Source organism: Bacillus testis (assembly GCF_001243895.1).
Classification (GTDB): domain Bacteria; phylum Bacillota; class Bacilli; order Bacillales; family DSM-1321; genus Bacillus_AD; species Bacillus_AD testis.
This window is the reverse complement of the sequence record NZ_LN851186.1, coordinates 1,927,195-1,984,865: the sequence shown is the minus strand read 5'-3', so window position 1 is coordinate 1,984,865 and position 57,671 is coordinate 1,927,195. Positions and strand designations below refer to the sequence as shown.

Genomic DNA, 57,671 nt, shown 5'->3' with positions numbered 1-57,671 from the left:
TTCAAAAATATACGAACCAAAAAAGGGAAACTTTAATCTGTGGGGGGTTTATTCATCCCCCGGTTATTAGTTGAACCAATCGGATTCTTACAGGCGCTTGATCTCCCACTTAGACTATAATTATCTGGCTCCATTCCCAGTAATACAAACTTTTATAGTCCTTAGAAGAATGAATAAATCAAATAATAGACTTTTATTTTTCAAATAAAATAAATCTAATTTTAATTTATTCTCTACACTTATTTCGTATCCCCCATTAACCTGAGCCCAACCTGTGAGACCTGGTTTCACCTGTAACCTTTCACAAAACTGAGGATATTTTTTTGTGAACTCTACAATAAAATACAATCGTTCAGGTCTTGGTCCAACAAATGACATTTCTCCTTTTATAATATTTAGCAATTGAGGAAGTTCATCCCCTCTTATTTTCCTTAAAACTCTCCCTACTCTTGTTATACGTTCATCGTTTTTATTAGCCCATTGGGGTCCGTTCTTTTCTGCATTAGTAATCATAGTACGAAATTTTATTATATTGAACTCCTTTCCTCTATATCCTATTCTTTCTTGAAGATAAAATACTTTTCCAGGAGAATCTATTTTAATTAAAAGACTGATTGGTAATAACAAGGGAGAAAGAAAAACAATTAATATTGCAGAACAACATATATCAAATAACCTCTTTAAAAATAAAAAAAGCTTCTCATTGAAAGTCATTTTTGAAGAATTAGCAAAATAAATAACTGATGTTGTTATCGATTTAGAATAACCATTCTTCAACTTATCCATCTATGCATTCTCACTCCTCTTGATTTATAAATATTACAACTTAATTTGGCATTACACATAAGTATTCGAAATAAGATAATCTGAAAGAGAGATTATAATTAATACACTGTAACTGTAGCTTCTTTTAATGAAACGAAAAAATAACCTTGATGGCCGAGTGCTTCCAATGATAACGGAACAGGGATCATTTCCAATCATATCCAACCAAAGAATCTTGATAATTTTTTCTGTTGAATTTTTTGCGGCATTTCAATATAAAGGGATTGTCCGGCGACCAATTGCTCTGCATTATACATAAATAAGTCGAGCATTTTTTCACCGAACTCCTTTTGCACAAAGGATTGAGCATCAGACATATAAAACATTCTATTCTCAGTATTATGGGCGTCCGAAGCAATGAAATGGGTCAAATGGTGTTCAATGATTTGATAGGAAAATTTCTGTGCTTTCTTGCCGAACTTCCCTACAATACTTCCCGCTGTAATTTGCGTTAGATTTCCTTTTTCCACAAAGTTATACAGCTTATATGGATTATCGATCAATTCCTGGTTCCTTTCCGGATGGACAATGATCGGTATCAGCCCTTCACATTGTATGTCATAAAATAAGTGTTCAGCGTACTGGGGTATGTGATCAGCAGGAAATTCCACAAAGATATATTTTCCTTGATTATTCAGACTGACAATCTGATCATCAAAATAATCCTTTATTAACTCACCAAAAATCCGTACTTCCTGACCTGGAAGAACAGTTAGAGGTATTCCTTCTTTTTTTAAAGCTGTATTTAAATCCTCCACTTTCCTGAGAATCTTATCCTTCGGGTTTTCATAACGGCCATTTTTATGGTGTGGCGTTGCAATGATTGTATGGATTCCTTCATTAATGGCCATTTTCGCCAGTAAGATGCTTTCATCCATATGCCTTGCTCCGTCATCTATTCCTGATAAAATATGAGAATGTATATCAATCATTGCAAGCTCCCCCTTTCTTTAAACACCCTTCATTAGCTAAATCGCATTCTATTTGCTGTAATAATAGTAATCCTCGTCTGCCTTTGCCTTTTTCTTATTTAGAACAGCTCCAAGTAAATTAGATGAAGAACTTTCTAGCACTTCCTTTGCTTTGCTGGCATTCTTGTTCTCCGTATGTCCGCTTAAAATGACTAATATGGAGCCATCGCATCTATTCGCCAATATGTGGGCATCTGCTACAGCTAGGATTGGCGGAGTATCGAAAATAATGGTGTCAAACTCCACCTTCAAACATTCCAATAGCACTTTCATACTCTCGGAAGAGATTAATTCAGCTGGATTTGGCGGAATGGGGCCGCTCGACAAAACAAAAAGTGACTTCACTTCCGTCTCAGAAATCGCCTCAAACAATTCCTTTTTCTTTGTCAAAATACTTGTTAAACCGATTGCATTCTGAACGTTAAATGTATGATGAATAGTCGGCTTTCTCAAATCCGCATCGACGAGCAATACTTTATTCCCTTGCTGAGCAAAGACCACTGCTAGGTTGGCAGCAGTAGTCGATTTCCCTTCTCCTGCCGAAGAAGAGGTGACCAGCAGTGTTTTAATTTCGGCATCTACAGCTGAAAATTGAATATTGGTGCGGATTGTTCGGTATTGTTCAGAAATGGGCGATTTTGAATTCCATTTCGTCACCAAACTTCTTTTATTATTTAGCTGGCTTTTGTCTTTTTTCTTATACATCTTGAACTTCTCCTCTTACTCCGGCATTCTTCATTGCCTTTCTCCCTTTGGCTTCGTTCTTGCTGTCGATCACCTTAATGACTCCTAATACAGGAATTCCTAATTGCTGCTCAATATCCCGTTCTGTTTTGATTGAGTTATCAAAATACTCAATTATAATAGCCAAACCTACACCAGCCATCAATCCGATTACGAGTGCAATTGCCATGTTAAGCAACGGCTGTGGTTTTACCGGCGAAGGATACGAAGAAGATTCGGCTTTCGTTAAAATAGTAACATTATCCACGTTCATAATTTTTACGATTCCCTTCTGAAACACTTCAGCTGTTGTATTAGCAATATTCGTAGCGATTTTAGGGCTTTCGTCATTAACCGTTATATTTACAACTTGTGAATTATTCTCGTTAGTAACTGAAATCTTTTGTTCCAGTTCTTTTGAAGAAAGATTAAGGTTCAATCGGTCTCTAACTAAATCCAATATAGCCCGGCTCTTAATGATGACATTGTATGTATCAATCAATTGTAAATTCGTTTGTACTTCATTGTAGTTATACACTGATTCCTTGTTTTTACTTTGGTTTACTAATAGCTGTGTGGTTGACTGGTAAATTGGTGTCAGAAAAAAATAACTGATGATTCCACTTGCAAATACAGCAATAACTGCCAGTCCCCCAATTAGTTTTACTCTTTTACGAAAAATAATGAACAGGTCTTTTAAACTAATAGTCTCTTCCATTTCTCCTCCAAACCACCAATAGCATATAAAATGTTCTAACAAAATGTATTTTCCTATCAATATAGGTGTAAGATAACAATTTTAGTTTCGATTTTATATATAATATTCTTTAGCATGTCTAATTAGAATAATTTTCTAATAATAACTAAAAAAACAGGCCTTTATTCTTTTTATTTCCATTTTGTTCTCCTCTTCATTTGTTACATAAAAAAATAAGCCAATATCGGCTCATTTAAATAAGGTTTATAAAAACAAACTTCCCCCACCATTTGTATTCTTCACCTGCATTTTCCCAACCACCCTCCATACCGCTTCTGCCATAATATCAACCCCAGTTATAATCGCGTCTTCATTAAAGGACATATCAGGGTGATGCAGCCCAGGCTTCAGCCCGCAGCCTAATCCGAGCATGGTCGCTTTCATTTCCGGAAATGCCTTTGAATAGAAGTGAAAATCCTCCCCGCCAGGCGAAACGATTGGAGGGGAGGCATAATCCGCTCCCAAAACGGCAACGATTGCTTCTTTCATAATAGCGGCTGCTTCTTCATTATAGCTGGTCGCAGGAATGCAATGGCCTTCCGTCAGCTGGATAGTGGCGCCAAACGATTGGCCAACGGCTTTGCAAACAGCATGGATGTGTTTCCTTAGTTCATCCATGGTATCATTGGTTTGCGCTCGGACATCCAGGCTGAATACTGTTTTTGCCGGAATGATATTGGAACTTTCCCCTCCTGCTTGGATGCTGGTCATTTTAACAGAATAAGGGACCATCGGATCAAGGTGGATGAAGGCCAGCCTATTCACAAGGGCAGCGGCAACTTCTATGCTGTTGATGCCGAGATGCGGCCTTGCCGCATGGGCTTCTTCTCCGAGGATGGTTCCTTCAAAGGTCGTGCTCGCTCCGTTTAAAATAGCCGGAGCCGCCCTTCCGTCTGGCGTTTCGGAATCCGGCCGCAGATGGACGCCAAAGAGATAATCCACGCCATCCATGGCTCCTTTTTTGATCATTGCTAAGGCTCCGGCCCCTTTTTCTTCCGCCGGCTGAAAGATAAAGCGGATTGTTCCCTGGATTTTTGCTTGTTTCTGAAGTTTGATCATAGACCCAAGAACAATTGCCATATGGGCATCATGCCCGCAGGAGTGGTGCGCCTGATACTTGCCGTCCACTTCCTGCCAAAGTGCATCGATATCGGAACGCACGGCAACGACCGGTTTTCCTGTCCCTATTTCAGCGATCAGGCCTGTACAACCGTCGAATGTCCGAACACTGCACCCCAGGTTTGCCGCAATGCGATATAAATAGCGTGTTGTTTCAATTTCCTTCCAGCTGATTTCCGGATGAGTATGCAAATGCAAAAAGTGCTGCTTTATTTCCTTGATCTCCTGCTTGTTCAATGGAATCACAACAGTCTTCTCCTTTCACTTGGCTAGTATACATACATGGTTTTTCTTCCAACTATAGTGATCGAACTACCTTAAAGGCATCATGGAGGTCGATCTGAAGAAAGTCTTGACACCCAATAAAGGAAGCGATTTCATTCATCTGCACACAGCTTTTAATGATGATTGGGCCTTGAATGCCTATTTAGAACGTGACGTATATTCATATATATCGAATCTTTATGCTGTTATGACAAAAAATGGATTCAATTATCATTCTAAAAAAGATAGCCGATTCATTACGGAAGCGGCCAAAGAACAGTTTCGACTGAGCGAGCATGAAGTTCAATAGATCTACAACAAGTGGTTTCTTTTTTTGGAGCAGATTTAAAAGGAGGAACTACAAAACAAAAGACTGTCCTTTTGGAGGACAGTCTTTTGTTTATTTGGCATCCACTACAGGAAGCCAGCCTTTTCTTGATGTGATCGCATGCCACATGCCATCCGGAATGATCAATTCTTCCTGGCTGTCTAAAGGCAATTGGGTTCTGATTGTGTCTTCTTTCCCTTCTGCCACTTTTGCCAGCCAGTCAGGCTCCATCAATGCTTCCCTGCCCAATGCGAATAATGGGATGCCTTTCTCTAATACAGCCAACGCTTCATCCGGTGTATGGATGGATCCGAGGGCAATAAAGGAAGTTCGGTCTCCGATTACGTCTCTTAAGGCTTCCGCCCGGGTCACATTCATTCTGCTTCCGCTTCTTGGCTTTGATTCCACGTCCATTAATGAAGCATGGAGATAAGCTAACCCCTGATTGGCAAGTTTGTCGACGAATGTATACGTATCATCCATTCTGATGCCGGGCTCACTTGCTTCCTCCGGTGAAAAACGATAGCCGATGATAAAGGACTGGTCACTGTACAAGTCGCGTATCCGTTTGACTTCTTCAATGACGGCAAGCGGGAATGCCATTCGTTTTTCCAGCGAACCTCCCCATCGGTCATCGCGTCTATTGGAGTGCGGCGAGAAAAACTGATGGATCAAGTAACCGTTCGCTCCATGGATTTCAACGCCGTCAAATCCAGCTTCGATTGCTCTCCGGGTTGTTTGGCCAAAGTCGGCAATAATTTGTTCAATTTCATCATTGCTCAATTCCCGCGGCGTAACTCCTGTATTCGGCGAAGGTACAGCACTTGCGCTTACAGGCGTGCCGTCTTCCAACAAATCGGTCTGGCACTCCCTGCCGCCATGCTGGATCTGCAGGATGGCTTTGGCCCCTTGTTGTTTGATGGTCTGGGCGAGTTCCCGCAAACGTGGGATGATGTCATCGCGATACCCGATGAATTGGCCGGGGAAACATAGACCATTTTTCGAAACAGCAATGCAGGCTGTGATGAACATGCCTGGTTCAGCGGCCCTTCTATTATAGTAATCCATTTCCTGATCAGAGACGCTGCCATCCGGCGCCCCTGAATAAGTGGTCATCGGAGCAATCACATACCGATTTTTCAACTCGGCTCCGTTAGCTAATATGTATGGTTCAAATAAAAGTTTATATTGTTTTTTCATTAAATCTTCCTCCATCTTATGATACATCGTACTATTTTAAGTTCAATTACAACAAACAGTTTGCTTACGCCTGCTTTTCGTATGCTTTGCCTGATACGGTTTCTATACCCCTTTTAGAAATCAGGCATTCATGACAATAGTTGGATGATTTTTGGGGTAAAAAGTTTTCCAAATAAAATAAAATGTGTTAGGTTGATTTTTTATGCGAATAAGGTATAGTTGACCTAGCAATTAACAGTTTGTTAATTAATAGTTGGACATAGTATTATATAAGATAAGGATGCTAAAGCATTGCTTCTAATCAATAAGTTCCCTATCTAATTGCCCATAAGGATAAAACCCTGGACAGCCGAGGGCGAACTGAAAGAGGGAACCGGCGTTACACATGGATCTATGAATCATTTCAATATAATATGGCGATAAAAAATCTTACACTATCACGGCAAGGAAACTTTCTGCCTACAGCTTAATGGATTGCCGTTACCGATCATACGGAATTTTCTCGCGCGAAAATGAGATCATTTCCGGTCATTAAAGCTGAAAAAAAGCAAACAACAACCAGAAATTCCAAGAAGCCAACCCAATAAAACAAAAAAGCAATAGTGACGTCCTAAAACCGATCTATACTGCCAAGAATTTAAAACGACAATTGGACAATTGGCTGTCCGGGACCGGGCGCACCGCCCCATACATACAATTTGCTATATGCATAGTCTAGACTAACACTTGCTGGAGGAGCTAAAAATGAATACCCACTATAAAGACGACAGCTTTGCATTACACACCGATCTTTATCAAATCAATATGGCCGAAACATACTGGGAGGACGGCATTCATGAGAAACGTTCTATTTTCGAAGTGTATTTCCGCAGACTTCCATTCGATAACGGATATGCGATTTTTGCCGGCTTAGAAAAAATCATCTCCTATCTAAAAGATTTACGGTTTTCTGAATCGGATCTTGAGTATTTACGAAATCTTGGCTACCAAGATGATTTCTTGGCTTATCTGAAGGATTTCCGTTTTACAGGTACAGTCTTATCCATGAGGGAAGGCGAGCTCGCTTTCGGTAACGAGCCATTGATCCGTATTGACGCCCCGCTTATTCAGGCGCAGATCATCGAAACAGCCCTTTTGAACATTGTGAATTACCAAACATTGATTGCCACAAAAGCCTCACGGATCAAACATGTGGTCGGCGATGAAATCGCTATGGAATTCGGCACACGGCGGGCACAGGAATTCGATGCAGCGATCTGGGGCACACGCGCTGCCTATATCGGCGGTTTTGACGCTACTTCCAATGTACGGGCAGGTAAATTATTCGGCATCCCAGTTTCCGGAACCCATGCCCACGCGTTGGTGCAGGCATACAAGGATGAATACACCGCTTTCCATAAATATGCACGCCGCCACAAAGATTGCGTGTTCTTGGTCGATACGTATGATACATTGCGTTCAGGCGTACCGAACGCAATCAAAGTGGCCAAGGAACTCGGCGACCAAATTAATTTCGTGGGCATCCGTTTGGACAGCGGCGACCTGGCCTATTTGTCTAAACAAGCCAGAAAGATGCTGGACGATGCCGGTTTTAAAGATGCCAAAATCATTGCCTCCAATGACTTAGATGAAAATACGATTTTGAACTTAAAAAATCAAGGAGCCAAAATTGATTCATGGGGCGTCGGCACTAAGCTGATCACTGCTTTTGACCAGCCGGCACTCGGAGCGGTCTATAAAATGGTGGCTATCGAGGATGAAAACGGCGAGCTGGTGGATACCATCAAGATAAGCGCTAATCCCGAAAAAGTCACTACACCTGGTTTGAAGAAAGTATACCGGATCATCAATAAGTACAACCATAAATCCGAGGGCGATTATATTACCATGGAAGACGAAAACCCTCAGGAAGAAGATCATTTGAATATGTTCCACCCGGTCCATACACATATCTCAAAATTTGTAACCAATTTTGAGGCTGTTGACCTGCATCATCTAATCTTTGATAAAGGCGAATTGAAATACGAAACACCATCGCTTCAAAGCATCCAGAATTTCGCTAAAGAAAATCTTTCATTGCTTTGGGATGAGTATTTGCGCATTTCGAGGCCGCAAGAATACCCAGTCGATCTAAGCAGAAAATGCTGGGAAAACAAAATGCTCAATATTGAAGAAGTCCAGAATGCGGTTAAGCAAATGGTACTGCAAACAAAACACAATTTTACTGAATAAGCTGATACTGGGACTGCTTTGGCAGTCCCTTTCCTTTGGCTTTGCCGGACTTTTTGCTACCATATACGTAAAAGGGGTGAAATGATATGGTTTTTGCGTCAATCGATCCGAATAATCTTGAATACTTGCGTTCTTCGTTTGAATCTTTTTTGTCAGAGCACAATCTTTATTTCCAATATGTATCCATGCATGAAGAAGAAGGCATCCTCTCTTTTACTTTCTGTAATGACCCTGAAAAAGCGCGTTCCGTTGAATTCGAGGGAAAGCATCTTATAGGATTGGACATGGATTATATCGCAGCAGAAATTTTGTTGCCCATCCTGCCCCGATTAAAAGCCTATGCGCGTTAAAAAGTCAAAGTGAATGGTGTTGATCTTCACGTTGATTTTTCATTCATCCCATTCTAACTGGCGCTAAGGCCCCCACTTCAACATGGTAGTAAAAATACAAACGTGCAATTGGGAGATCCAGCGCCAGTAAGAATTCGATAAACTTTCACTTTATTAGTTGACCGTTTTGTTACAACTTGCTAAAATTTCGTTATAAGTCTGTTATACAATTCCAAAATGTATACGCTTACATACATCTCAGTACCGTTTATACCTTCATCTATCACTTCTACTGCAACGCTTTACTCAAGTGATTCAACACTCCCTGCATTCGATCTACACTCTATAAACATTTTTACACTACCCGTTTTATTTCCGTTATAAAGGAGGCGTTATATGAAACAAGGCTTACGCATCGGCCACTCGGAAACCATCGAAACCGTTGTTACACCAGAGATGTTCGCCCGCTTCGGCGGTGAAATCATTCATCCGGCCTATTCGACCGTATCCATGGTGTACCACATGGAATGGGCATCACGGAAAATCATTCTCCCTTATCTAGAACCCCATGAAGAAGGATTGGGCGCCTCTGTCCAAATCAAGCATATGGGCATGTCGCCTGTGGATTCGCATATCACCATCAAAGCCACCGTATCACAAATCCGCAAAAACATAGTTGTTACCGATTTGGAAGTGCGCAACGAGAAAGAAATGATCGGCGTAGGCACGGTCACACAAATCATCTTGGATAAAAAAGAAATTAAAGCAAAGCTTGCCCAAACGAAAGGAACAGTAATGGATTAAATGACAGCAATTGTACGATTCGCATTGTGGTAACCAACTCAATCGTTTACAAAAACATGAGACCTGAGGTGAAATCCTATGTTAGCCGAATTTCCTTTGCAACAAATAATCGATGAAGAAGGCAACATTGTAAACCATTCTTATAAAGAACAAATCACAAAAGAATTGGCCCTCTCCCTATACAGAAATATGAAGCGGATCCGCATGTTCGACCGCAAAGCCATTTCCTTGCAGCGTCAAGGAAGGCTGGGGACATACCCGCCTTTTGAAGGGCAGGAAGCCGCACAGGTCGGAAGCGCTCTGGCACTGAAAGACCATGATTGGCTCTTCCCCACTTACCGCGACCACGGAGCCACCCTTACGTTCGGAATTGATATGCATCGTCTGTTCTTATACTGGCAAGGTAGGCTCGAAGGACTGGTGCCCCCGGACAATAAGCGCATTTTCCCGCCGGCCGTGCCAATTGCCACTCAAATCCCCCACGCTGCAGGGGCTGCCTGGGCTGAAAAAAAGAAAAACAGTTCAGCCGCAGCTATTGTCTATTTCGGAGATGGCGCCACATCGGAAGGAGATTTTCATGAAGGATTGAATTTTGCGAGTGTTTTCCAAGTGCCTCTAGTCCTTTTCAACCAAAATAACCAAATTGCGATATCTGTGCCGATTGAAAAACAAATGAACAGCAAAACAATCGCCCAAAAAGGCATCGCCTATGAGATTCCGAGCGTCCGCATCGACGGCAATGATGCTTTCTGTGTTTATTTCGAAACGAAAAAAGCGCTGACAGCAGCCAGACAGGGAAATGGTCCGACACTGATCGAAGCTGTCACGTGGAGATATGGTGCGCATACGACAGCCGACGACCCTTCACGTTACCGCGACCAAGATAAATCCCGGGAAAAGCCGGATCCGATCGAACGTGTAGAAAAATGCATGAAGCATGCTGGCTATTGGGATGAACACGCTATTACCCTAATGAATAAAGAAATCGAAACTGAAATTGAAACAGCCGTGATGAAAATGGAAAAGGCTGCTCCGCCTTCTGTGGATGATCTTTTTGACTATACCTACCACCATTTGCCTGATTCCCTTTCCCGCCAAAAACAGCAATTCAAAGACTTTTTGAGAGGTGTTAACTATGAACATCACTGAAAAGAAAACCCATTCGCTTACGTTGGTGCAAGCGGTCAAAGATGCCCTGCACACGATTCTGTCCGATGATCCTTCGGCATTGATCATGGGTGAGGATGTTGGAAAAAACGGCGGCGTTTTCCGGGCTACTGACGGCCTTCAAGCAGCATTTGGCGAGGATCGGGTCATCGATACGCCCCTCAGCGAATCCGGCATAGTCGGCACCGCATTCGGCTTGGCAGTGGCCGGCCTCAAGCCAATCGTAGAAATCCAGTTCCTTGGCTTCATCTATCCGGCCTATGAACAAATCATGACACATGTCTCGCGGATCCGTTCAAAATCAATGGGCCATTATACGGCTCCAATGGTCATAAGGGCTCCTTACGGGGCAGGCGTCCGCGCGCCGGAAATCCATTCCGACAGCACAGAAGCCTTGTTTACCCATATGCCTGGCATCAAGGTAGTCTGTCCTTCCACACCATATGACGCCAAAGGGCTGCTGATTGCTGCCGCCGAAGACCCGGACCCTGTCCTCTTCCTTGAGCCAATGCGCACTTATCGCTCTTCCCGCATGGATGTGCCAGTCGAAAAATACACACTGCAAATCGGTAAAGGGCGCATCCGGAAAGAAGGCAGCGACGTAACGCTCATCGCCTGGGGAGCCATGCTTCCAATCGTCACAACAGCTGCTTCCATGGCAGAGAAAATCGGAATTTCCTGCGAAATCGTCGACCTGCTCACCTTGTCGCCGATTGATTCCGATTTGATTGCACAATCGATCCAAAAGACAGGGCGAGGTGTCATTGTCCATGAAGCCCAAGCGAACGGAGGACTCGGCAATGACCTTATAGGCATCATCAACGATACCTCTTTCTTATATTTGAAGGCCCCTATCGCGCGGGTGACCGGATTTGATGTGCCTGTTCCTTTTTTCTCACTTGAAGATTACTTTCTTCCAACACCCGAACGTATTTTGCATGCGATTACTGACGTTATGTCTTTCTAAGGAGGTCTCTATGATTGAATTGAAATTGCACGATATCGGCGAAGGTATGACAGAAGGCGAAATCACTTCCTACTTCATCAAAGAAGGAGACAGCGTTAAAGCGGATGAACCATTGGTGGAAGTGCAGACGGATAAAATGGTGGCTGAACTGCCCTCCCCTATTACCGGGTTTGTCAAGCAGATCCTGTACCCGGTCGGGAGCACGATTCCGGTCGGAACCACACTTCTATACCTCGATACGGAAGCGCCCGTTCCGAATAAAGAAATATCTTCAGGCGAGGAAAAAAGGCAAACGGCGACAGCCATACTGCCGCGCCGCATACTCGCTACCCCTTATACACGAAAAATCGCCAGAGAAAATGGCATCAACCTGGAGGAACTTACACCTACTGACCCCTCCGGCAGAATCACCGAAGAAGAAGTGTATGCGGCCATCAAGAGTAAACAAGAAAACGGACAACAGCCAAAACAACCTGCTAAAAATGTTACACCAAACTTCACCTCACCTCAGCATGCTGATTTTGTGCCTTTTACAGGCGTACGGAAGCAAACGGCGAATAAAATGACAGAATCGATGTTTACGATCCCCCATGTCACCCATTTTGAAGAAATAAATATGACCAGATTGAAAGCCTTTAAAGAAAATCTGAAAGCAGACGGCTTATCCATCTCCATCACCGCATTCTTCCTGAAAGCGCTGGTCATTTGCCTGAAGGAATTTCCGATATTCAATAGTTCGTTAGATGTCGAAAATGAAAAAATAATCCTTCATCCCGACCATCATATCGGCTTGGCGGCCAATACCGACAAAGGCCTTTTTGTGCCGGTCATCAAGGATGCCGGCCATAAATCACTGCGGGCATTGTCGGCTGAGGCGGCCGGATGGAACCAAAAAGCGAAAGACGGCCAAATTACAGCTAAGGATTGCCAAAAAGGAACCTTTACTGTCAGTAACGTCGGCCCTCTTGGCAGTATAGCTGCAACACCGATCATCCATTTCCCGCAGACGGCCATTATCGCTTTCCACAAAACGAGAAAAATGCCGATCGTCACAGAACAGGATGAAATCGCCATCGGTTATATGATGAATCTATCGATGTCATTTGACCATCGGATTGCCGACGGCGCAACGGCCATCGCGTTTACCAATCTGTTCAAAGAATTGATAGAAAAACCTAATAGATTGATGATGGAGTTGATTTAGATGGTTGTAGGAGAATTGGTCCAGGAAAAAGAGGTCATCATCATCGGAGGCGGACCCGGCGGCTATAACGCTGCCATCCGCGCCGCCCAGCTTGGCTTATCCGTCACTCTGATTGAAAAAGACCGTATGGGCGGAACTTGCCTGAACAATGGGTGCATACCATCCAAAATCGTCACACATGCCGCCAAATCCATAAGCGGGTTACAGCACTTAATAAACATCGGGCTGGAAATACCCCAGCATTCTTTCAACCTTTCCACCTTGCGCAACTATCAGGAAAAAGTGACCGCTCAATTAAGAGCAGGAGTCGAGAAGCTTTGCAAAGCGAATAAAATCGAAGTAATCGCCGGTGAAGCTAGTTTTTTGTCGGATGACCGGATTGGCGTCGAAAAAGGCCATGCCTTCGAGGTATTCCGTTTCCAGAAAGCCATTATCGCAACGGGCAGCCACTCAGCTCCTTCCTATCCTGAACAGCAAAACGTCTGGAACTCACAGGATGTATTCCAGCCCGATACAATTCCTGAACATTTACTCATATTCGGGCATGGCTATTTAGCAATCGAAGCAGCCATGAGCTATTCCACCTTTGGCTCCAAAATCTCGTTAGTATTGGATGCCCCTTTCCAGCTGGATGCTGAAGTAGGCAACGAATTGACACGATTACTGAAAAAAAGCAAAATCAAATTATACTCCCCTTCGCAGCTAGAAGATATTTCAAGCGGCGAAAACAGCGTCACTGCCGCCTTTTCAACCTATGGCGGCGAGCCTTTTACATTGAAAGGGTCCCATTTGTATCTAGAAGAAAAACGAGTCCCTGCGATTGAGGCACTCGGCATAGACAGATTGGGAATCGCATTAAGCACCGACGGATTCATCTCGACGAACCACTGCATGCAGACATCGATTCCAACCATTTTTGCTATTGGAGATGTAACTGGCGGCCCTATGCTCGCCAGCAAAGCGTTGAAACAAGGAAAAGCAGTAGCTGAGTATTTGGCGGGGCAGCCAGTAGAGATTAATACCGCCTGTATGCCCCAAGTAGTCCACAGCATTCCGCCCATTGCTTATGCCGGGTTGAGTGAACAGGAAGCCAAAGAAAGCGGCTGTCAAATCAAAACATCAACATTTCCGTTGGCTGCAAATGGAATGTCAGCCATTATGGGCCAATCTTCAGGCCTGGTGAAAATCATAGCTGATGAGCAAACAGACATCATACTCGGCTTGCATATGGTCGGGAACGGTGCTGTTGAATTATCCTCCACATTTGCCCAAACCCTGGAAATGGCCGCAAAAACAACCGATCTCCAGGATCTATTTTATGCGCATCCAAGCATAGGGGAAAGCCTGCTGGAATCCGTTGAAGGGCTCATAGGCCAAGCCATCCATATCCCTCCACAGAAACAAACATATGCGTATAAATAAGAGTTTGATCGTGGAGATTTTCAGGACCATCTGTACAATAAACCTTGAAATCTTAAATAATATTAAAAAGGATAGAAAAGCAAGATCAGTTTTGCTCTTTCTATCCTTTTTTGTACGGTTGATGATTCTATTTACAAACAATTACAAATTTTAATGTTGTACAAAAGCCATTTATTTTAACATTAAGCAGTATCTAAAAAAGATAGGACTCTACATCTAACCCAACCTATTTCATCTTCAACTTGATATTGTCTGATTTCCATCCACATAGCTCCTTGTATTCAATGTTATTTGTACGATAAATACATTTTATGGTCTTATTGATAAATTAAGGCTGTTTTCGTAAGGATTATTGTTTTTGATTATTATGTTTTCTTTGCTAATTTAGAAACTACAAGAAGCAATTACTCGTCTAATAAGAATAATAGTAATAAGTATTAGGAGGTAACAGATTTGAAAAAAATCACATTTGTAGCTTTATCTTTAGCTTTTATGTTTTTGTTTCTTTTTGGTTGTCAATCGAAAGAGAACATTTCTACCGCAACAAATGTAAATTCGCCATCTTTATCAGAAAACAATAACCAACTTTCAATAGACAATCATTTTACAAGCGTAAGCATTTCAAAACCAAAAGGATTCAATAAAATTACTTTTGATGATAAAGAATCACTTAAAGCCTTTCAGGACATCTTCTCAAGTGCAGTAAAAGAGGATGGCATAGTTGATATAGCTGCTCCTGAATTCTATATGGATATTGTTTACGATAAAGCCAGTCAACAAAGTTTATTCTTATGGCTAGGCGAAAAGGGGCAAAGAAGCACATTTATGAAAACAGAAGATACAAATACCATCTATACTGTTTCAAGTGATATGACAGATAAATTGATTGAATTAGTTGAATCTCGTTTTAATTAAGACTTTGAGTGAAGTTTTTTTATGCACTTCTTAGCATTTCAACGGTAGTGTTATTGGATTTTTGACAAGCTTAAATAAGCATTAGCTTCACTTGGTTTTCAAATGTTACGTTTTTTCCAATGTCAAGCCATCTTATGTCAATACCTAATAATTTGATAAACGATTTAATTCCTCACACGCTAAAAAAAGCAGAAAGCTTTACAAAAAAACGAGTATAAAACCATTACAGTTTCACACTCGTTTTCTTTTTTCTCCTTGGTAAAACACACAGCAAAAGCAAGAAACAAAACAGAACCGCCTACCAAGCAATACGCCGATTGGACCCTCTATATAAATTCCGCAAATTCCATCCTCCTGAATAGTTCATTTTAAGCTTTTATAGCAATTGTTGCACCATCCTTTTTCCTTGTTTGTTGCTGCCCCAATCACATCTATTCAGAGACCATTTCCTCCCACTCGCAGGAAACCGTTTTGATTTGCTTTTCAGCTTCCTCCATCATGCTTCCAAACAGTTCTTTTACCGAAGGCACAGTTGAAATCAGCCCACTGACCTGGCCTCCATTGATGAATCCTTTATCCATTTCTCCTTGGATGGCGCCGAGGATATGTTGGCTTTCGGTTGTCATCAGGTTGAAATCAGGGAGCGAAATGCCATTCTTTTCAGCCAGCATCAATTCCTCTGCGTATGGATTGCGCAGAATTCTTCTTATCCTGCCAACCGATCGGCCGACAATAATGGCTTCTTCCCCTTGTGCCCGTATTAACGCTTGCTTATATGTATCATGAAAAGGTGCTTCTTTCGTGGCGATCAACCTGGTTCCCAATTGAACCCCTTCAGCTCCAAGCATGAGGGCAGCTGCCAACCCTCTTCCATCGCCTATTCCGCCGGCTGCTACTACCGGAAGATCGACGTGGTCGACGATTTGCGGAATCAGTGTGAAGGTTGTTAATTCCAAATTGGAATTAATGCCGGCAGCTTCATAGCCTTCAGCCACCAAAATGTCGACTCCAGCCTGCTCCGCTTTTTTGGCATGTTTGACAGAGGCTACGACTGCCATGACGGTAATGCCCTGCTCCTGCAGGAACGGAACAAACGGCCCGGGATTGCCGGCTGATAGTGTTACAACCGGCACCTCGTGCTTGATAGCAAGCCTTGCCAATTCCTTGCTGTAATCGGTTACGCCAATAGCAATATTTATTGCAAAGGGCTTTTCAGTCAAATTCTTCGTTTCAAGGATGATCTGTTCCACAACGTCGGGATGCAAAGTACCGCAACCGATTGTACCAAGCCCTCCTGCATTGGATACAGCAGCGGCGAGAGCAGCATTGCTGATATTGCCCATGCCTCCCTGGATGATCGGGCGGCTGATCTTCAATAGCTCTATTATTCTTTTCATCTCTTTTTTGCTCCTTTAAATAATCCTCATAGAACAGGCTTTATGTCTATTACTCAACGATCAGAGGATGCTCGGCCGCATTGTAAGAATCTTCTTTCTGGCCGAGATCGTTTCCTTCTCTGAAGATTTGTTCGAAAAAGCGATTTGCCGGCCCTGCAAGTATTTTATAATATTCGCTGAACAATAGAGCAGCATGGTTACCGCTCCATCTGGAACGAAGCAATTCTTTCGGCAGGCCGGGATCGATAAACAGAAATTTGCGGTATTCATGCACAAGATTTGTCAGTTCCACAAAGCATTCGCCATCGGACATTTCCCCGCGCTGGATGGAGCTTTGGTGAATGATATACTGTGGACTGTATGTTGCAATGAAAGCTTCATATTTTTCTTCAATTTCATCAAGGGGCCAGCTTTTTTCCACCAATTCCAACGGATTTCTTGGACCCATATAGTCAGAGATAAAAAAATCGGTATATTCTTCAATATGATATTTCTGGATTAATAGCCGCACTTCTTTTTCCAGATGGTTGGGCGAAATCCAACATGCATTCGAAAAGCTGCCAAAGCCGCTCCACAATAATTCTTTTCTTAGTTCGTCGCGGATTTGGCGTTTCTCTTCAGGAATGGTATACATCAAAATGCGCCACTTGCCATCCCACTTTTGGGGAGCCAGTTTATAAATCCTCTTAGCCGCCTCTTCCATTCTCCCTATTCCTTGTTCGGTCAAAAAGTAATTGCTTTTATTCCCTTGCTTTTCCGATTGCAGCCATCCCTGTTTCACCATCCGTGATATAGCGACTCTGACGCCTTGTTCATTATGCCCGAATTCCTTCAGTAAGGAAATTAAGCTTCCGATCCAAATTTTATTGCCATAATGACGGACATACTCTCCATATATAGTAAAAATCATTGATTGCGTATTGGCGCCCATCCTTTTCACTCTTTCCGGTACGAATAACCTATATTTTCCTGATATAACGGAAGTTACCTTTCATTATATCGATTCCCGAGGTGCAAATAAACCTATTTTTCCTCGTCTTTTATGGTTGCTGCAGCAATACTGAAACACCTTGGCCGACGCCGACACACATGGTGGCAAGGCCATACTTGATGCTGCCCGCATGCATTTGATGGACGAGAGTGGTGAGAAGCCTTGCGCCGCTTGCTCCCAATGGATGGCCAAGAGCGATGCTGCCTCCATTCACGTTCACCTTTTCAGGATCCAATTCCAGCTGCTTCATGCAGGCAATCGTCTGGGAAGCAAACGCTTCGTTCAATTCAATCAAGCCGATTTCCGGTATGCTTATTCCTGTGCGTGCCAATAATTTACGGGTTGAATAAACAGGGCCGATTCCCATTATGGCAGGTTCAACACCTGAGACTGCCCCTCCTGCATAGCGCGCCAATGGCTTTAAGCCCAATTCAATTGCTTTCTCCCTGCTCATAAGAAGTAGCACGGATGCGCCGTCATTGATTCCTGAAGAATTGCCGGCTGTCACAGTGCCTCCTTCCATCAACGGTTTTAGCTGCGCGAGTTTTTCCAGATTTGTTTCCGGGCGTGGGTGTTCATCTTGATCCACGATCATTTGGTTGCCTTTCCGGTCTGTATATTCCACAGGAACGATTTCTGGATGGAAGCTATTTTTTCTCAAGGCAGCTTGAACTCTTTGCTGGCTAAGGAAGGCATACTCATCCTGTTCTTCTCTGCTGATGCCGTAACGGTCGGCGACCTTTTGCGCTGTACTGGCCATTGAATCAGTGCCGTATTGTCTATCCAATTGGGGATTGATGAATCTCCAGCCTAATGTGGTATCGATCAGTTCCATATTGCCCCTTGGAAAAGCTTGATGAGGTTTGCTTGTTACTAAAGGGGCGCGCGTCATGCTTTCAGTGCCGCCCGCTATAAAGATATCCCCTTCCCCCATCGCAATGGCCCGGGCACAGTACATGACGGCATCCATTCCGGAGCCGCAGAGGCGATTAATGGTCGTTCCGGCAACGGAAACAGGAAGCCCTGCCAATAAAGAAGTCATTCTGGCAACATTGCGGTTATCTTCACCGGCTTGGTTGGCATTGCCCAGCACCACTTCCTCGATTTGATCCAGCGGTACAGACGTATTTCTGTTCAAAAGAGCTTTAATAGCTCCTGCCGCCAAATCATCGGGGCGGACATTTTTCAAGGCGCCGTTATAGCGGCCGATCGGTGTCCGGACAGCATCCACGATCACAACTTCCTTCATAGGTGGACGCCTCTTTCATTCTCCTGCGAATAGTCATATACGCCTTTTCCCGTTTTCCTGCCGAGCCGGCCTGCTTTTACATATTGCTCCAGCAGCGGGGCTGGACGGTATTTTTCGCCTAGTTTTTCATACAAATAGAGTAAATTGTTAAGCCTGGCATCCAAACCGACGAGGTCCACCAATTCAAAGGGACCCATCGGGTATTTCAGGCCCAATTTGATCGCTTTGTCGATTTCTTGAGGCGTTCCCAGGCCTTCCTGTAACATATAAAATGCTTCATTGCCGACAAGTGCAGATATCCGGCTAGTGATAAAACCGGGAAATTCATTGACCACGGCTGTTTCTTTTCCCATTCTCTTCGCTACCCCAATCACTTCTTCGACTGTTGCATCGTCGGTTTCCAATCCTTTAATGATTTCTATAAAATTTATTTTGTGGACGGGATTAAAGAAATGCATCGCAATTGTCTTATGCGGCCTTTTGCCATATGAGCCGATCTCTGTCGGGCTCATCGTACTCGTATTGGTTGCGAACAGGCAATGGCCAGGGGCATATCGTTCCATTTCCTGAAACACTCTTTGTTTGATATTCTTCTTTTCCGGGACTGCTTCGATCACCAAATCTGCAGTGGCAAGGCACTGCCGGAGGTCCATGCTGTAAACTAGCTTTTGTTCGATTTCCTTGCCTTGTGAAGGAGTAATCTTTATCCGTTCGACCGATTGCTCAATGATGCTATCAATCTCCTGCCTCGCTTTGTCCAACGACTTCCTATCCACGTCGGTCAAGAAGACCTCATATCCGCCTAAAGCAGATGCATAAGCAATCCCCCTGCCCATAACGCCGGCTCCGATGACTACGATGGTTTTAACCATATACCCAATTCCTTCCCTAAATAAATTCTCCCTAATTGATTGGTGGAGTTCATCCTCCACCAATCAATCGTTGAACCAACCTCATTAAAAATACGGACAGCGAGCGTCATCATGTCCGTATTTTTTGGCTTATGACGGCCCTCGCCCCTTTATTTTCCGATCCACACTGCTTTTCTTTTTGCCATGAAAGCAGCCACCCCTTCTTGATGGTCGACCGTTTTCCCGGCGATTCTTTGCGCTTCCGCTTCCATTGACAGATAATCCTCCAATCCAAGAGAATCGGCCATCTTCAGTGACCTTTTTATTAGTCCAATGGCTTTCGTCGGGAGGAAAGCCATTCTGTCACAAAACGCTTTCGTTTCCTCCTGCCACGCCTCCTCGGCGATCACCTTGGTGGCCAATCCCAGCCTTAAAGCCTCTTCAGCATAGATTTTTTCTCCCAATACGGACATTTCCAATGCTTTTGCAGGGCCTACTAATTTATTTAAATAGTACAAGTTGCCCGAGTCCGGAATAAGGCCCACATTAATAAACGCATTCAGAAACGAACCTCTCTCTGACAGCAGCCGAAAATCACAGGCAAGTGCCAGGCTGAAACCCGCTCCCGCCGCCACCCCGTTTACTGCCGCCACAATCGGCTTTTGGCAATTCATTAATTCTTTGACCATCGGTCCATAATGATCCCTCAGCACCTGTCCGTGATCCATCGTTTCATCCACTTGGGAAAGATCCTGGCCTGAAGAAAAAGCGCGCCCCGCGCCAGTGATCATCAAACAGCGTACTTGTTCATCGCGCGAAGCCAGCCTGACTGCTTCTGCAATTTCCCTATTCATATCCGCTGTAAAAGCATTCAATGCTTGGGGCCTGTTCAACACGATTCGAGCCGTATGGCAATCCAGTTCATATTGGATCGTTTCGAACATTAAAGTCACCTCTATTTCCCTTTAAAATGAGCTTTTCTTTTTTCCAGGAATGCGTTCATCCCTTCTTTTTGGTCTTCCGAAGAAAACAGCAAATAAAAATTCTTGCGCTCATGCTGCATGCCTTCCATCAGCGGGGCATCCGCCCCCTTTTGAACAGCATCCTTAATGAACCTTAGAGAAAGAGGCGGCTTTTCCGTCAATGCCGTTAACCAGCGCAGTGATTCTTCTTCCAGCAATTCAGGCGAAATGATTCGATTGACGATTCCATATCGATGAGCAGTTTCCACACTGATTCTTTCTCCCGTCCATAACCATTCCAATGCTTTGTTTTTACCGACCAATTTTGTGAGCCGCTGGGTGCCGCCCGCCCCTGGCATGACCCCAAGATTCACTTCCGGAAAAGCAAACTCGGTTCCCGAAGCGGCCATTAAGATATCGCAGCAGAGAGCAAGTTCAAAACCGCCGCCGAAGACGAACCCTTTTACGGCGCCAATCATCGGTTTCTTTACAGCTTCCAAGCGGTCCCACTGTGCAAATTGGTTCCTAAGTTCCAAATCAATCGGATTGTCATGGAGCATTTCCGCAATATCGGCCCCAGCTGAAAAAGACCTTCCATTGGCTGACAGAAAAATGCATCGAACACCGCTATCCCTGTCAAATGCTTCTGCACAGTGGACAATCTCGTCCACCATCGCCCGGTTCAATGCATTATGTTTTTCCGGCCGGTTCAGTGTAAGAAACCCGATGGATTGTTCGACTTTATGCTCGATATATTGGTAGTCCATTACACATCTTCACCGATCATAAGGGTGACCAGATCTCCTGCAAATCCCATCAGGTCTTTCCCGGAAGCTTTTCCTTCCACCGACCGTATGCCCTCTTTCAATGCTTCATGGCTGTCATACATCATTTCGCACATTAAATAATACTTCCCTTCGCCGCCCATTGGAGAACCGACGATTTTTGTGACTTTCATTTCTTTCAATCCAGGAATCTTCGAAGTAATCGGTCCATGTACGTTAAAATAATGCTCGTCAAAAGCCTCTTTGTTTTCGGGATGTTTATATAAAGCAATCAGTTTTACCATATTGGTTATCTCCTCTACATTAAATTTGATATAGGCTTCATTACTTCAAATGGATTTTTGCAATTCTTGCAGTACAGGATGCTTCGGCATGCCGTCGGACCGAACAAATTGTCCACCGTGACATACATGGAGCTGCAGTAAGGGCATTCCGCTTCCCATGAACCGTCCTCTTCATTGATGGACGGCGGAGCAGAAATGCCGAATGCTTTCAATCCCTGCAAGCCCTGAGGCGTGATCCGGTCCGAAGTCCAAGGAGGATGATAGGCATATTGTACGGTTGCCGAAGCAATCTCCGGCAGCGCGAACAATGATTTGATGATGTTGCCCTTTATAATCCCTAATGCCGGACAGCCAAGAAACGTTGGCAGCAAAATGACGTTTACAGTGTAACCGTCCTCGCGCTGTCCGATTTCAATCTTCTCGACCATGCCAAGGTCAACAATCGAAACTGTGTTGATTTCGGGGTCCATTATCTGTTGCAATCCTTCCGCTACCTGATTCTGCAACTTTGTGAAGGACATGTCTTGATTCGCCTCCTTACCAGATGGCTTGCTGGTCTGCCAGATATACTTCGCTTAAAATAGCCAATGCTATATTCAAATCAGCAGAATGTTCACCCAATCTTCCATTTAACGGATGAGGATTGGCTGATGCGGGCAGATGGAGGCGGCACTTGCTAAAGAGAGGCAGCACGATTGCTTCCCAATTCGCTTGCAATTCTTTCTCGGAAACAAGAAACCCGCAGGAAACAATCTTTTCGCTGTGGGCACCTAAAGAGAATACATCGTGCCAATCATCCATGACACGCTGCAGCGCCTTTTTCATCCGCTCGGCCGCTTCTTGGTTCGAACAGGCCAATTGAGTGAACCAAGTCCGCCAGTGGGCCTCGTGGTAATACAATTCCATTTCCACTTTAGCTGCAATATGCGCTAAAGGCTGATAAGCGCTTTTTTTCAAGGCGGCCACTTTCACTTTCTTGGCAACCGTATAGAGATAATTGCGGCAGACAGCATATGCCCAGTCGTAATGGGGTTCTTCCATATAATGGCCGCTCCCGTTCGCTTTTTCAACCAGTACGCAGTTCTTCCGTTCTTCTGCTTTGCGGGCATGCGATAACACATCGACCGGGCCAAGACCAAGCTCTTCAAGCAAGGAGTAGTACATGGACGAGTGGCCCATGCTATCCTGGGTGATGGATGCCGAAGCCACGTCTTCTTCGATATGCGGCACCAACCCTAACCATTCAGACCCTCTGAACGCATACAAAAAATCATCATCGGCCAATTGGAACAAGAGATCTATTAGTGCATTCTTACACGCTTCATTCATTGAGTTTTGTCTTCCCCCCATGACATGATTTCTTTTTCGTCCAATTGCTTCTGCTCATACTGCCGCCACTTAACCCGCAGATGGCCGTAGCCCTTTGTTGTCCTATACGACTTGTTATCGAGGCGCTTCAGCATTCTTTTTTCTTCCGGCTCCAATCCCTTGATGGCCGACCGCTCCACAATCCAAATATCCGCCACCGCTTCACGCCGCATGAAATTTTCCTGGGCCATGATTAAAGCCATGTCCTGATTGGGCGCCAAAAGGCTGAATTGATGCTGAAACGGTCCATCCATTGTTTTTTTGCTGAATACTTCATATTCCCGATAGAATGTATCAACTTTTCCCATAACATCCGATCCTTCCTTAAGAAGATGGCGTAAACGATTCTTGCAAGGCTTTCCGGACCCAGGCATTTTCACTGTATGAAATTTTTCTGAGACGGAGGCGCTCTTGGGAACGCGGCCCTTTGTTCGAAATAATTTCTTTGAACTTCTTCCAATCAGGCTGGGTATATTCCCATATGCCCTCCGCTTCATTGAATGCCAGAGCAGGATCTGGGATGATCAGGCCTAAAGCTTGGATTCTGGGGATATACTTGGTCAGGAATTTCTGCCGGAGCTCTTCATTGGTCTTGCTGCGAATCTTGTATTTAATGGTGATATCCTGCTTCGATGTTCCGGTAGTCTCCTTGGTTGCCGGCCCAAAAAACATCAGCAAAGATTCCCACCAACGATTTAAGGAATCCTGCAGCATTTCCTTCTGGGCGACAGTTCCCTCCGCCATCGCCATAACAATGGACTCGCCGTGCTGGGCGTGGAAAACTTCTTCCGCACAGATGCGGTGAAGCGCTCGGGCATAAGGACCGTATGAGGCATTTAACATATTCGTTTGCGTCATGATGGCAGCGCCATCCACCAGCCAGGCAATCATGCCGGCATCGGCCCACGTTTTTGTCGGCATGTGGAAAACATTATGAAACTTAAGCCTGCCGGAGAATAGGTCTTCCATAATATCCTGGCGGTCTTTTCCATAGGGTTTCAGCAAATCTTCCGTTACGCGCAGCAATAATTGGCCATGGCCCATCTCATCTTGGACTTTTGCCATGATGCTCAGCTTCCTTTGCAGCGAAGGAGCTCTCGGCACCCATTCTTTTTCGGGCAAAGCGCCCATTATTTCAGAAATACCGTGCATGGAAATCAATTTGATCAACGTATCGCGATACTCAGTGGGCATCCAATCGTCGGCTTCGATTTTCTCATTATTAATGATTCGCTCCATAAAAACATGCTGTTTCTCTTCTTCGCTCAATGCATGCATGTCCATGCACATCCCTCCTTGGTTATAACAGTAGCCACCCGGATGAACAAAAAAGTGTTATACAAATATAGGAATAATAGATTTGATGTCATTGTATATTTATAGGATTATGGTGTATGAAAAGGAAGTGAGGATTTGAATTGTAATAAGTTAACTGAAAAGATTACTTTGCTGTTTTTTCCAGTCTATGACTCTGATGGCCTTTCCTTCTGATCTGGCAATCTCCTTTGGCCGGCAGATCGTGATCTCCGTGTTGACCAAGCAATTCGCTTTAATGGTATGTTTGATATCTGATTTTAATCGGGACAGGTTTTCATGTGCGAGGTTTTGGCCGAGATGGTTATACAAGTCATCTTGTAATTCAATATGCAAGTTGATTTCATCCATTGAGCCTTTTGTCTTCAGGTGGATTTGATAATGTGGCACCAGTTCTTTATATTGCAACAATAGCCGTTCTATTTCGGAAGGGAAAACATTGACTCCGCGGATAATCATCATATCGTCGGTACGGCCTTTGATTCGGGACATTTTTATACTGGTTCTGCCGCATGAACAGGGGACGCTTGATAGGCTGGCGATATCGCCCGTCCTGTAACGGATGATTGGAAGCGCTTCCTTCGTAAGGCTTGTAAAGACAAGCTCTCCTTCTTTTCCTTCCTCTACTGGCAATAGGGTTGAAGGATCAATGATTTCCGCAATAAAATGGTCTTCTGCGATATGCAAGCCGTTTTGTTCCTCTTGGCATTCGACTGCCACCCCAGGGCCCATCACTTCGCTCAATCCGTAAATATCGACAGCTGTAATTCCCCATTTATCCTCGAGGATCGCCCGCATTTCTTCAGACCAAGGTTCTGCGCCAAAAATGCCGTATGCCAGATTCGATTGGCGTGGATTGAAGCCTTTTTCCTCCATTCTTTCTGCTAAATTGAGCATATAGGAAGGGGTTCCACAAATTCCTTGCGGCTGCAAATCATTAATCACAGTGATTTGCCGGTCTGTATTCCCGGCAGACATGGGAATCGCAGTCATTCCCAGCTGTTCTGCACCGTAATGAAGACCGAGGCCTCCTGTGAATAATCCATAACCATAGGCAATGTGGAAGAGATCGCCTTTCTTGCCTCCAGCTGCGGCAATCGATCTGGCGACGATTTCCGACCAACATCCGATATCCTTTTCCGTATAGCCAACTATTGTCGGCTTGCCGCTTGTTCCGGAAGAACCGTGGATCCGGATCACTTCATGTTGAGGTACAGCAAACATTCCAAACGGATACGTATCCCGCAAATCGTCTTTCGTGGTGAACGGAAGCTTGGAAATGTCATCGAGCGATTGGATGTCCTCAATGCCGACATCCGCTTGCACCATCTTCAGCCGGTAATGCCCAACAGAGCCGATCACCCTTCGCAATGTGTTCATTAGCCTCCGATATTGCAGCTTTTTCAGGGCGCCTCGTTCCATCGTCTCCATATCGAGATTATAGATCAATCAACCAACCTCCCCTGCAATCATAATTACACTTTAAGAACGAAGACTTATTTTTATGTTATATGTTTAGGTTAGTATCCAGACATATATTTGTCAAATATAAATTTCAAAAAATTGACAATAAAAAAACACTTAATCCTTTCAAATAGATTAAGTGCTGCTCAAGATTAAGTGCCCCGTTATTTAAATAGGTCCAAGTCATTCGGCTGCTGTAATTCCAGCTTTTTAAGTTCCAATTTCAATTTTTCCGTTTCAGCGATAAAGTTTTCCTGTTTTAATTTTTCAAGTTCTATTTGATCTTTAATATGTTCATTTTTTAACTTTGATTGCTTCTCAAAATGGCTGGAAATAACGGCGATAATGGGTACGGAAAAGATCATCACAACCGTTATTATTCCTATAGTCATTGTCTCAGCCTCCTTCCTTACTGTACATCCCCGTAGGGCGAATCTGCTTTTTCGGCAAAACACTGCACGATTCTTCCTTTGTCCGTCAAAACCACTCCGTTCAATTGCCCTCCATACACGGAACCTCCATCTATACCGATATAAGACCCGTTTTCACTTATCCAAACATCATTGCTCTCACTTCTATGGATAATCCTGGTAGGTGTATGGCCGAAGACGATGATTTTACCGGTTTTATTTTCATGAAGCCACCCTTCCCTGATCCAAACCATTTGATAGGGATCCGTTTCCCGCCAATCTGCCAACGTATGGTCGATACCGGCGTGTATGAACAGAAGATCACCGAACTCATAATAAGCTTTCAGCTGATCAAAGTAGGACTGAAAGCCATGCAATGCCGCTTTCATTTGTTCTGCTATTTCAGGAAAACACATTTCCGATAAATCTGCCTGCTCCGTGAATTGTTTGATGGTCAAATCGCCACCATTGCGGAAGTAGTGCAGTCCAGTGGTCTCTGTGGGGTTGTCCAAAAATGTAAGTAACATATCCTCATGGTTTCCTCTTAAAACGACCACCTTGTTTTCGTATTTATGCTGAAGCTCAATGATTTTACTGATCACTTTCGGCGAGTCCTTGCCGCGGTCGATGCAATCGCCTAAAATCACCAACGGCATAGCTGGATCCCAATTCCTCAGCAAATGTTGAAACGCTGTATATTGGCCGTGGATATCGCTGACGGCGAAAATGCTATTATCCATTATGAACCTCCTGTTTCCTTCAATTCAGCAAACATCATGTTCATTGACTGCCCAAAGAGATGAAGAAAAAAATCCTGTCCGGCACTCTGGCAGGTAGATAAAGTGGAGCTTCGATCGGTAGGTGATTTCCTTCATTCCCTTTCATCTTTTTAGAGGAATCACCCTTATTTCTTACTGTTGCTTGTTCTTCAACTTAAAATATCATATGTACGCAAATGGATTATGGCAAAAGTTTTTTTGTGGATTGGTCTAATTCTAAACGTCATTTTTCCGTTTCCAAGATGAAATTTTCGTTGCGCAGTTTTTCTAGTTCCACTTGATCCCGAATCATATCTCGTTTCATTTCCTGTGTTTTCTGAAGGTGGCTGGTAACGATTCTAATTAAAGGCACAGAGAAAATCAAAACACATACTATTACACCTTCCATCTATGTTCCTCCTAAGAAATCTATTCTTCTTAAATTCATCGCAACTAGGTTTATTTCCTAATTATACTTCATTTTTCCATTATTTACTAATTGGTTTTATTAATTAATTCAGCAGTATAAATTTCTGTTGATAATTTGGAACATAATTTGTTAAGAACAATTGAAGGTTAATTATATGTATTGCCTCCTTCTCCTTGATTAAATTCAGGCTGCCTATCAATCTTCTAGTCTATCCACTTCATTTCTGCCATTTTAACAAATAAAAACAGAACAACGTAAAAAGAAACATTGTTCTGTTTTTATATAGGATTTCCCTAAATATTCGGATTAACTATTTGGCATATACCGCAATCTGCTTTTGCCAATTACGTTCCCGGTCTGTTCTGTTGAGGGCACGACTGCTCTGCTCATGGATGCTGGAAAATCCGATGGCAGCAAGATTACAGATTCCATTTTTCTATAGAACCCTCTTAAAAAGATAATGGCTGTTAATTGGCTTCCTTGCCTGCTTTTACCCATTGCGCTACTGTAGCGGTACGTTTTGCTTGGAATTTCACTGCTTCTTCCACATCTTCATTCATTTCACCCGGCTTAGGAACTGTTACACTTGTGCCATAGGGATTGCCGCCGGCAGCATATGATGAAGGATCCGCATAACCAGGGGCTACTACGATTGCTCCCCAATGGTGCATGGTCGTATATAAGGAAAGGATGGTCTGTTCCTGGCCGCCATGCGCATTTTGGGCCGATGACATAGCGCTTACCACTTTGTTCACTGTTTTTCCTTGCGCCCATAGACCGCCGGCTGTATCAATGAACTGTTTTACTTGGCCCGGTACATTGCCGAAACGAGTCGGAATGCTGAAGATATAGGCATCAGCCCATTCGAGGTCTGAAAGTGTAACTTCCGGTACATCTTTGGTCGCTTCCACATGTGCGCGCCAAGCCGGATTGCTATCAATGGCGGAGTCCGGGGCCGATTCAGGAATTTTCACTAATTTAACCTCAGCTCCTGTTTCTTTTGCTGCTTCAGCCGCCCAAACGGCCATTTTATGATTCGTACCTGTTGAACTATAATAGATGACTGCAACTTTTGTATTCGTCATTTATCTTCTCTCCTTCTCACTATATTAGTCTATATATCGATCGGCCATGCCCTCATCTATGTGACAGTAATCAGACAATCGACCTTTACTTGTGCACTCTATTTTTCGTTTCCCTCTTTTCTTTCCGTAAAACCTGTTCCTTTCAAAAGGAAAAGATTACATATAAAAAAGGGATACAGAGGAGCTAAGCCCTGTCTGTATCCCTTGTTGTGGTTTACATAATACTTCTGCCAAAAAACCTTCTTTGGGCGGCTGCAGGTATGAACCTGCCGGCAAATTCGGCCGCTCCTTGGCCAATAATGACGCCATCCTCCTGCTCAATCCCTAAAGATTGGATAATTCCAATCCCCGGACCGCTTGCACCGATCGGTTTATAGTGTTTAAATGATTCGCGGACAAATTCCTGCGCTTTCCCGACAAAATAAGGGCATTGCCCTTCCCCGCCAATCACATACAACGAGTCATACAATACGGGGGCGCCTGTGATAAATGAATCATCCACGTCCAATTCCATCCCGTTATTGCCAGTTATGCGCCCGAGTTGTTTTGATAGAATGACAGGCTGAAGGCCGTATTTCTTGAAGTAGGCTAGAACGGCCCCCAGCATCTGCCCATCAAATCCTTCTGCTACGATCACGCCAACTCTTAACGTGTACGGTAAAAAGACGGTATTAGCCTGGCTCAACGCCGGGGAGGATTTGCTTACTTCGATCTGTTTGCACTCACACGGTACCTCGACGCCGATATTCCGCGCTACACTTTCCGCGAGAGAAGTGGATATGCGGGCAATCATATCGACTACCTGTTCCCTGACCGAAAGACTTTTCACTTTGCCCAGCTCAAAACTAAAGGCTTCTGTGATATGCATTTTTTCGATATCACTCATGCTGTTCCAGAATAAGCGTGCTTGTGAAAAATGGTCGCTGAATAGCTCCCCGGTTTCTCTTGTTTTCGTTCCTCCCAATTGTTCAGGGTACGACACGAATCCGCCGTCCTCGCCGCTAACTGTGACCGGCGTATTATTCGCCAAGGAATTATTATGGTAAGCTACCTGTCCCAAGTCGATGGATATCCGTGCCGCCCCGTCTCTCTGGTTGTTGTGGAAAGGGCATAAAGGCCGGTTAATAGGCAGTTCCTTATAATTGGTGCCTACTCTATACAACTGCGTATCCGTGTAAGAAAACAAACGTCCCTGCAAGAGCGGGTCGGACGTGAAATCAATGCCGGGAACAATATTGCCGGGATGCAGGGCCACTTGCTCGGTTTCGGCAAACACATTATCAACATTGCGGTTTAATGTCATTTTACCGATAATTGTGACCGGCACATCCTCTTCCGGCCATAATTTAGTGGAATCGAGGATATCGAAACCAAACATCATTTCATCTTCTTCAGGAATCATCTGGACGCCCAATTCAAATTCGGCATAATTCCCCATTTCAATATTGCTCCATAAGTCACGCCGGTGAAAATCAGGGTCATAACCGCCTATTTGCTGCGCTTCTTTAAAAAGGAGCGAGTGGACGCCGAGTACAGGCTTCCAGTGGAACTTAACGAACCGGGATACCCCCGCCTCATTAACCATCCTGAATGTATGTACTCCGAAACCTTCCATCATGCGAAAGCTTCTTGGCACTGTCCTGTCTGACATCAGCCACATCATCATAGCGGCAGATTCTTGATTATTGGCGATAAAATCCCAAAACGTATCATGCGCGGACTGTCCTTGCGGTATTTCATTATGTGGTTCCGGCTTTAATGCATGTATCAAATCTGGAAACTTTATGCTATCCTGAATAAAAAAAATAGGGATATTATTGCCCACCAGATCGAATACGCCTTCATCGGTATAAAATTTAACCGCGAAGCCGCGGACATCCCGATTGGTCTCATACGCTCCTTTTGAACCGGAAACTTCGGAAAAACGGACGAAAACCGGGGTCTTTACAGACGGATCCTGTAAAAAAGAAGCTTTTGTCCATTCTTTCATGCACTGATATACCTGAAAATCGCCGTGTACGCCATATCCCCTTGCATGTACAACCCTTTCCGGAATCCGCTCTCTATCAAAATGCGCCAATTTTTCACGGAAATGAAAATCCTCAAACAAAGTTGGACCTCGTTTGCCTGCTTTTAATGTATTTTCGTCATCGTTGACCTTTACGCCCTGGTTAGTGGTCATTACCTTTCCCTGCGATTGCTTACGGAAAGCTTCAAGCTGCTCGCTTTTCCGATTGGCTTTCGTGCCTCTGTCTTTATCCATATTCGGCTGCCTCCCAGAAAGAGTTTTTGAAGGAACTTGCATTCTAGAAAAGTGTATTCCCGGAGGCGCTATATATTCATGCAATGAGTGCGAAATCTTAGAGAGTATGGCGCCTATCAACGAAGCGATGCCCGCCCTTTAGATTAACTTGACAACTGGTGCTGGATCCTCCAGCCAAGCCAGGCAAGGAAGGCGACAACGGACAAGATGATGCCGATTTCCCAATAGTTTACCGACATGGCAGTCAAACTTGCCCCTATATAAGACAGGATTAAAAACAACCCAAAAATCCCGAGGGCCGAAGCAAAGGCGAACTTGCCGAAAGGAATCCGATTGATTCCGGCAAGCATAGCGACAATCGAATTGATAATAATGGGGATCAAACAACATAAAGCGATTAATCCGACTCCCCTTTTCTCCATCCAGCCGGCGTATGTTTTGATTTTCTCTTTTTGCTTGAGCTTTGTAAAAAAGGAAAAATGCCCAAAATAATAGAAAATCGCATAAAGCGCCCAATTTCCAGCTAACGAACCGATATAGGAAAGGAGCAATCCTTCCGTAAAGCCATAGGCAGCCGCGTTCAAAATAACCAGTCCGCAAATAGGGATCAAAGGAAAAAAAGCTTCCATAAACAAAAGGGCGCTGATTTTCACCAGTCCAAGCCCTTTATAGGAAACTAAAACGGAGTCTATATTTTCCGTTAAGGCATGTAAAGTAAGCTGTCCGATCATCGTATTCACCTCTATTGCCCCAGTTCTTCCAACTAACAAGAATTCGATTTCAGAAATACGGTGCCCTTCGTTTTAGATACATAGTGCTATGCATTATTTTTAACCTTTTTTTCATTTTTATTCCATTCCGATTAACGTTAAGAATCCCGTTTCCATTGATAGGCAAAACGGCGGAGGAGTAAGAGAAAGTGAGAATCCGATTGGTTCAACTACTGATCATGGGACTTGCACCGATCAAAATTTCCATTTATGTATATAACCTTTAGATCATCTTGCCCTAAAGTGAATACGTTATTTGTTTGCTGTAGCGGACCGGACTATTGACTTTCTGTATAATCATAGGGAGTTTGTTTTTATGAAGGAAAACGCTTGGAACTGTTATCCGGACAATTCATTAGGGTGGGGAAAGTTTACTGGGGATTGATCGCTGTTCATCCGTATGTATGATATAATCTTTACTTTTCAAAAAATCAGGCGGGCCTGCCCATCATATACTTGCACAGGCCCGCTTTTTTCTTGTGGCGGCACATGCCTATCAGGAGTCCATATACTTAATGCGAGTTCCGTTCCCCCTGCATTTGGTCTAACTCCTTCATAAACCTAGCGATTATCGAACGATTTCCAGCCTCATTTTGATTCATTTTTTCCAGCAGCAAATAAGCAGATTGGTAATCCTCTTCCGTAAAGACGGAACCTGCCCGTTTTTTCAAAAAGCCTGCCAGCTCAGAAATATAAGCAATATTCGGCTTGTACTCGCTTTTCTCTTCTGCATGGTGCACATCGTAGTTGTTCTCTTTCATCGTTTGCTACCTGCTTTCTCCTTTTTTTAAGTGACGCTTTGTACGTATATCTTCTGTTTATCCAAAATACGTGCAACAAAACATCTGTTGCTGTTTTATTGCCTATTGGAAAGCACACTTTTATAGATACGCTAGTTCAAATGATTCGAAAGTGGAAATCTCCTCTTCCGGCACTATAAGCGTCTCATTGGTTTCCAGAATGATTTCATACCGTCTTTCGGAGATGCCGCTTTCTGATTCATCTCCAGCCAATGGCCGGAGGATTTCGAATGCTTTCCCATTATGCTGTGCCAATTCAGGATCCGTTGTCTGAAAAATTTCCGCAAATCCAATCCGTCTCGGCTTCATTTGATAATCGACCGGAGTCAATGCTTCTTCAAGTTCCAATGTATTGATAAAGGACATAGCCTTGCAAACCCCTTCTATCGGATTCCCTTCCTTCATATTCATCACAACCGCATCCATGATCATTTCCAAAGCCTTTTTCAGCAACACATCAGGGGTGGATACACGCAAAAAAGTTAAGTGCGATGTATGTTTAATCTCTTCAAACTTCCCTGAGCCTTCATCGTATGTAAGCACAAAGAACCGCAATAATCGACAATCGAGTATATTGGATGGATTATATTCTCCATAGTAGCCTTCGTTAAGGTGTTTAAAGGACACTTGCAGATTTCCTCTTGTTAATGTCATTGATTGATATTTTTCCATAAGTACACTTCCTTACCTGATTACTGGATTGTGAACCATTTTTGAACGAGGCCTTTTTAATCAAAGTACCATCTATATGTATTCTCTTATACTACTATATCGCTTGTTATATATGATGCTATAATATAGATATTACAGAATAACGGAGGATTTTCCAATGGGTTCTACCAGAAGAGACTGGTATTATGATCGCCTCAGCAATCAATATAAAAATGAAAATGGAAATGTATACGTCATTTTACATTCAATGGTGTCCGGCTGGAAGGCACAGCTCTATCTGAAAGGTAACATTTCAATGGTTGAATGCCAAGTGTTAACCGCCGATGCCAGCCCGGCCGGCAAAGAAAAATTAATGACCATTGCGGAAGTGTGGCTGAAACGATACGGGTACAACACCGAGGCGATTCCATTTGATTTGTACAGCTATGAAAATGAACACGGGGTATGGGCACATATGGAAGAGAGGAAATATTGGGTGTAAATTGCCTTTGGAGTTATGATTAATGCTAAGATAGCAAATGACTTGGAATTCGGTCCATTTCCTCAAAGCCTTGGCAGAAAGCCTCCGAATAGCCGGAGTGCTTTTTTATATACAGAAATATCAATAACCAAAAAATCTGCATACTACCCTAACATACTAGTTACATACGAAAATCAAACAAGGACTGAGAATTGGGCCTTGTTTGATCGATTTCGCAATATTAAAATTACTAGTTTGTTCTTAATCATCAGTAATAAGAATGGATTTTGGGGTAAATAAATAATATCTCCATCATTTAAAAAGGCGGTGGAATATGAAACCACAAGATCTAGACAAACGATATGAACAAGAATTGATTGATGAAATGTTTTTGGAACGTGAACAATATGACGGCTGGCCGGCCAGCAAAAAAGACTCTAAAGCCAAACAAGCATTCAAAGAGAAAAAAGAAAAATTCCGTAAACGAATGAAGGAAAAGCACAGCCCTAAAATTCCGTAAATACCTGCTTCCCCTGTCCTCTATAGAGCACAATAAAAGATATGGCCAAACAAGCGGCCATATCTTCAACTTTAAACCATTTCACTTAGCGGAGCGTGTTCTTCAGCCAATCCCTGCTTGCTGTACTCCATGATCATCCCATTTTTGTATGTGAACCTATGTTCATATATCCCCGTTTCCTGTAAAGCACAGCCTAAATAATAGGGGATATTGGAAACGACCCCTTTATTTTCTTTGTCCAATATCCAGTCGAGCTCCTTCCAGGACAATATACCTTCCCTCGTCTGAACAGCAACGTCTTCGGCAACAGGATGATCCAAGCAGCAGACGAACATATACATGCCTGATTCTCCACGTTCGCTTCGCCAAATGACCTTTCCTCTGTATTCCACATTGTCGAGATCTAATCCGGTTTCTTCAAGGATTTCACGTTTTATGCTATCTTCGATTGATTCACCGGCTTCGATTTTGCCGCCTACGCCGTTCCATAGCCCCATATTAGGAGCTTTATTGCGGTTTAACAGCAAAATCTTTGAGCCGCTTTGTATAAAGCAAATGGTATAAGGTAGCATTGTTTTACTCCTTTTATCAAAAAATCTTTTCGCTTGATCTTCAGTCACACCCTGCATATTAAGGCAAAACTCTATAGATCATTTCCTCTGCTTCCAGCATATTTTTAGCTCTCCATTTTGCTTTTATATGTTGGTTATATGGTTGGTCCATCAGAATGACAGGCAATCCAAGTGCCGTAAACATGTCATGGGTAGCTGGTTTGTCATCAACCAGGATGTCCCCGCGTACATAGTATTTTTGGCTGCCGAAGAACACATTTTCCTGCGGGATCATTGGAAAATGCTCGAGCAGCCAAGCCCGCTTATCGTCTGCTGGATTGGCCACAAAATCCGGGTTTGCTTTAAATTCGCAATGGGCATGCCCTCTTGGCGCATCCGAAACAATCAATATATTATATTGGCGTTCAACAAGACGCCGGACTACTTCCTGAGAATACGGCGTCGGCTGCAAATAACGGAACATTCCTGGTTCCCTTAGCAATTCATATACTTTCTTTCCACACTCCGGCTTCACGATTAATGAGGTGTCCCATTCAGTCATATGCTGAGTGGTCAATTGATCTTCGTACCTCTCATTATATATATCGATCCAGGCAGCCCCCAACTGCGCCAGTACGTCATCCATATCAAGCATGATGGTCGCCCTGAAATTCTTGCCGGTTACTTTACTGACCTTATGTATAAACTTCTGATTTGTCATGGTGTTTCTCCTTTAAAGCATTCATGATCTATTTACCTCAATTATAGTAGATAATAGAATTTCCTGCTAACAAATGGGAAAAATATTTTTATTTACAATTTTTAGGATGATCTGTATTATTTAATTGAACAGTGGTCAATTAAACAAAGGAGTGGTTTCCATCTCAGCAAGAAAAGTAGTTGAAAAAGAATTAACACGCCAAAGAATAGTAGATGCAGCAAGGGAACTTTTTGTTCGGAACGGCTATGAACAACTATCAATTCGGCAAATTGCCAATCTATTAGGTTATAGCCATGGAGCCATTTACTATCATTTTCGCAACAAAAGCGAATTGCTGCATGAGGTAATGAAACATGATTTCGCTTCCTTAGAAAAAAAGATCAATGAAGTCGCGGAAACTCCCTTTCCATCTCCTCAGGAACAAGCACAAGCATTATGCCTATCTTTTATCCAATTTGCTTTTAACAACAAAACCCGTTATCTCATGATGTTTCAGACAAAATGGAAGGATGATCCCAGTATAGCAGGCATCTCCAATAACTGTTATGCCTTGTTTTCCTCTCAGATTCAAGCTTTATTTCCCAACAGAGCCAATGTCCATATGGTCTTTTCCCTCTATCTATCATTAGAAGGATTTATCTTGCATTTTATACAGACAGACCTGTCTTATAAAGCAGTAGAAGGATTTTCCAAGAGGCATATTGCATTTTTATTAAAGGATGTAACCTAATTAAAAAGGAGTGACCCAGATGAAAGCATTCGTGCTTGGTGCCAGCGGCAGTATGGGCGTCGCGATTGTCAAGGAATTACATAAAAGGGGGATCGCCACGGTAGCGGCTGCACGCAATGAAGATCAATTAACAACCCTTTTTTCAAACTTGGATGTTGAAACAAAGAGCTGCGATGCCTTTTTGCTTAATGAGTTGCAGGATTGCGCCCAAGGGTGTACCCATCTTTTCATGGCCCTAAATATTCCATATGGAAATTGGCGGACAGGTCTTCCCATCCTGTTCAGTAATATAATTGAAACCGCTCGAAAAGAAAACTTATCTCTGATTTTAGTCGATAATATTTACTGCTATGGAGAACAAAAAGAAGCCCTCCTGACAGAAGAGACACCGATGAGGCCTTCTACAAAAAAAGGAAAAATTCGAGTGGATATGATTAACCGATTGCATGAAGCAGAAGTGCCTTATCTTATCGCTCATTTCCCTGATTTTTATGGCCCCCATGCCTATAATACTGTTTTGCATTTGACGCTTGAAAAAATAGCAAAAAATAAACGGGCGCAATATGTAGGCGATCCGGCACTTGCCAGAGAGTTCATTTATACACCGGATGGAGCCGAAGCATTGGTTCATCTGGCATTATCTCCAAAGTGTTACAATCAGCATTGGAATATCCCTGGTGCCGGCACAATTACCGGCCATGACATAATCGAAATCGCCAGGAAATCCTTCTCCTATGAGCGCTCCGTCGCCACAATCAATAGACGAATGTTAAGTCTGGCAGGTTTATTCAGTTCCCAATTAAGGGAGGTCAAGGAACTCTTCTATTTATACGAAAAACCTCACATCCTAAGCGGTTCAAAATATGAAAGAGAGATAGGCCCCCTTCCCAAAACACCGTATGAAAAAGGAATTGCCGAGACACTTAAAAGCCTGGCAAGCCGGTAAACGTATACGGTTCCGAATACTAAAAATCCCTTCTGCCACATGAGGTGGAGAAGGGATTTTTCCTATTATTTCTTTCCGGTGCTTCCGAAACCGCCGCGGGATTGTTCTTCCAATTCACTTACTTCCAGTATTTCGACGCTTTCCATCTTTTTGTTGATGCGGAATTGGCAAATGCGGTCGCCTTCTTCAATCACCGTATCTCTCATGGCAAGAGCCGCGAAGAACCATTGATCGTCATTGCCGCAATAGGATTCATCTACTACACCGAACGAATTGGTTTGCAATATGCCAAAGTTCTTGAACGTACTTGAACGTGGAACGACATTTGCCTCGTATCCTTCAGGCAATTTCATGCCGACTCCCAGGGGAATGAGCTGAAAATCAAACTGCTTCATCGTTACAGTCTCGGCAGCCCGCAGGTCGATCCAGTCCCCAATGGCAATCTTGTTGATTTTTTCTATATTTTGATTGAAATATTTCACTTTAATTTGTTTAGGCACGGTTTGTCTGTCTCCTTATTGCTGATCGTCAAAATAAAAGTCTTCATCCTTCAGATGTTCCACTAACGCTTTTTTATAGCCGTTGCCTTTCATCGAGAAGAAATCATGGGATTTTGTTTTGGTGTCCAAGCCGTTCAGGACGACCGGATTGACTTCTTCTTCCTCAAAATAAGGAGGGAAACCAAGATTCTGCATGGCTTTATTGGCGTTATAGCGGACAAATTTCTTAACATCCGATGCAAGGTCCACTTGGTCATAAAGATCTTCCGTATAAAGCACTTCATTCTCATAAAGCTCTAAAAGCAAACTGTAGGCGAAATCCTTAAGTACCGCTTTGGTTTCTTCATCCTGATCATTATAGATCTCTTGGGCCAACAGACCGATATAGACGCCATGGATGGCTTCGTCACGGATAATCAAATTGATGATTTCCCCGCTCTGCATCAGCTTCCCTTGTCCATAAAAATACAATGGATAATAAAAACCGCTGTAGAAAAGGAAGCTTTCCAGGAAGACGGAAGCCACCATCGCTTTATATAGGCTCAGGCGGTCGCCTGGTTTGATATCTTCATAAATGCCCACGATGATATTGGCTTTGTTCTGCAGGAATTTATTCTCTGTCACCCATTTGAAGATTTCATTGATTTCTTCTGTCGATGCGAGTGTCAGAAAGATATTGGAATAAGACTTGGCATGGACGGCGTTCTCCATCATGGCCATGAAGTTCAGAACCGCTTTGCGTTGATGTCCATGGATTTGTTCGGCGATTTTCGGCATGCCCGTATTTCCTTGTTCCGTATCCAGGAGAGTCAATCCGCCCAGGACTTTCTTGTACGTGTCTTTTTCAGCATCGCTCAGGAACTTCCACGTCAGAAGGTCGCCGTTCAGACTGATTTCCTCCGGAAGCCAGAATTGCTTTGTATTCTGGTTATAGAATAACTGCGTAAAATTATCTTCTTGCTTGGACCAATCTGCTGCATCAAATACTTTAGTCATTTTGTTGCTCCCCTCTTTAAATCAAATCGTACATGACAGGCACCCTTCTTGCCCGGTGTCTTTGGTGCGTGCATAGTATAGTGTTTTAATGCCTTTATGGTGGGCATACAGATCGATTTTATTAAGATCACGGGTTGTCATCGTGTCTTTCAGGAATAATGTGAAGGAAATGCCTTGGTCGACATGCTTCTGGATCGTGGCGATCATATCCACAACTTTGAACATGTCCATATCGTACGCTTCTTTAAAGAAGAACCAGTTTTCTTTGCTTACATATGGCATTGGGTAATACGTTTTTGAATTGCCGTAGGTCCGTTCCTCTATTCTTTCCATGATCGGCATGACAGAAGCGGTGGCCGATTGTACATATGAAATCGAACCAGTAGGCGCTATGCAAAGACGATAGCTGTTTGTTAAGCCATGTTTCATAACGTCCTCTTTCAACTTGCGCCAATCCTCGATTGTCGGGATATGGATACCTTCGAATAACTCTTGAATTCTTGGGCTCTTAGGCGAGAAATCTTCATTTAAGTATTGTTCGAAATACTCACCGGTAGCATACGTCGATTCTTCGAAGCGGTAATATTTCTTGCCGGTGTCACGGGCGATTTCCATAGACCGTTCCAATGAATAAAAGTTAACCATCATAAAGAACGTATTGGCGAAGTCCCTTGCCTCTTCGCTTTCGTAACTGATGCGGTTTTTGGCCAAATATCCATGGAGGTTCATTGCACCCAACCCGACACTTCTCATCAATTCATTCCCTCTTTGTACTGCAGGCGCGTTTTTGATGGATGTCTTTTCGGATACAGTCGTCAAAGCATCGATTCCTAGCTTGACTGTTTCCTTGATGCTCTTGTTCTCCATGACATTGACGATATTGAGTGATGCCAGATTGCATGAGATATCAAGGCCGATCTCATCCTCTACGCCGTAATCTTGATAAGAGGAAGCCTTGCTTGCCTGCAGGACCTCCGTGCAAAGATTGCTGAACTTCACTTCGGATATATGGTTATTGGCATGTACATTATTTACATTGTCGCGGAACATAATATATGGATAGCCTGACTCGAAACGAAGGGCCGCAATCTTTTCAAGCAATCTTCTCGGATTGATTTTTTCTTTGCGCACATTCGGGTTTTCGGCTAACTTTTGGTACATTTCCGTCATGTTCATCTCATCCAAATATTCGCCGTATTCTTTATAAACTGAATATGGATAGAACAGATACATATCTTTATCTTCACGAGCCAGCTCGATGAACTTGTCCGGGATGACAACGCCTATTGAAAGGGTCTTGACACGTACATCCTCATCCGCAGAGATTTTTTTGGTTTCCAGGAAGTCGTTGATATCCTTATGGAAGATATTCAGGTAGACGGCTCCTGATCCTTGGCGTTGGCCCATCTGATCAGCATATCTAAACGCATGGTCCAATAGCTTCATCACGCCAACGACGCCTTTAGTGGCATTCTCGATATCTTTGATCGGTTCCCCTTTAGCGCGGATTTTGGAAAGGTTCGTTGATACGCCGCCGCCAACCTTCGAAAGCTGCATCGCCATGTTTTCCCCCATTGAGATATCATTCAAGGAATCATTCATCTCGAGCAGGAAGCAGCTGACCAGTTCGCCGCGCCGTTTTCTTCCGGCGTTCAGGAATGTCGGTGTCGCCGGCTGGAATTCCTGGTTGATCATCATTTCAGCCAGTGCTTTTGCTTTTTCAAAATCACCGTCCGCTAAGTACAAGGCAACAATGGCAATTCGATCCTCATAGCGCTCAAGGATTTTTTCCTTGTCATTCGTCTTCAGCGCATAGTCATTATAGAATTTGAAGGCGGACATATAGGACGGGAATCTGAATTTTTTCTCGTATGCTAGATCAAAAATCGCTTTGATCTGTTCGTACGTATACAGATCAAGAAACTCTTTTTCATAATAATCATTTTCGATTAAGTAATCGATCTTTTCCTTCAGATCATGAAAAAAGACCGTGTTCTGGTTTATGTTATCTACGAAGTAGCTATGGGCAGCTTCTTTATCTTTTTCAAACTGAAATACACCATCTTTCTTGATCATGATTTCATTATTTAGTTTGAGCCACTTTGGAATTTGTTCTTTCATCAATTCTTGCTACCTCCTGTTTAAATGCTTCGATATCATTTTTAGTTCCGCTCAATTCGAATTTCAACAAAACCGGAACGAGGAATTGATCGGAAATATGGTCTGCCGCCCTTGCAAAATTGGAGCCCCAAGCTTTATTGCCGCTTGCCGCCACTCCCTGCAGTAAATGTCCGTTCTGGTTGAGGAAGGCTGCAGTGCGATCGGGGACATTGCCAAATCCGAATGTATAGGTCACTAAAACAAAAGGATCTTCGACAAGCAGTCCGTCAGTGATTTTGATCGTTCTCTCAAAATCAAGTTTTTCCACAAAACGCTGTACATTCCCTGTTAAACTATCAAATACCAGCAACATCTGCTATCTCAGCCTCCCTTCACTGACTTGCGCCTATTCTCTTATGACAGTCATGCTAGTGATAAACATTTTTTAAATATAAAGACTCTATGGACACAACGAAACATCACTCCAACAACAATATGGCCATTTGTTCATCTTGTCGAAAAGAGAGATATTCTGATGAATCATATGTTCTCTATAATATCAATTTCTCTCTCAAATTAGGAGTTTTTTGATTAGAAAAATGTGTTGACATTTCGATAAACGGTCTTTGCAAAAAAGGGGCTTGACAGAAAAAAATGCGTGCTATCAAGCATTGGCGTCTTATTGGCTCTATCATTTACCGATTAAAAAAATAAAAAATTTTTTTGTTGCCAAAAACAGATAATGCATATATATAGATTCTATCACAAAATCACACACTATATATTGATTTTTTTTAGTATTTATCAAAATAGTCTCTCCTCTTCCGGCGATCCTTGTCTTCTAAAATAGGTCTCAAACGATTGTACCATGTTGCCCATTTATTTCTGGACGATCACAAAGGTTTGCCTCTTAAAGTGAAAGGTTCGTTAAGAGGCATGTGGGGACAGCTAACCAGATTTAAAAACAATGTCGGATTAAGTAGAATCACCAAAGATTATGATGAAAATCTAAAAGGCAAATAAGAAAAACTTACACACAAAAATATTTTATTAACATAATAATTTCTTTAGTTTTTCCTGCTAAAAATAAAAAAATTTTCATTCAATCGCAGAACCGGCATAAAAACAAGCAGATTCACTCTTGTTATTCATTTTCTTTTGACAATTCCCATAAGGAAATAGCCAATAATGATACAAGAGACATATTTTACAGGAAAAAAGAGACATATTCTTTATCTAGACATTTATACTTCAGTTCACTAGCAATATATAGCAAAAACATGGAATATAATGATCTTTCTCTATTTGAAGCTATACAGCCTAACGTAACAGCCAGTCTTTTAGTGCATATAAAGACAATCATGCGAATTGTCAATACAGCCAACCAAATAAACCTTCACTCCACAATTACGATAATCTACAAAAATTATACGTGAATCATAAATCAGAGGGTTTGGCCATGCTGGTTTTCCCTGCAATCAATGATAGAAGCCGAGTAGAACCAACTAATATTCTGCCTAATGATTTCGGGTGAATATCCATCTGATCAGGGAGCAGATAAAAAAATGGCGGATCACTTCCATGAAAGGAAGAACCATAGAATTACTAAGACTAAAGCCTACATACAAAAAAGCATTGTTTCTCAATGTATCTCTCGGTAAAATGAATAAAGACATAATTTTCTGTCTTTATTCATTTGTTTAGGGGGTCTTTTCTTGCAATACAGCAAAACATTACAGAGTTTGCCGCCTCAATATTTTTCTTCATTGGTTCATAAAGTGAATAAGGCAAAAGCAGAGGGCAAGGATGTTATCAATCTTGGCCAAGGCAATCCGGATCAGCCGGCGCCTGAAAAAATAGTAGATGAATTGAACCGTTCATCCAGAAATCCTGCCAGCCACAAATATTCACCCTTTCGTGGAAAAGATTCTTTTAAAAAAGCAATCCGCACCTTCTATCATCACGAATATGGGGTATCTTTAGACCTGGAGAAAGAGATAGCCATCCTTTTCGGTGGAAAAAGCGGTCTGATTGAATTGCCAATCTGTTTTTGTAACAAAGGCGATTTGGTATTGGTACCTGATCCCGGTTACCCTGATTATTTATCAGGAATCGCTATGGCCAGTGCAACTCCCTACTTTCTCCCCTTAATGAAGGAACGGAATTACTTACCCGATTACCAATCAGTACCCGCAGATATCTCTGAGAAGGCCAGGCTTCTTTTTCTGAATTATCCTAACAATCCTACCGGCGCATGCGCCACAATGCCATTCTTTGAAGAAACGGCCTCCTATTGCGCAAAGAACGGAATTATACCTGTCCATGATTTCGCCTATGGGGCAATCGGTTTCGACGGACAGAAACCGCCAAGTTTTATGCAGGCTGGACATGCCAAAGATGTTGGTATCGAAATCTATACGATGAGCAAAACCTTTAATATGGCCGGCTGGCGTGTTGGTTTTGCTGTAGGCAATTCAGATGTGATCGAAGCGATCAACCTTCTGCAGGACCATATGTATGTGAGTATATTCCCAGCAATCCAGGATGCAGCCTCGATCGCTCTATCCGAATGCAATGGCTATGCGGCAGAATTGGTTAACATGTATGAGGACAGACGCAATACTTTCATGGATGCATGCCGCCAAATAGGCTGGCACGGCAATCCGCCGCCCGGTTCTTTCTTTGTCTGGATGCCTGTCGCCGATGGTTTCTCTTCAGAGGCATTTGCCGACCTGCTGCTCCAGCAAGCAGATGTAGCTGTGGCTCCCGGCAGTGGGTTTGGAGCGTATGGCGAAGGATTTGTACGAATCGGGCTGGTTGAAAGCAAAGAACGCTTGTTGGAAGCTGTCAATCGAATCGGAAAACTCGGCATATTTACAGATAGAGGCCAGAAGACATTCCCTTAAACAAAAAGCAAACCGCCTTTCCAGAATAAAAAACAAAATGTTCAACCGAAGGGGAAAATCGAAGAAATTAGGGTCATCTTCAATATTTTTTTAATATTAAAATCACACATTCCACCCGTGGATAAAATTACTATTGACGGCCTCAAAAAAACCTAGTTAGAATAACGCTAAATTCAAAATATTATAAAGGCATTGAAGAGAAGAGTAAATTCTGGATATTTCTCTAAAGAGAGCTTCGGCAGCTGGAAAGAAGCGTGAAATACAGTTTTGAAAATGGCCTCTGAGCCTCGTGCTGAACGTATACGGTAAGCTATACAAGTAAGTTCCGACGGGATTAGGTACCCGTTATCAATAACAAAGTGAAATAAGTATGTTTTTTGCACTTATACACTTATGGAGGCTGTTTATGTGAATAAACAGCGAATTAAGGTGGCACCACGTGAATTTACACCACGTCCTTATGCTTGATAAGGATGTGGTGTTTTTTAATAAAAAATAGATAGGTGGGGTTAATATGAAACAGTTATTAGTTTTTCAATCGGATTTTGGATTAAGTGATGGAGCTGTCAGCGCCATGTATGGAGTAGCCCTTTCAGTTGACCCAACATTAAAAATCAGTAATAACACGCATGACATTCCTACATTTAATGTATGGGAAGGTTCCTACCGTCTATTGCAGGCCATTTCTTATTGGCCTGAGGGCACCGTGTTTGTTTCTGTAGTTGATCCGGGGGTAGGCTGTGACCGCAGAAGTATTGTCGTCAAAACAATGGATGGACACTATGTGGTAACACCGGACAATGGTACCCTTTCCCATATTAAAAATAAAATTGGAATTGCCGAAGCACGATTATTCGATGAAAGCGTGAACCGATTGCCGCGTTCAGGAGAATCATACACCTTCCACGGCCGCGATGTTTACGCCTATACAGGAGCAAGATTAGCTTCAGGCAAAATTTATTTTGAGGAAGTGGGGCCAGAAGTTCCAGTTGATTCCCTAATTGAGCTCCCTTTATTTGAAGCTTATCGAAGCGAAAATCAGATAATTGGCATTATAGAAATTCTCGATATTTGTTTCGGTAATTTGTGGACAAATATACCGAGAGAATTGTTTAAGGAATTGGATATCGCACTGGGAGAAAAAGCATGGGTGAAAATTGAGAAAGAAGGCATCGTGGTGTACGAGGAAGAGGTTCTTTATGGCCGATCTTTTGCCGACAGTCAATTAGAAGAGGCAATCATTTATATGAATTCACTTGATCATTTAGGGATTGCTTTAAATCAAAAATCATTTGCAGATACATATACGATCGGCACAGGCAATGAATGGCACATAACTATTGGCAAAGCACTATAACCCTTGAACTCCCACCTCTCACGCAAAATGCTTTGTAACGTTCGTACAACCTCTACCTTTAAGGCTGAGAGTGTTGAAAAAATCCTTCAGACATAAGAAAGAGAAAGGCAGAAACGTTGATCAACGTTTCTGCCTTTCTCCATTTTGCGTTTAAATCTACTTACGGGACAGCTCCCTCATTTAACGATTTAACTATGTAGGGGCTGGTAGAAAGTGAGGAGTGAAGACTGCCCATAAGACCCGACAAATCGGCCTTTTCTAAACCGAATGAAGGAATCCATATTCTAAACAAGAAACAAGCGCCTTTCCAAAAGAAAGGCGGCCTTTACATATATAATTGCAACTATTTAAACCAACGACAAATTTTTGATTTGCATATCAGAAATGCCATTGACCAGCTTAAGTTCGCTCAATAAAATGCCCCGAGCTTTATTCAGCATCTGTTTTTCACTGGAATTCAACGGTTTTTCTTCCTGCATACGCGTCAAATCACGAACGACTTCTGCCGCTTCACGGATATTGCCCGTTTTTAGTTTTTCGCTATTTACTTTAATTCTTTGCTTGGAGGGAAGCAATCGATCTGTCTCACCTTTCCGGCATCGATCCAACAGGGTTTTCATCGTTTCTGCATCTGTTACAGGACGCAAACCCAGCTTCTCTTCATTTCCCAATGGACACATGATTTGCAGATCATTTAATGAAAGTTGAATAATGTAATACTGACGATGTTCTCCCAAAATTTCTTTATCCTCTATTGCTTCTATAATGCCTGCCCCGTGTATAGGATATACAACCTTGTCGCCTACTTGAAACAATAATTCCACCTCCGAATATGTTACCTATTTATTATAACATAATTAGATGGATTTAGATAATTTTTTATTTTAACACGCTTTTTTCTGTTGTGTCAACGATTTATAATTGTTTTCACAAAACGATTAGATCGAGTTTAAAAAAGCACATATTTACCTCACAAACAAACAGTTTTGGCGCTTTTATTACTTGAATTCAATGACCAGGCGAAAAAATCCTTGTTTTTCAGTTAGAATGGGATCAATGAACATCCTTAAAGCCCATCGGAAGCCTCGACAGCATCCTCAATATTTTTAATCAAGATATTCAAATCATCGATCGCTTTACGGTTATCATGGTGGGTATCAATCATTAACTGCTCCTTCTCTTTCATTTCAGTTTCTATTTTTTCAACATATAAGTCATAATAAATCTCTGAATCTTCCGCTTTCTGGCAGGCTTTCGTAGCAATATTGTATTTTACTTTCAACAATTCGTATTCCTGCATCGCTTTATGATCCAACTCAATCAAAGCATCTCTTTTTTTCTCCAATGATTCTTGCCATTCTTTTAAACCGGCTACAATATAGGCATCCGCCATACAAACCCCTCCACTATTTAACAACTAGCATTTTCCATCCTTTTACCCTATCCCCTATGTGTTGAAACCGAGCAAGATATACGTCTCTCGCACAGTCGGCAAGAATAGACAAAACTCTTTCTTTGGTTCCTATGCTTGGCAGGAATTGTAGATATTTGTATAACGATTTAACGTTTATTTTTTTAAAAATGACGGTATTTAAAGAGTACAGCAAACGAGTTACAGCTTGGTGATCATTATTCTATAAAAGGAGTGGCTAAGATGAATATTAAAGTAGGCATTTGGACTATTTTAAGTAAGAAAGACAAGATGTTCTTATTAAAAACACGAAGCGCGCTCTCCAAGAAAAAAGTGGCCAATGGGTAACGCATCCCAGAAATGCTGTACAGCGGTATATGTACAACAGGAATTCATAAGCATCTGCCGAACTTTAAGCTAGATCATCAACCCGTTCCGCATTGTCTTCACTTGGTCTAGCTTATAATTCTTTATCCATTATTAATAAACGATTAGTATGTTGTTCATAGATTGTTAATATTTAAGCGTTATGATGTTCTTATAAGGTTACCCCCCTTAATTAATATAGATTTTATAACCCGGTATAGTTCCGGGTCTTTTTTTTGATCCCGAAAGGCCCTACCGGGTTCAGCAGGGCCTCGAATGAAGCTATTTGATATACTCATTGCTGACAAGGAACCTTTTTATCACTTCGGTCGGGATGGTGAATTCGCAAACTCCCATATATCCCGGCGCTACTTCATATTCATCGAACGAGATGACTAATTGATTTTGGGCGTTGACATAAAAGTTTTGATCTTTTTTGATCTTTGTGAAGACTCCTGTATAAGGCAGATCATTCTCCGGATCAAGCCAATAATGGACATCTTCGTCTTTTTCCATTTGATGTTTCATTTGTGTAATGATATTGCGGCTAATCGCCTCCACATAACCTTCATTTTTGAATAAGCTAGGCAAGGTAATGAAGATTTGGCGTTTGAGATCGATTGTATCGTACTCTATTTGCGTAGAGGCCGACCCTTGCGACACTACTTTATACCTGCCAATCGATAACAGCTGGCCATTATCTGTCACCACCTTATATCCGGCATCAACACCAAGATGGCCTCCCCCTTGCTTCTTCATCGCTTCCATTTCCTCTTTAAAATCCTTGAATAATTGTTTGTTTTCCGCTAAGTATTTCTCGTTCAACCCGTGTTCAAGCCCTTTATTCTCCATATGATGAATAGAAGGGACTTTAATATCCGCCGAAAATTGGCCATCATTATATGAGTACTCACGAAACGCCAATACTTCTACAAGTTTTCCGATCAGCGGCACCTCAGCTAATGATTTGGCTGCTGCAGGCGAAATATTGACCACGGATACAAGCAATAAAGCAGCGGCTGCAATTGCACTGCATACATATGCCATCCATGTCTTTCGTTTCTTTTTCTTCTTTTGTGCCCCGTTTATCGTGATGCCAACGTGAAGCGCTTGCGCCACAACTTGATCCAATTCTTTTGGGATTGAGATATTCATATATTCTTCCTTTAAACGATCCAGTTTCGGGTCCATTTGCTTGCTCCCCCTAATCATAATCTTCTTCTTTCAAGTTGATTTTCAGCCATTTTAAGGCTTTATACAGCCTCGTCTTAATCGTATTTGGATTCAAATCGAGTACCTGGGCAATCTCAACAATCTTCAAATCCTCGAAAAACCGCAGAATAACTACGGTTCGGTATTTTTCCGGCAGCTGATCCATCGCTTTTGCCAGATCGATGTTTTCATAATGATCGCGATGGTACGCGCTATGAAATTCTATCTTCTCACAGTCCATAATATCCACTCGCTTATATTTCCTCAGAAAATCAATCGATGTATTGACCACGATACGGTATAGCCAACTCTTGATGAATTCCGGCCGCTTATCATGCTGGATGGCAACAATACCTTTATGGATGGAATCCTGGACAATATCCAATGCATCCTCCTTGTTTTTTACGTAACTGTACGCTAAACGGTACAGGTTTTCCTTATGCTCTAGAACAAAAGGAATAAATATTTCTTCCATATATGGATCTTTCATCGCGCTAAACCCCTTCTCGATCCCTCTCTGGTGTAATCACTGACGTTATATGAACGGCTTGGCTGCTGAAAAAGTTTTTATCCTGTGTATTTTTTCTTGCATTTAAGTGGATGCCTTGCAATTGTGGACTGACCCTTCTAAAATAGCTCTTTTCTTCCTTGTATACTCCGTCCTTATCGATCGGGAGCAAGGAAGAAAACTAGTATAATTTATAATCTCTGTGATCTCTCCGTTTGTATATCATCCAATGTGAATATATTTTCTTTTTCTTATTGGACTATTTAGCAAGCTTTGCTCTAGTTATAGACAGAGTTTCTAGTCAATATACTTTGATAGTTGCAAGAAAAAGCCTTTATAAAAGAAATCATTTGTTTATTAAGATTGAAAAAAACTCGCCTATCCACTAAGCGAGTTTACTTATTTGTAGCCAACTAAAATGATTGATCTTTGAAATCAAATGTTCATTTGTGGCCGTTTTTGTTATACATCCAGAACTCTGGAAATATTACTGTTTCAGCTTGTTCCAACAATTCTTGTTCCTTCATTTATTCAACTTTCACTTGTATTTCCATTTTCACTCAATGTTTTTAAATAATACCATTTTTTCGTACGACTATTTTTCTAGATAAAGAATCAATTATTATCCCAAACTATTACAAAAGCCCTTACAGAGTACAATAAGGGCTTTGCATATTAAAACTTTGATTATTCAATATGATCCGCTACTATAGCTGGAATAGTGATTTTCCAACCGGCGGTACTTTTATAACTTTTAGTTCCAGCAATTTCTCCATATACTGTAACGATATCATCTTCAACAAAATCCGTTAATCCGTCATATTCAACCCAGATAATATCATTAAAATCATATCCATAAGAAGTCTGGGTAACAGCAAGTCTAATAGCTGTATAATGACCACTTTCTTGAATTTGAACAATTTGGCCAACGTATTTTACATATTGATCAGAATAGCGGTCAGGATTTTTCTTTAAATGACTATAATCAATTGTTTGAGCATTCGCTTTCTTTTCTGCTTCTGCTTGTTGTTTAGCGCGTAGCTCAGCTTGTTTCTTCGCTTCTTTTTCAGCTTCCTTCTTAGCAGCAGCTTCTTCTTTCTCTTTCTTCTCAGCAGCTTCTTTCTCAGCAGATTCTTTTTGCTGCGCTTCCTCTTTTGCATTTAAATCAGCCGCTTTTGCTTCTTTCGTTTTCTCGCTATCCACTTGTTTATCGTTAGTTTTGGTGTTTTCAGCTGGCACAGGATCAGCAAATATTCCTATAAGAACCAGTGATACAATGACCAATCCAAAACTACCACCTACATAAGCAAATTTTCTTTTTGCCTTACCGTTCTTTTTGATCATATCTTTGGCAGCAAGAACTAAAAAGACAATTCCTGCTAAAAACCCAACAATAAATAAAGTAGCCCCTAATCCAACCATTCTAAAAATCCCCCTTAAATTGTAGGGAGGTAAAGGGTGTTTCCATCCCATCCTTCCTTGACATCTAAAACATTATATTATTATATCATTTTAAATAGAGAGAATGTTTTAAAAAAGTACCTTTCTTGATATCCAAATAATAGAAACTGATATTTTACCTAGAATTATCAAGCCTTTAGCCTATCGAGAATTACTATTGGAATATGTTCAACCTATTCATTTTTATATGTTCATTACAATATTGCGTGTTTATACGTTAATTGCGCTTTATCAAACACTCTTTGCAAACAAATAAAAAACCGGCAGCTTCACTGACGGTAACATGTTTATCCTATTTTTTTCATTTCCCTTGTACTTTCGTTTTATCCGGACAGCAATGGCATTCTTCAGCACCTCCCCCCCACAACCCCAACTAGCAGCAGATATCCAAATCAGCCCAGAATTGCCCATTCTCCAATCTTGAAATTCCTTCATTTCCATCGCACCTATTTCCATAAAGGACTTGTATTTTTATGGCTGTCGTAGTAGCTATCACTGTAAAAAAACAAAGAAATTCTACCCACAGTAGATTATCCCTCCATTTTTTCGGGAATTAGACTTACAACCGGCATGATCTGGTTGCTCTCTTCCTATTCATATCATGCACTCCCATTAAAAAACCGGAACAGCAAAAAAGACGAAAGGTGTGAAAATAAAGATGAATAAAGTAAAAATATTCGTTAAAGAATTAAGCAAAAAAACAAAGGAGGATAGGGCTACTGGGCTGGCAGCCGAACAATCCTATTATTATACATTGTCGTTATTCCCAATGATGATCCTGCTCTTATCTATTATTCCCTATCTAAACCTTTCCACAGACCAAGTCATCTCTGCTATGGAAAAACTTCTGCCTGGAGAGACTACTTCCATGCTTAAAACAACAATCTTAGATATTATCGAGACCCGGAATGGCGGTTTATTGACTTTCGGGATTCTGGGCACCATTTGGTCGGCAAGCAATGGAATGAATGCCTTCATTCACAGCTCCAATATCGCGTTCGAAGTAAAAGAATCAAGAAACTTCATCGTTTCACGATTGATTTCAATCGGATTGACATTCGGTTTTATCTTTGCCATTATAGTGGTTCTAGTTCTGCCCGTATTCGGGAATGTCCTTATTGATGCTTTAAGCAAAATCATAGACTTATCTCCTGAAACGAAACTGATATTCAGTATAGTACGATATACCGTCGCTGTAGTTGTTATGGCCGCCATTCTATCGATTCTATATTTTGTTGCGCCGGATAAACGCTACCCTTTCAAGCATGTCATCCCCGGCGCGGCTATCGCTACAGTGGTTTGGTTGATCATTTCTCTAGGATTTTCATTTTATGTTTCCCATTTTGGCAACTATTCCTCTACCTATGGCAGTTTGGGAGGTTTTATCGTATTGATGCTTTGGCTGTACTTGACAGGCCTTGTATTTGTTGTCGGCGGAGAAATCAATGCGCTGCTATTCAAGCATAAAGTGCTTAAATCGAAGAAAGACTCTACCACTACCCATTATAATCAAACAATGTATTCAACAGAATCTTAAAAGGAAGTTTAATCGGCGGGGGTTTTCATTTCCCCCGCCTTTTATTAGTTAAACCATTTATGAACACTGCCTTTATTTTTCATTCAAGTTCAATAAAGCTGAAATGACTTCCGCACTTCCTGGTGTAAACATAAAAATAGAGATTGAGATACATATTATTCCAACGATGATAAAACCAACTTTTTTTTAACGAAGCCTTTTTCGGATATAAACCTTTAAAAATGAAAAACAATCCTAAAAATAAGATTAAAAAGTACCAAAAACCCATTATTACATCCCCCCTTTATTTGAAATCATTGATGAGCATCCCACAAATAAAAAACTGAATATCCCAATATCACGCCTTAAGTTCAAGCACAATTAATTTCCATTATATGTTATTTACAAGATAAATCAATAACCCCTTGCCGAGAACAATACACTTAACGGCAACAGATTTCTTTATTTTGTAATGAAGTGATTGGACGCCAAGACCTGAAGTTGCGATCTCCCGCTCCTTTTCCATAATCTGTATGATATACTGATAAAAAATAAAATACATAAAAAGGAAGGGATTATATGAATAAAGACGCTGTTTGGTTTCCAGATGAAAAGTGCCAAAAAACCCGCCTCTATAATTGGATGCAGCAATTGGGCTTTGTGGATTACGATTCTTTTTATAATCAATCCATCATGGATATTGATTGGTTTTGGAAGGAAGCAGACCACTTCCTCGGCCTGCAATGGAGCAAAAATTATGAAAGCGTTTTAAAAGCGAACGTGGACTGGAAATATCCCGTTTGGTTTGATGGCGGAGAGATGAATATCATTACAAACGCACTGACGAAATGGGCGGATCATCCCGTTGCCTCAGGAAAGACGGCCTTGATTTGGGAAGGCGATGACGGATCAAGTAAAAGATATACATTTTCCGAGCTTAATAAGGAAGTAGATCAAGCAGCCAGCGCATTTTTAAATCTGGGCATGCATAAAGGCGATATTGCCACCATCTATATGCCGATGATTCCGGAAACAGCCATTTCCATGCTTGCTTTAGCCAAGATTGGCTGCATTTTTTCGCCAGTCTTCTCCGGCTATGGGGCAGAAGCGGTCGCCACACGGATTCAAGCGGCACAGGCAAGCTATCTGATTACGGCTTCCTCTTATAAACGGCGCGGCAAAAAAATCGACATGAAAACGGAAGCAAACCGTGCCGTTGCCATGTGCCCCACCATCAAGAAGATCATTGTGGCAAACAGCGAAGAAATGGATTCAGCCGCATCTACCGAGTATGATATTGCATGGCACATGTTCCCTGAAAACCCCTCCCCTGTTGCGACTGCAGTGATGAAGGCGAATGATCCCTTAATGATCCTGTATACATCCGGCACAACAGGCAAACCAAAAGGAGCTGTCCACACGCATAGCGGGTTTCCAGTTAAAGCGGCGTTGGATGCGGCGCTTTGCATGGATGTCAGCGAAGGCGATACCTTCTTCTGGTACAGCGACATGGGCTGGATGATGGGGCCATTTATGTTATTTGGGGGCTTGGTCAATGGGGCTGCGATTGTCCTGTTTGAAGGTGTCCCTGATTATCCGTCCGCCGACCGCCTATGGAGCATCTGCGACGAACACCGCGTCACACAGCTCGGCATTTCTCCTACTCTTATCCGTTCACTCATGCCTCACGGAACGGATATTATCCAACATCACGATTTAACCTCCTTAAAAGCAATCGGTTCAACAGGCGAACCATGGAATCCCGATCCTTGGATGTGGTTATACAAGCATATATGTAAAAACAAAACACCGATCATCAATTATTCCGGAGGGACCGAAATTTCAGGCGGTATTCTCGGCAATGTAATGTTAAGGCCAATCACCCCCATTACCTTTAATTCACCGCTTCCCGGAATGGATGTGGATGTATTTGACGCGTCGGGCCACTCTGTCCGAAACGAAGTCGGCGAATTAGTGATCAAACAACCTTGGGTCGGCATGACTTCCGGATTTTGGAAAGAAAACAGCCGTTATGAGGATGCTTACTGGAATGTCTTCCCGAACACATGGGTCCATGGGGATTGGGTCACCTGTGACGATGAAGGTTTTTGGACGATTACCGGCCGCTCGGATGATATCTTAAATGTAGCTGGAAAACGATTAGGCCCTGCTGAGATGGAGTCTGTCCTTGTTAATCATCCCAGCGTGACAGAAAGTGCTTGCATCGGCATCCCGCACCCCGTCAAAGGTGAAACACCAGTTTGCTTTATCGTCCTTCACCACGTTTCGCCTACGGAACAACTAAAAGAAGAACTGACTCTTGCCATCGAAGCTTCACTCGGAAAAGCGCTAAAGCCGTCCGCTCTTTTCTTTGTCACTCAATTACCCAAAACAAGGAATGGAAAAGTCATGCGCCGGATTATTAAATCCGTGTTCCTTCATCAACCTTCAGGAGATCTATCCGCCCTTGAAAATCCAGAAGCAGTAGAGGAGATTGCCCAATTGGCTACATCCATGGCACATAATGAATAAAAGCATAGAATGGATCAAGATTTAAATGAATGGGTACAGCAGGAGGTGGAAAAATGGCACTTTATATCGTGCTGCTAGCTGGGCTATCAATCATCGCCCTGTATACCGCTTTCAAAACAAAAACGGTACGCAAAAGAAAAATAATGCTGCTTATAGGAGTTGCAACGACCGTTTTACTGCCTTTCTATATAGGCATCCTCACAGGATTTGCTTTTATTATTCTGTACGATGATGGCTTTGCAGGGATTGGAGGAGCCTATATAGGCTGGCTTTCATGTAGTGTGACAGGGATCATGATGATTCTTGCCGGATTATTCATGGACAAAAGGAATAACCGTCTGTTTAAAGAGACGGAACCGTATATATAGGAAAACAAAGGAGGTTATGCAGTATGGCAGCTTTCGGACTGTTATCGTTTATGGCCGGCCTAACACTATTCCTTTTATTCCTGATGGGAACCGTGTATTATGCACTGGCCTATCCGATCGCCAAACAGAAGAAAAAAAGGCTTCTTTCCGGCGTAGCCATGATTTTGCTTGGTTCACCGATCTTGTCGTTTGCTGTACACCAACTTTATATGAGAGTACTTTACAATTCCTATAAATATAAAGAAGCAGGCATGGCAAGCCTAATTGTGTTATTCCTTTGCCTCGCCATTGGAATCTTTCTGCTGGCATCCGGGATGTTCAGCAAACGAAAAAAGGCTTCATAGTCCCCTGGTATTTCATAAAAATCTATTATAAGACAGTCTAAGGCTGTCTTTTTTCTTTATAACAAATAAAAACCTAAACACAAGATGAACCCCACCTATCAAAGTTTTACATGATTGAAACAACTCCACTAAACATCCAAATCAGGCTACCTATTAGAAACGGATGGCTCAGTTTAAACAAAACGAGCATAGCCACTTTTAACTTGTAGTCTATCACTATCATTCTCTATGCCCGTAACTCTCTCTTTCAAAAGGCGCCATATCAACCATATCGTCTTCCCATTCTTCTAAATCCCTCAAATCTATCAGAATTGTGCCATAGTACAAGCCAATTTAGGATTCCTTAATACACTGGAGAAATCCTATCCGTTGATTACCGTAGAATTGATGCTTTAGACTTTTACTGAGAATAAAATCAACGGGGACTGTCCAAAAAGTCTACGGCTTTTTTTGGACAGCCCCCTTTTTTACAAAAAGGACTTCCTAATTAAACGGAAGTCCTTTTAAACATTATTCAATCTCATATGATTTATTATACAAATCGATATATTTGTTCATCTCTAAAAATTCTAATATTTCACGAGATACCTTGTCCAGATGTCTGCATAGGCTTGTTATCACTTAAACCAAGCGCCTCACCTGTTGAAGAATGGACTTCATGGAAAAGCTCTGGATTTTCTGCAAGTGACACTCCATATGAAGGGATCATTTCTTTAATTTTCGGTTCCCATTCTTTCATATATTGCGGGAAGCATTTATTAATGACTTCCAGCATGACGTGAACGGCTGTAGATGCACCCGGAGAAGCGCCAAGCAATGCAGCAATCGAACCTTCAGCACCTGTGATTACTTCTGTACCGAACTGAAGCGTTCCTTTACCGCCTGCTTCTGTATCTTTAATGACTTGGACACGCTGGCCTGCCACCACGATATCCCAATCTTCGCTTTTGGCATCCGGGATAAACTCTCTTAACTCTTCGATTCGTTGGTCTTTCGATAACATCAACTGTTGAACAAGATATTTGGTCAATGCCATGTTTTTTGCGCCTGCAGCCAACATGGTAAACACATTATTCGGCTTTACAGAAGCTAATAAGTCCATATTCGAACCTGTTTTCAAGAATTTTGGAGAAAAACCGGCAAACGGCCCAAACAACAATGTCTTTTTGTGATCGATATAACGGGTATCTAGATGCGGAACTGACATTGGCGGTGCACCAACCGCTGCTTTGCCGTATACCTTAGCATGATGCTGCTCTACCACTTCCGGATTCTTGCAAACAAGGAATAATCCACTGACCGGGAAACCGCCTACATGCTTGCTTTCAGGAATACCCGTTTTCTGCAATAATGGCAGGCTTCCACCGCCACCGCCTAGGAAGACGAATTTAGCTGTATGATATTCAAGCACACCGCTGTCACTATGCACTTTCACTTCCCAAAGGCCATCGCTTGTACGTTTAATATCCTCCACATTATGCCCGTATTTGACATCGACATGCCGATCCTCTAAATGGTCAAATAACATGCGTGTTAAAGCGCCGAAATTGACATCCGTTCCTGAATCTATTTTCGTTGCAGCAATCGGATCATCTGATTTCCGGCCTTCCATAATGAGCGGAATCCATTCTTTCAGTTTTGCTGGATCATCTGAAAATTCCATGCCCTCGAAAAGATGGTTTTTCGAAAGCGCTTCAAACCGTTTTCTTAAAAAATCCACATTACTCTCTCCCATTACCAAGCTCATATGTGGCAATGGCATGATAAAGTCGTGAGGATTGCTAATTAGATTATTTTTCACAAGGTAAGACCAGAATTGTCTTGAAAGCTGAAACTGCTCATTGATTTTAATCGCTTTGCTGATATCTACAGATCCGTCCGGTTTTTCGACGGTGTAGTTAAGCTCGCATAATGCAGAATGTCCAGTACCGGCATTGTTCCATTCGTTGGAACTTTCCTCTCCTGCTTTATCGAGTTTCTCGAATACCGTAATATTCCAATCAGGTACTAATTCTTTCAGGATTGTCCCCAGAGTCGCGCTCATGATACCGGCGCCAATTAAGATTACGTCTGTTCCAGTTTGTCTGTTACTCATTTTCCCCATCCTTATACCCTTATGATAATTTGCAGAAAGATGGAGGCGCTCACATTATGGCCGTAGCTAAACAGGACACATATGATCACACACACCTTCTCTGCATCAATGTAACCTAATTATAGTATATCGCTATTATTTGCAGATTGAAAATTTTTACTGTTAAAAATACATAAAATTTCATTTGACATTTGGAAAACAGGGCGAAGTTTGCTTATAACCCTCTGTTTTTTACTATATAATTATGCAAAAGCAATGAAAGGTTGCTCCATTATTCTGATATTCAGATAGAAAAAACGACGGATTTTATTTCCGTCGCTTATAAATAATAAACACCCCAAAAGTTAGATTTTCAGCTCTAACTTTTGGGGTGCAGCATTAGCAGGACTAACCTATGTCTTTTTGATTTAATCCATTAATTTAATTACCCAAAGAGAATGAAGGTCATTACGTTCTTTCATGATGTATGTTCTTCTAGACATTGCTCTCTATCTACCGGCAACTGTATTCTCCTAGTCTACTAATTCTCTTTCCTACACTATAAAAGCAAAGTATAGAATGAATAACAAACAAAGCACATACATAATTGGATGAACTTCTTTATAACGCTTTTGTGCCGCTAAACAAATTGGATAAAAAACAAAACCTAATCCAATCCCGATTGCCACACTAGAAGTAAGAGGCATCATAATAATGGTTAAAAAGGATGGAATGACAATTTCTAACTTAGACCAGTTTATTTTACTAATTTCCATTGCCATTAATGCACCTACAATAATTAATGCAGCTGATGTAACTTCCACTGAAATAACGGCAACAAGTGGTGAAAAGAACAAAGCAATCACAAAACAAGCTGCAATAACGACAGACGTAAAACCTGTTCTTCCTCCGACAGCAATACCAGCGGAAGATTCAACACTCGTAGCCGGTGTCGATGTCCCTAAAATAGCTCCAATTACACCAGCAGCAGAATCAGCAAGTAACCCTTTCC

The 57,671-nt window shown here is 42.3% G+C and carries 59 protein-coding genes, 1 pseudogene and 1 other annotated feature (1 of these 61 running past the window's edge); of the genes and pseudogenes, 19 read left to right on the top strand and 41 right to left on the bottom strand.

Annotated elements, in window-relative coordinates; genetic code table 11:
* Positions 1-120: 120 nt before the first annotated feature.
* From BN1765_RS10135 to BN1765_RS10115, 5 genes are all read right to left on the bottom strand, one after another.
* Positions 121-786 (bottom strand): sugar transferase, encoded by a 666-nt coding sequence (locus tag BN1765_RS10135; protein ID WP_050615015.1) that lies wholly within the window; start codon positions 784-786, stop codon positions 121-123.
* 194 nt (positions 787-980) lie between these two features.
* Positions 981-1,757 carry a tyrosine-protein phosphatase gene (locus BN1765_RS10130; protein WP_050615014.1) on the bottom strand — a complete coding sequence of 259 codons (777 nt, stop codon included), beginning with the start codon at positions 1,755-1,757 and terminating at the stop codon, positions 981-983.
* A gap of 48 nt (positions 1,758-1,805) precedes the next feature.
* On the bottom strand, positions 1,806-2,501 hold the full coding sequence (locus tag BN1765_RS10125; protein WP_050615013.1) for a CpsD/CapB family tyrosine-protein kinase: 696 nt from the start codon (positions 2,499-2,501) through the stop codon (positions 1,806-1,808).
* The gene (locus BN1765_RS10120) at positions 2,494-3,237 is read right to left on the bottom strand and encodes a YveK family protein (protein WP_050615012.1); all 744 of its coding nucleotides are present in this window, start codon (positions 3,235-3,237) and stop codon (positions 2,494-2,496) included. Before BN1765_RS10120 ends, BN1765_RS10125 begins: the two co-directional genes overlap by 8 nt.
* Positions 3,238-3,480: 243 nt before the next feature.
* Complete coding sequence (locus BN1765_RS10115; RefSeq protein ID WP_050615011.1) at positions 3,481-4,641, bottom strand: M20 peptidase aminoacylase family protein; 1,161 nt, start codon at positions 4,639-4,641, stop codon at positions 3,481-3,483.
* An 82-nt stretch (positions 4,642-4,723) separates the two neighbouring features.
* On the opposite strand from BN1765_RS10115, the gene BN1765_RS10110 reads away from it, so the two are divergent.
* Positions 4,724-4,969, top strand: a complete 246-nt coding sequence (locus BN1765_RS10110; protein ID WP_050615010.1) for a hypothetical protein — start codon at positions 4,724-4,726, stop codon at positions 4,967-4,969.
* A 90-nt stretch (positions 4,970-5,059) separates the two neighbouring features.
* Here the strand turns inward: BN1765_RS10110 and BN1765_RS10105 are convergent, their stop codons facing one another.
* Positions 5,060-6,187 (bottom strand): NADH-dependent flavin oxidoreductase, encoded by a 1,128-nt coding sequence (locus BN1765_RS10105; protein WP_050615009.1) that lies wholly within the window; start codon positions 6,185-6,187, stop codon positions 5,060-5,062.
* A 744-nt stretch (positions 6,188-6,931) separates the two neighbouring features.
* On the opposite strand from BN1765_RS10105, the gene BN1765_RS10100 reads away from it, so the two are divergent.
* From BN1765_RS10100 to BN1765_RS10070, 7 genes are all read left to right on the top strand, one after another.
* Positions 6,932-8,419, top strand: coding sequence for a nicotinate phosphoribosyltransferase (locus BN1765_RS10100; protein ID WP_050615008.1), 1,488 nt, complete (start codon positions 6,932-6,934; stop codon positions 8,417-8,419).
* 86 nt (positions 8,420-8,505) lie between these two features.
* The gene (locus BN1765_RS10095; protein ID WP_050615007.1) at positions 8,506-8,769 is read left to right on the top strand and encodes a hypothetical protein; all 264 of its coding nucleotides are present in this window, start codon (positions 8,506-8,508) and stop codon (positions 8,767-8,769) included.
* A gap of 375 nt (positions 8,770-9,144) precedes the next feature.
* Entirely contained in the window at positions 9,145-9,552 is a 408-nt protein-coding gene (locus tag BN1765_RS10090) for a thioesterase family protein (protein WP_050615006.1), read from the top strand.
* A gap of 78 nt (positions 9,553-9,630) precedes the next feature.
* Positions 9,631-10,701 carry a pyruvate dehydrogenase (acetyl-transferring) E1 component subunit alpha gene (gene pdhA / locus BN1765_RS10085; protein WP_050615005.1) on the top strand — a complete coding sequence of 357 codons (1,071 nt, stop codon included), beginning with the start codon at positions 9,631-9,633 and terminating at the stop codon, positions 10,699-10,701.
* Entirely contained in the window at positions 10,688-11,686 is a 999-nt protein-coding gene (locus tag BN1765_RS10080; protein ID WP_050615004.1) for an alpha-ketoacid dehydrogenase subunit beta, read from the top strand. The genes pdhA and BN1765_RS10080 overlap by 14 nt, the downstream gene beginning before the upstream one ends.
* Positions 11,687-11,696: 10 nt before the next feature.
* Positions 11,697-12,890 carry a dihydrolipoamide acetyltransferase family protein gene (locus tag BN1765_RS10075; protein ID WP_187119438.1) on the top strand — a complete coding sequence of 398 codons (1,194 nt, stop codon included), beginning with the start codon at positions 11,697-11,699 and terminating at the stop codon, positions 12,888-12,890.
* A complete protein-coding gene (locus BN1765_RS10070) occupies positions 12,891-14,312 on the top strand; it encodes a dihydrolipoyl dehydrogenase family protein (RefSeq protein WP_050615003.1) in 1,422 nt (473 codons plus the stop codon). It abuts the gene before it with no gap.
* A 185-nt stretch (positions 14,313-14,497) separates the two neighbouring features.
* Here the strand turns inward: BN1765_RS10070 and BN1765_RS20425 are convergent.
* Positions 14,498-14,581 (bottom strand): annotated as a pseudogene (locus tag BN1765_RS20425) (GNAT family N-acetyltransferase); the annotation flags it as partial.
* 184 nt (positions 14,582-14,765) lie between these two features.
* Between BN1765_RS20425 and BN1765_RS10065 the strand changes: the two are divergent.
* A complete protein-coding gene (locus BN1765_RS10065) occupies positions 14,766-15,227 on the top strand; it encodes a YhfM domain-containing protein (RefSeq protein ID WP_050615002.1) in 462 nt (153 codons plus the stop codon).
* A 431-nt stretch (positions 15,228-15,658) separates the two neighbouring features.
* Here BN1765_RS10065 and BN1765_RS10060 read toward each other — a convergent pair whose 3' ends face one another.
* The 20 genes from BN1765_RS10060 to BN1765_RS09970 form a co-directional block, all read right to left on the bottom strand.
* Complete coding sequence (locus tag BN1765_RS10060) at positions 15,659-16,624, bottom strand: NAD(P)H-dependent flavin oxidoreductase (RefSeq protein WP_050615001.1); 966 nt, start codon at positions 16,622-16,624, stop codon at positions 15,659-15,661.
* Positions 16,625-16,673: 49 nt separating this feature from the next.
* On the bottom strand, positions 16,674-17,555 hold the full coding sequence (gene paaX / locus BN1765_RS10055; RefSeq protein ID WP_050615000.1) for a phenylacetic acid degradation operon negative regulatory protein PaaX: 882 nt from the start codon (positions 17,553-17,555) through the stop codon (positions 16,674-16,676).
* A 109-nt stretch (positions 17,556-17,664) separates the two neighbouring features.
* The gene (locus BN1765_RS10050) at positions 17,665-18,864 is read right to left on the bottom strand and encodes a thiolase family protein (RefSeq protein ID WP_050614999.1); all 1,200 of its coding nucleotides are present in this window, start codon (positions 18,862-18,864) and stop codon (positions 17,665-17,667) included.
* A complete protein-coding gene (locus BN1765_RS10045; protein WP_050614998.1) occupies positions 18,861-19,736 on the bottom strand; it encodes a 3-hydroxyacyl-CoA dehydrogenase in 876 nt (291 codons plus the stop codon). The genes BN1765_RS10050 and BN1765_RS10045 overlap by 4 nt, the downstream gene beginning before the upstream one ends.
* A 149-nt stretch (positions 19,737-19,885) precedes the next feature.
* Positions 19,886-20,659 (bottom strand): enoyl-CoA hydratase-related protein, encoded by a 774-nt coding sequence (locus BN1765_RS10040; RefSeq protein WP_050614997.1) that lies wholly within the window; start codon positions 20,657-20,659, stop codon positions 19,886-19,888.
* An 11-nt stretch (positions 20,660-20,670) separates the two neighbouring features.
* On the bottom strand, positions 20,671-21,444 hold the full coding sequence (locus BN1765_RS10035; RefSeq protein ID WP_050614996.1) for an enoyl-CoA hydratase/isomerase family protein: 774 nt from the start codon (positions 21,442-21,444) through the stop codon (positions 20,671-20,673).
* Positions 21,444-21,746 carry an EthD family reductase gene (locus BN1765_RS10030; protein WP_050614995.1) on the bottom strand — a complete coding sequence of 101 codons (303 nt, stop codon included), beginning with the start codon at positions 21,744-21,746 and terminating at the stop codon, positions 21,444-21,446. The genes BN1765_RS10035 and BN1765_RS10030 overlap by 1 nt, the downstream gene beginning before the upstream one ends.
* 14 nt (positions 21,747-21,760) lie before the next feature.
* Positions 21,761-22,267 (bottom strand): 1,2-phenylacetyl-CoA epoxidase subunit PaaD, encoded by a 507-nt coding sequence (gene paaD / locus BN1765_RS10025; protein ID WP_050614994.1) that lies wholly within the window; start codon positions 22,265-22,267, stop codon positions 21,761-21,763.
* Positions 22,268-22,283: 16 nt separating this feature from the next.
* On the bottom strand, positions 22,284-23,075 hold the full coding sequence (paaC, locus tag BN1765_RS10020) for a 1,2-phenylacetyl-CoA epoxidase subunit PaaC (protein ID WP_050614993.1): 792 nt from the start codon (positions 23,073-23,075) through the stop codon (positions 22,284-22,286).
* On the bottom strand, positions 23,072-23,422 hold the full coding sequence (paaB, locus tag BN1765_RS10015; RefSeq protein ID WP_050614992.1) for a 1,2-phenylacetyl-CoA epoxidase subunit PaaB: 351 nt from the start codon (positions 23,420-23,422) through the stop codon (positions 23,072-23,074). Before paaB ends, paaC begins: the two co-directional genes overlap by 4 nt.
* Before the next feature lie 16 nt (positions 23,423-23,438).
* A complete protein-coding gene (gene paaA / locus BN1765_RS10010; protein WP_230199514.1) occupies positions 23,439-24,398 on the bottom strand; it encodes a 1,2-phenylacetyl-CoA epoxidase subunit PaaA in 960 nt (319 codons plus the stop codon).
* 144 nt (positions 24,399-24,542) lie between these two features.
* Positions 24,543-25,859, bottom strand: coding sequence for a phenylacetate--CoA ligase family protein (locus BN1765_RS10005; RefSeq protein WP_390621197.1), 1,317 nt, complete (start codon positions 25,857-25,859; stop codon positions 24,543-24,545).
* A gap of 197 nt (positions 25,860-26,056) precedes the next feature.
* A complete protein-coding gene (locus BN1765_RS10000; RefSeq protein ID WP_050614989.1) occupies positions 26,057-26,284 on the bottom strand; it encodes a hypothetical protein in 228 nt (75 codons plus the stop codon).
* Positions 26,285-26,301: 17 nt separating this feature from the next.
* Positions 26,302-27,042: a metallophosphoesterase family protein gene (locus tag BN1765_RS09995; RefSeq protein ID WP_050614988.1), complete on the bottom strand. Its 741-nt coding sequence runs from the start codon at positions 27,040-27,042 to the stop codon at positions 26,302-26,304.
* A gap of 262 nt (positions 27,043-27,304) precedes the next feature.
* Positions 27,305-27,469: a hypothetical protein gene (locus BN1765_RS20255; protein WP_187119437.1), complete on the bottom strand. Its 165-nt coding sequence runs from the start codon at positions 27,467-27,469 to the stop codon at positions 27,305-27,307.
* 488 nt (positions 27,470-27,957) lie between these two features.
* Positions 27,958-28,575 (bottom strand): NAD(P)H:quinone oxidoreductase, encoded by a 618-nt coding sequence (wrbA, locus tag BN1765_RS09990; RefSeq protein WP_050614987.1) that lies wholly within the window; start codon positions 28,573-28,575, stop codon positions 27,958-27,960.
* Between the two features lie 214 nt (positions 28,576-28,789).
* Positions 28,790-30,838 (bottom strand): catalase, encoded by a 2,049-nt coding sequence (locus BN1765_RS09985; RefSeq protein ID WP_050614986.1) that lies wholly within the window; start codon positions 30,836-30,838, stop codon positions 28,790-28,792.
* Positions 30,839-30,981: 143 nt separating this feature from the next.
* Positions 30,982-31,569 (bottom strand): TVP38/TMEM64 family protein, encoded by a 588-nt coding sequence (locus tag BN1765_RS09980; protein WP_050614985.1) that lies wholly within the window; start codon positions 31,567-31,569, stop codon positions 30,982-30,984.
* Between the two features lie 551 nt (positions 31,570-32,120).
* Positions 32,121-32,369 carry a hypothetical protein gene (locus BN1765_RS09975; RefSeq protein WP_050614984.1) on the bottom strand — a complete coding sequence of 83 codons (249 nt, stop codon included), beginning with the start codon at positions 32,367-32,369 and terminating at the stop codon, positions 32,121-32,123.
* Positions 32,370-32,489: 120 nt separating this feature from the next.
* Positions 32,490-33,080, bottom strand: a complete 591-nt coding sequence (locus BN1765_RS09970; protein ID WP_050614983.1) for a hypothetical protein — start codon at positions 33,078-33,080, stop codon at positions 32,490-32,492.
* 157 nt (positions 33,081-33,237) lie between these two features.
* Between BN1765_RS09970 and BN1765_RS09965 the strand changes: the two genes are divergently transcribed.
* On the top strand, positions 33,238-33,561 hold the full coding sequence (locus BN1765_RS09965) for a hypothetical protein (protein WP_050614982.1): 324 nt from the start codon (positions 33,238-33,240) through the stop codon (positions 33,559-33,561).
* A gap of 313 nt (positions 33,562-33,874) precedes the next feature.
* Positions 33,875-34,060, top strand: coding sequence for a hypothetical protein (locus tag BN1765_RS09955; RefSeq protein ID WP_050614980.1), 186 nt, complete (start codon positions 33,875-33,877; stop codon positions 34,058-34,060).
* A 71-nt stretch (positions 34,061-34,131) separates the two neighbouring features.
* On the opposite strand, the gene BN1765_RS09950 is transcribed toward BN1765_RS09955, so the two are convergent.
* Together BN1765_RS09950 and BN1765_RS09945 are read right to left on the bottom strand one after the other, a co-directional pair.
* On the bottom strand, positions 34,132-34,632 hold the full coding sequence (locus BN1765_RS09950) for an NUDIX hydrolase (protein WP_050616737.1): 501 nt from the start codon (positions 34,630-34,632) through the stop codon (positions 34,132-34,134).
* Between the two features lie 58 nt (positions 34,633-34,690).
* Positions 34,691-35,332, bottom strand: a complete 642-nt coding sequence (locus BN1765_RS09945) for a 5' nucleotidase, NT5C type (RefSeq protein WP_050614979.1) — start codon at positions 35,330-35,332, stop codon at positions 34,691-34,693.
* A 124-nt stretch (positions 35,333-35,456) separates the two neighbouring features.
* On the opposite strand from BN1765_RS09945, the gene BN1765_RS09940 reads away from it, so the two are divergent.
* Together BN1765_RS09940 and BN1765_RS09935 are read left to right on the top strand one after the other, a co-directional pair.
* Positions 35,457-36,062 carry a TetR/AcrR family transcriptional regulator gene (locus tag BN1765_RS09940; protein ID WP_050614978.1) on the top strand — a complete coding sequence of 202 codons (606 nt, stop codon included), beginning with the start codon at positions 35,457-35,459 and terminating at the stop codon, positions 36,060-36,062.
* A 19-nt stretch (positions 36,063-36,081) separates the two neighbouring features.
* Complete coding sequence (locus BN1765_RS09935) at positions 36,082-37,008, top strand: NAD-dependent epimerase/dehydratase family protein (RefSeq protein WP_050614977.1); 927 nt, start codon at positions 36,082-36,084, stop codon at positions 37,006-37,008.
* A 65-nt stretch (positions 37,009-37,073) separates the two neighbouring features.
* Here BN1765_RS09935 and BN1765_RS09930 read toward each other — a convergent pair whose 3' ends face one another.
* The 4 genes from BN1765_RS09930 to nrdI are packed head-to-tail and all read right to left on the bottom strand — an operon-like array spanning position 37,074 to position 40,977.
* Positions 37,074-37,508: a dUTP diphosphatase gene (locus BN1765_RS09930; RefSeq protein WP_050614976.1), complete on the bottom strand. Its 435-nt coding sequence runs from the start codon at positions 37,506-37,508 to the stop codon at positions 37,074-37,076.
* A 15-nt stretch (positions 37,509-37,523) separates the two neighbouring features.
* Positions 37,524-38,504, bottom strand: a complete 981-nt coding sequence (gene nrdF, locus BN1765_RS09925; RefSeq protein WP_050614975.1) for a class 1b ribonucleoside-diphosphate reductase subunit beta — start codon at positions 38,502-38,504, stop codon at positions 37,524-37,526.
* A gap of 21 nt (positions 38,505-38,525) precedes the next feature.
* Positions 38,526-40,625: a class 1b ribonucleoside-diphosphate reductase subunit alpha gene (gene nrdE, locus BN1765_RS09920; protein WP_187119483.1), complete on the bottom strand. Its 2,100-nt coding sequence runs from the start codon at positions 40,623-40,625 to the stop codon at positions 38,526-38,528.
* Positions 40,588-40,977 carry a class Ib ribonucleoside-diphosphate reductase assembly flavoprotein NrdI gene (nrdI, locus tag BN1765_RS09915; protein WP_050614973.1) on the bottom strand — a complete coding sequence of 130 codons (390 nt, stop codon included), beginning with the start codon at positions 40,975-40,977 and terminating at the stop codon, positions 40,588-40,590. The genes nrdE and nrdI overlap by 38 nt, the downstream gene beginning before the upstream one ends.
* Positions 40,978-42,319: 1,342 nt before the next feature.
* On the opposite strand from nrdI, the gene BN1765_RS09910 reads away from it, so the two are divergent.
* Entirely contained in the window at positions 42,320-43,510 is a 1,191-nt protein-coding gene (locus tag BN1765_RS09910; RefSeq protein ID WP_050614972.1) for a pyridoxal phosphate-dependent aminotransferase, read from the top strand.
* A 183-nt stretch (positions 43,511-43,693) separates the two neighbouring features.
* Positions 43,694-43,973: a binding site (T-box leader), on the top strand.
* Positions 43,974-44,024: 51 nt separating this feature from the next.
* On the top strand, positions 44,025-44,867 hold the full coding sequence (locus tag BN1765_RS09905) for an SAM hydrolase/SAM-dependent halogenase family protein (RefSeq protein WP_050614971.1): 843 nt from the start codon (positions 44,025-44,027) through the stop codon (positions 44,865-44,867).
* A gap of 347 nt (positions 44,868-45,214) precedes the next feature.
* Here the strand turns inward: BN1765_RS09905 and BN1765_RS09900 are convergent, their stop codons facing one another.
* From BN1765_RS09900 to BN1765_RS09875, 6 genes are all read right to left on the bottom strand, one after another.
* Positions 45,215-45,682 (bottom strand): CarD family transcriptional regulator, encoded by a 468-nt coding sequence (locus tag BN1765_RS09900; protein WP_050614970.1) that lies wholly within the window; start codon positions 45,680-45,682, stop codon positions 45,215-45,217.
* Positions 45,683-45,933: 251 nt separating this feature from the next.
* Entirely contained in the window at positions 45,934-46,260 is a 327-nt protein-coding gene (locus BN1765_RS09895) for a hypothetical protein (protein ID WP_050614969.1), read from the bottom strand.
* 666 nt (positions 46,261-46,926) lie between these two features.
* Positions 46,927-47,835 carry an anti-sigma-V factor RsiV gene (locus tag BN1765_RS09890; protein WP_050614968.1) on the bottom strand — a complete coding sequence of 303 codons (909 nt, stop codon included), beginning with the start codon at positions 47,833-47,835 and terminating at the stop codon, positions 46,927-46,929.
* Positions 47,836-47,848: 13 nt separating this feature from the next.
* Positions 47,849-48,346, bottom strand: coding sequence for a sigma-70 family RNA polymerase sigma factor (locus tag BN1765_RS09885; protein ID WP_050614967.1), 498 nt, complete (start codon positions 48,344-48,346; stop codon positions 47,849-47,851).
* A gap of 705 nt (positions 48,347-49,051) precedes the next feature.
* Positions 49,052-49,786, bottom strand: coding sequence for a hypothetical protein (locus tag BN1765_RS09880; RefSeq protein ID WP_050614966.1), 735 nt, complete (start codon positions 49,784-49,786; stop codon positions 49,052-49,054).
* A 270-nt stretch (positions 49,787-50,056) separates the two neighbouring features.
* A complete protein-coding gene (locus BN1765_RS09875; RefSeq protein ID WP_147554171.1) occupies positions 50,057-50,260 on the bottom strand; it encodes a hypothetical protein in 204 nt (67 codons plus the stop codon).
* 223 nt (positions 50,261-50,483) lie between these two features.
* Between BN1765_RS09875 and BN1765_RS09870 the strand changes: the two genes are divergently transcribed.
* The 4 genes from BN1765_RS09870 to BN1765_RS09850 all read left to right on the top strand — a co-directional run bounded on the left by BN1765_RS09870 (position 50,484) and on the right by BN1765_RS09850 (position 54,585).
* Entirely contained in the window at positions 50,484-51,362 is an 879-nt protein-coding gene (locus BN1765_RS09870; protein WP_050614964.1) for a YihY/virulence factor BrkB family protein, read from the top strand.
* 558 nt (positions 51,363-51,920) lie between these two features.
* A complete protein-coding gene (locus tag BN1765_RS09860) occupies positions 51,921-53,873 on the top strand; it encodes an AMP-binding protein (RefSeq protein ID WP_050614962.1) in 1,953 nt (650 codons plus the stop codon).
* Positions 53,874-53,926: 53 nt separating this feature from the next.
* The gene (locus BN1765_RS09855) at positions 53,927-54,241 is read left to right on the top strand and encodes a hypothetical protein (protein ID WP_050614961.1); all 315 of its coding nucleotides are present in this window, start codon (positions 53,927-53,929) and stop codon (positions 54,239-54,241) included.
* A gap of 23 nt (positions 54,242-54,264) precedes the next feature.
* A complete protein-coding gene (locus BN1765_RS09850) occupies positions 54,265-54,585 on the top strand; it encodes a hypothetical protein (protein ID WP_050614960.1) in 321 nt (106 codons plus the stop codon).
* Positions 54,586-55,162: 577 nt separating this feature from the next.
* Here BN1765_RS09850 and BN1765_RS09845 read toward each other — a convergent pair.
* Positions 55,163-56,680, bottom strand: a complete 1,518-nt coding sequence (locus BN1765_RS09845) for a malate:quinone oxidoreductase (protein ID WP_050614959.1) — start codon at positions 56,678-56,680, stop codon at positions 55,163-55,165.
* 533 nt (positions 56,681-57,213) lie between these two features.
* Positions 57,214-57,671, bottom strand: the final stretch of a protein-coding gene (locus BN1765_RS09840) for an NCS2 family permease (RefSeq protein WP_050614958.1). It continues 838 nt past the right edge of the window; only the last 458 of its 1,296 coding nucleotides appear in the window; its start codon lies off the right edge, out of view; it ends in the stop codon at positions 57,214-57,216.

What these genes read in the sequence shown, in the direction of transcription:
- BN1765_RS10135 (WP_050615015.1), bottom strand. Translation starts at nt 786, where the DNA reads ATGGATAAGTTGAAGAATGGTTATTCTAAATCGATAACAACATCAGTT.
- BN1765_RS10130 (WP_050615014.1), bottom strand. Translation starts at nt 1,757, where the DNA reads ATGATTGATATACATTCTCATATTTTATCAGGAATAGATGACGGAGCA.
- BN1765_RS10125 (WP_050615013.1), bottom strand. Translation starts at nt 2,501, where the DNA reads ATGTATAAGAAAAAAGACAAAAGCCAGCTAAATAATAAAAGAAGTTTG.
- BN1765_RS10120 (WP_050615012.1), bottom strand. Translation starts at nt 3,237, where the DNA reads ATGGAAGAGACTATTAGTTTAAAAGACCTGTTCATTATTTTTCGTAAA.
- BN1765_RS10110 (WP_050615010.1), top strand. Translation starts at nt 4,724, where the DNA reads ATGGAGGTCGATCTGAAGAAAGTCTTGACACCCAATAAAGGAAGCGAT.
- BN1765_RS10105 (WP_050615009.1), bottom strand. Translation starts at nt 6,187, where the DNA reads ATGAAAAAACAATATAAACTTTTATTTGAACCATACATATTAGCTAAC.
- BN1765_RS10100 (WP_050615008.1), top strand. Translation starts at nt 6,932, where the DNA reads ATGAATACCCACTATAAAGACGACAGCTTTGCATTACACACCGATCTT.
- BN1765_RS10095 (WP_050615007.1), top strand. Translation starts at nt 8,506, where the DNA reads ATGGTTTTTGCGTCAATCGATCCGAATAATCTTGAATACTTGCGTTCT.
- BN1765_RS10090 (WP_050615006.1), top strand. Translation starts at nt 9,145, where the DNA reads ATGAAACAAGGCTTACGCATCGGCCACTCGGAAACCATCGAAACCGTT.
- pdhA (WP_050615005.1), top strand. Translation starts at nt 9,631, where the DNA reads ATGTTAGCCGAATTTCCTTTGCAACAAATAATCGATGAAGAAGGCAAC.
- BN1765_RS10080 (WP_050615004.1), top strand. Translation starts at nt 10,688, where the DNA reads ATGAACATCACTGAAAAGAAAACCCATTCGCTTACGTTGGTGCAAGCG.
- BN1765_RS10075 (WP_187119438.1), top strand. Translation starts at nt 11,697, where the DNA reads ATGATTGAATTGAAATTGCACGATATCGGCGAAGGTATGACAGAAGGC.
- BN1765_RS10070 (WP_050615003.1), top strand. Translation starts at nt 12,891, where the DNA reads ATGGTTGTAGGAGAATTGGTCCAGGAAAAAGAGGTCATCATCATCGGA.
- BN1765_RS10060 (WP_050615001.1), bottom strand. Translation starts at nt 16,624, where the DNA reads ATGAAAAGAATAATAGAGCTATTGAAGATCAGCCGCCCGATCATCCAG.
- paaX (WP_050615000.1), bottom strand. Translation starts at nt 17,555, where the DNA reads ATGGGCGCCAATACGCAATCAATGATTTTTACTATATATGGAGAGTAT.
- BN1765_RS10050 (WP_050614999.1), bottom strand. Translation starts at nt 18,864, where the DNA reads ATGAAGGAAGTTGTGATCGTGGATGCTGTCCGGACACCGATCGGCCGC.
- BN1765_RS10045 (WP_050614998.1), bottom strand. Translation starts at nt 19,736, where the DNA reads ATGGTTAAAACCATCGTAGTCATCGGAGCCGGCGTTATGGGCAGGGGG.
- BN1765_RS10040 (WP_050614997.1), bottom strand. Translation starts at nt 20,659, where the DNA reads ATGTTCGAAACGATCCAATATGAACTGGATTGCCATACGGCTCGAATC.
- BN1765_RS10035 (WP_050614996.1), bottom strand. Translation starts at nt 21,444, where the DNA reads ATGGACTACCAATATATCGAGCATAAAGTCGAACAATCCATCGGGTTT.
- BN1765_RS10030 (WP_050614995.1), bottom strand. Translation starts at nt 21,746, where the DNA reads ATGGTAAAACTGATTGCTTTATATAAACATCCCGAAAACAAAGAGGCT.
- paaD (WP_050614994.1), bottom strand. Translation starts at nt 22,267, where the DNA reads ATGTCCTTCACAAAGTTGCAGAATCAGGTAGCGGAAGGATTGCAACAG.
- paaC (WP_050614993.1), bottom strand. Translation starts at nt 23,075, where the DNA reads ATGAATGAAGCGTGTAAGAATGCACTAATAGATCTCTTGTTCCAATTG.
- paaB (WP_050614992.1), bottom strand. Translation starts at nt 23,422, where the DNA reads ATGGGAAAAGTTGATACATTCTATCGGGAATATGAAGTATTCAGCAAA.
- paaA (WP_230199514.1), bottom strand. Translation starts at nt 24,398, where the DNA reads ATGGACATGCATGCATTGAGCGAAGAAGAGAAACAGCATGTTTTTATG.
- BN1765_RS10005 (WP_390621197.1), bottom strand. Translation starts at nt 25,859, where the DNA reads ATGGAGACGATGGAACGAGGCGCCCTGAAAAAGCTGCAATATCGGAGG.
- BN1765_RS10000 (WP_050614989.1), bottom strand. Translation starts at nt 26,284, where the DNA reads ATGACTATAGGAATAATAACGGTTGTGATGATCTTTTCCGTACCCATT.
- BN1765_RS09995 (WP_050614988.1), bottom strand. Translation starts at nt 27,042, where the DNA reads ATGGATAATAGCATTTTCGCCGTCAGCGATATCCACGGCCAATATACA.
- BN1765_RS20255 (WP_187119437.1), bottom strand. Translation starts at nt 27,469, where the DNA reads ATGGAAGGTGTAATAGTATGTGTTTTGATTTTCTCTGTGCCTTTAATT.
- wrbA (WP_050614987.1), bottom strand. Translation starts at nt 28,575, where the DNA reads ATGACGAATACAAAAGTTGCAGTCATCTATTATAGTTCAACAGGTACG.
- BN1765_RS09985 (WP_050614986.1), bottom strand. Translation starts at nt 30,838, where the DNA reads ATGGATAAAGACAGAGGCACGAAAGCCAATCGGAAAAGCGAGCAGCTT.
- BN1765_RS09980 (WP_050614985.1), bottom strand. Translation starts at nt 31,569, where the DNA reads ATGATCGGACAGCTTACTTTACATGCCTTAACGGAAAATATAGACTCC.
- BN1765_RS09975 (WP_050614984.1), bottom strand. Translation starts at nt 32,369, where the DNA reads ATGAAAGAGAACAACTACGATGTGCACCATGCAGAAGAGAAAAGCGAG.
- BN1765_RS09970 (WP_050614983.1), bottom strand. Translation starts at nt 33,080, where the DNA reads ATGGAAAAATATCAATCAATGACATTAACAAGAGGAAATCTGCAAGTG.
- BN1765_RS09965 (WP_050614982.1), top strand. Translation starts at nt 33,238, where the DNA reads ATGGGTTCTACCAGAAGAGACTGGTATTATGATCGCCTCAGCAATCAA.
- BN1765_RS09955 (WP_050614980.1), top strand. Translation starts at nt 33,875, where the DNA reads ATGAAACCACAAGATCTAGACAAACGATATGAACAAGAATTGATTGAT.
- BN1765_RS09950 (WP_050616737.1), bottom strand. Translation starts at nt 34,632, where the DNA reads ATGCTACCTTATACCATTTGCTTTATACAAAGCGGCTCAAAGATTTTG.
- BN1765_RS09945 (WP_050614979.1), bottom strand. Translation starts at nt 35,332, where the DNA reads ATGACAAATCAGAAGTTTATACATAAGGTCAGTAAAGTAACCGGCAAG.
- BN1765_RS09935 (WP_050614977.1), top strand. Translation starts at nt 36,082, where the DNA reads ATGAAAGCATTCGTGCTTGGTGCCAGCGGCAGTATGGGCGTCGCGATT.
- nrdF (WP_050614975.1), bottom strand. Translation starts at nt 38,504, where the DNA reads ATGACTAAAGTATTTGATGCAGCAGATTGGTCCAAGCAAGAAGATAAT.
- nrdE (WP_187119483.1), bottom strand. Translation starts at nt 40,625, where the DNA reads ATGAAAGAACAAATTCCAAAGTGGCTCAAACTAAATAATGAAATCATG.
- nrdI (WP_050614973.1), bottom strand. Translation starts at nt 40,977, where the DNA reads ATGTTGCTGGTATTTGATAGTTTAACAGGGAATGTACAGCGTTTTGTG.
- BN1765_RS09905 (WP_050614971.1), top strand. Translation starts at nt 44,025, where the DNA reads ATGAAACAGTTATTAGTTTTTCAATCGGATTTTGGATTAAGTGATGGA.
- BN1765_RS09895 (WP_050614969.1), bottom strand. Translation starts at nt 46,260, where the DNA reads ATGGCGGATGCCTATATTGTAGCCGGTTTAAAAGAATGGCAAGAATCA.
- BN1765_RS09890 (WP_050614968.1), bottom strand. Translation starts at nt 47,835, where the DNA reads ATGGACCCGAAACTGGATCGTTTAAAGGAAGAATATATGAATATCTCA.
- BN1765_RS09885 (WP_050614967.1), bottom strand. Translation starts at nt 48,346, where the DNA reads ATGAAAGATCCATATATGGAAGAAATATTTATTCCTTTTGTTCTAGAG.
- BN1765_RS09880 (WP_050614966.1), bottom strand. Translation starts at nt 49,786, where the DNA reads ATGGTTGGATTAGGGGCTACTTTATTTATTGTTGGGTTTTTAGCAGGA.
- BN1765_RS09875 (WP_147554171.1), bottom strand. Translation starts at nt 50,260, where the DNA reads ATGAAGGAATTTCAAGATTGGAGAATGGGCAATTCTGGGCTGATTTGG.
- BN1765_RS09870 (WP_050614964.1), top strand. Translation starts at nt 50,484, where the DNA reads ATGAATAAAGTAAAAATATTCGTTAAAGAATTAAGCAAAAAAACAAAG.
- BN1765_RS09860 (WP_050614962.1), top strand. Translation starts at nt 51,921, where the DNA reads ATGAATAAAGACGCTGTTTGGTTTCCAGATGAAAAGTGCCAAAAAACC.
- BN1765_RS09855 (WP_050614961.1), top strand. Translation starts at nt 53,927, where the DNA reads ATGGCACTTTATATCGTGCTGCTAGCTGGGCTATCAATCATCGCCCTG.
- BN1765_RS09850 (WP_050614960.1), top strand. Translation starts at nt 54,265, where the DNA reads ATGGCAGCTTTCGGACTGTTATCGTTTATGGCCGGCCTAACACTATTC.
- BN1765_RS09845 (WP_050614959.1), bottom strand. Translation starts at nt 56,680, where the DNA reads ATGAGTAACAGACAAACTGGAACAGACGTAATCTTAATTGGCGCCGGT.